This window comes from Pseudomonas sp. NPDC077408, assembly GCF_050269105.1.
GTDB lineage: Bacteria > Pseudomonadota > Gammaproteobacteria > Pseudomonadales > Pseudomonadaceae > Stutzerimonas.
The window spans coordinates 112,609-153,622 of the sequence record NZ_JBNNHS010000011.1 but is presented as its reverse complement, the minus strand read 5'-3'; the positions used below and the strand labels follow the sequence as shown (position 1 = coordinate 153,622).

Genomic DNA, 41,014 nt, shown 5'->3' with positions numbered 1-41,014 from the left:
TCGGGCGCCCCGGCCGCCTGGCTGTTGATCCTAACCGGCGCGACGGTATGCGTTCCCGCCTTTTCAGTTCCAAAGATCGCCCACGGCGGTTGTCGACGGGTAGTGGAAGGCCGATTGCGCCTGCAACAGCTCGGCGGTTGCCAGGGCATCGGTCAGGGCATGGTGGGCCTGGTACAGCGGCAAACCATAGCGCAGGCGGCTGTCGGCCAGGCGGATGGATACGGGCCGCTGCGTGCTGAACACTCGGCGCAGCCAGCCTCGTCGGCGCGGATGCAGCCGTGCTTCCAGCTGCATGGTATCGATCACTGGAAATTGCAGACCTTCGCCCAGCAGGTGATGCACGGCCTGGTCGAGAAAGCGCCGCTCGATGCTGCGGTAATGCACCACCATGATCCTGCCAGCCATTTTCTCCAGCAGCTCGTCGAGCACGTGGGCCAGCCTCGGCGCGTTGCTGACATCCGAGTGCGTGATGTGATGAAAGGTGATCGACTGACTGCTCAGATCGCACACCGGCTTGACGACCCAGTAGCTGGCCTCGCGGCAGCGGATCCGCTGCAGATCGAAGGGCATCAGGCCAAGGCTGACGATCGAGTCGCGTTGGCTGTCCAGGCCGGTGGTCTCGACGTCCAGGGCGAGCAAGGGCACCTGCTCCAGTGGCGTGTCGGCACTGACCGTACCGGCCTCGTAGAAACGTACAAGGCGCGGGTCGCGGGCCGTTCGCGCGAGCTGGGCAAACACGGCTGGCCAGTCGGGCGCCGTACGAGATCCGCTACGTTTCATAGCGGCCGACTCGGAAGCTGGCCCGGGTAGCGGAAGCGCAAGAACTGCTGCGCATTGCTGAGCACCTGAAAGGCTGACTTGAGGTTGTGTCGTTCGTTGGCGTCAATCTGCTCCGGCTCTATGTAGTTATCCGGTTCGCGCCCCTCCAGCAAATCCGTGGCCTGATGGCGGATGCGCACGATGGAGAGGAATTCCAGGGCATTACGCAGCTGGGTGATGGCGTCTTCGGTCAACAGCTTGGTGGCGGCGATGGCCTCCAGGCGCTCCTGGGAGTTCTGGGCCTTGGAGCCGACCGCCAGGGCGTGCACCCGGATCAGGTCGGTCAGTGGCGCGGTGCCGCGTCCCTTGAGGTTGATGATGTTGTTCTGCTGGCCGTCCTTTTCCATCACGAAGGTGCGGAAGAACCCCAGCGGTGGAGTGCGGTTGAGCGCGTTGCGTGCAAGGGCGGCGAGAAACAGCGGGTTGCTACTGGCCTTTTGCGCGATCAGATCCTTGAGGCTTTCCACGAGTCCGGCCTCTCCGTAGGCGCTGCTGAGGTCGAAGAAGATCGAGCTGTTGAGCAGCGTTTCGGGGTTGGGCTGCTCGATCCACTGGGTGAAGTAGCTCCTCCAGACCCGCAGCGGTTGCCGCCACTTGGCGTTGCTCGCCATGATGCCGCCCTTGCAGTAGCTGTAGCCGCAGGCAGCCAGGCCGTCACTGACGAAGCTCGCCAGCTGCAGGAAATACTCGTCATGGATGCGCGGATCGAAACGGTTGTCGAGGACCAGGGCGTTGTCCTGATCGGTGACGATCAGTTGCTCGTCGCGCGCCATCGACCCCAACACCATGTAGCAGTAGGGCACTGGTGGCGGTCCCAGCCGCTGTTCGGCCAACTCCAGCAGGCGATGGGTAAGGCTGCGGCCGATGCCCGACATGGCGCTGCCGATCATGTGTGCCGTAGCTTCTTCGTTGACCATGCGCAGGAAGGTCGCGCGCAGGTCTGGCACCAACCCCTGCAGCTCGGCGACCGATTGCTTGTTGAAGATGCTGTTGACCAGATAGAGGCTGCTCTGCGATTCGTATTTGATGATGTCCGACAGGTTGATCACGCCGACCGGGCGCTGGCGATACATCACCGGCAGGTGATGGATGTTGTTGCGCAGCATGCTGAGCATGGCCTCGAACACCGAGTCGTCGGCCTGGATGGTGATCGGGTTGGGTGACATCACCTGATCGACCGGTGTGTCCAGCGGCAGCCCTTCGGCCAGCACCCGCGTGCGCAGGTCGCGGTCGGTGGTAATGCCGGTCATGACCTGGAGACTGGATGCGTCGGCTGTGTTCGGCGACGGACCGAGAATCACCAGCGAGGACACGCCATGCTCGGTCATTACCTGTGCGGCCTCTTGCACGCTGGTGCCAAGCGGCACGCTGACGGTGCGCCGAGTGACCAGCTTGCGGACCTTGATCTTCATCAGCTCGCTGGCCTTGCCCTGCGGCTCTTCCACCTTCAGGCGCGACTGGCCTTCGGCCTCGACAAAGTCGGCGAAAGCGTCATTGGCCTCGCACAGCTGCTCGAACAAAAGGCCGGGAATGAAGTAGATCAGGCTGTCTTCGATCGCCCGTGCCGGCAAGCGCACCTTGTGACCGCGCAACAGGCCGAACTGACCGAACACTTCGCCTTCGGAAAGGCGGTTGTACAGTTCGCCGTTGCGCCGGTAGATCTCCACGGCACCACTGCGGATGTAATGCAACTCCGAGATCGTCTCGCCGTAGCGAAGAATGTCGCTGCCGGCCTTGAAATAGCCGACCTCGACCTGTCGTGCGATTTCGTCGAGCGTGTCGTCCGGCAGACCGTCGAAGGGGGCGAAGCGACTCAGATGGTCGCGTATTTCGAGCAGCTCGACCTGCATGCGGGGGCTCCTGGCGGCACGCTGTTGATGCATTGAACCACATAGCCGTAGCGTCCAGCGTCAGCGTGCACGGGCGCACGTCGCAGGCAGGCAGCCGCGTGTCGTTCGTTGCGTGTATCCCTGCGCTGACGAGGCCTCGCGGGGGCGTCACGATGACGGCGCGACTGGCTCCCCAGCGATCAGGCCATCGGCTCGCCGGCATAACAGGTGGGCGATGTGGGTGCGCGGCGTCGCTCCAACTCCTCTTCCAACCATTCGACCAGCACCCGCGCATTGTTCTGCTGCTCGTCGCGCGCCGCGTAGACGAGTGTCAACTGGCCTCTGGCCGCAATATCCAGCAGCGGCCACCAATGCTCCGGTCGGCCCGCCAGTTCCCGCCGATAATCGTCTCGAAAGATCTCGAACGACAGCTTGCCGGCTTTGAAGGCGCGCCGCAGTTCGCTCGACGGCGCCAGCGCCTTGCACCAGTCATGCAGCGCCAGCGATTCCCTGGTCCGGTTGCGCGGCCATAGGCGATCGACCAGCACCCTGTGGCCGTCATCGGGTGCCGGCGGCTCATAGGCGCGTTTGCAGCGGATCATCGGTCCGTCTCCGATAACGCCGACAAATCGTATTCATTTCAGGGTTAAAAATAATCTTCATTGGGTAAAAATAACCTATATGGCCAGGGTCAAAAATACACAGATTTCTTTAAGTTATTGATCGTAAAGATATTAAAAAGCGGCACGCTTCGTGACTATCTACAGAGGAACGACACAACATACAACGGAGCATCGCATGAAAAATCTAGTCGCTTTGGTTACCTGCGCAACCCTGCTGACCACCTCGTTGGCTGGCGCCGACGAGGTGGTATCGGCGCGTGAGGATCGCGTCGTCGGTGGCGGTTTCGGTGGGCTCAGCGGGTTCATGCTGGGCGCAGCAGCCGGGGGACCCATCGGGGCGCTGATCGGCGGTGGCCTGGGCTACCTGGCCGGGCAGGGAGTGCAGGAGGCCGCCGGGCTGGAGCAAACCCTGTATGTGATCGAGAAGGACGATGGCGGTCGGGCGCGGCTGCGGACGTCGAACAACGACCTGGTCGCCGGACAACAGGTGCAGCGCGAGGGTGGCGAGCTGACAGCGCTGAATCGCTAGGGCCTTGTTCTGCCGATGCCGATGCCGGTGGCTTTGCTAGGCTGGCCTGCATCACAACCGAAGGAGCCGTGATGAGTTATTCCCTGTTGCATGTCATCCATCTGCTGGCGGCAATCTTCTTCATTGGCACCTTGTTCGTCGAGGTCGCGGTGCTCAGCCGCGTGCGCCAGCAGATCGAACCGGAGCTGATGCAGAAGGTCGACAAGGCAGTCGGTGCGCGGCTACGCGTGGTGCTGCATTGGGTCGTGCTGTTTGTCTATGGGGCCGGTATCGGTCTGGCCTGGTTTCACCGCCAGGCGTTGGCCGACCCATTCGCCAGCAGCTTCGCGACTTTGCTGTCGCTGAAGATCCTGCTGGCGGTTGGCGTGTTCTTTACTTTCGGCATGGTCGCCATGCTGCTGCGCAGCGGGCGGATGACGCCGGCGCGCTATCGGCGCATCCACTGGGCGATCTTTGCGCAGATGGTGGGGATCGTGCTGCTGGCCAAGGGGATGTTCTACCTGCACTGGTAAGGGAGGGTCTAGTGCATTGGCGCCTGGCGAACGATGACCTCGGTCAATGCTGACGCGCTATCAGTCACCGTGATTGGCGGCCGATTCAGCGGCTTTAGGCTCGTTCTTTTTCTGCCGCACCAGGCCTATGGTGAACGCATCCAGACCCGTCAGATCGCCGAGGTATCCGATGCATTTCGCCTATAGCCCACGTGTCGACGCGCTGCGTCAGCAGCTACTCGCGTTCATGGACCAGTACATCGTGCCACGTATTGGCGCCTGGCATGAGGAGGTCGCGGCCGGGGCCTATCCGGTTTCGTTCATGGAAGACCTGAAAGCCTTGGCGCGTTCCGAAGGCTTATGGAATCTGTTCCTGCCGTCACTAGGCGAAGATGAGCCGGGCATGGGCCTGAGCAACCTCGAGTACGCGCCGTTGGCGGAGATCATGGGCCGCGTGCACTGGGCGTCGGAGGTGTTCAACTGCAACGCGCCGGATACCGGGAACATGGAGCTGCTGCACATGTTCGCCACGCCGGAGCAGCGCCAGCGCTGGTTGAATCCCTTGCTTGACGGAGAGATCCGCTCGGCCTTCGCCATGACCGAACCGGACGTGCCGTCCTCCGATGCCACCAATATCCAGACGCTGATCCGCCGTGATGGCGACGACTACGTGATTAATGGACGCAAGTGGTTCATCACCAACGCCTCGCACCCCAACTGCAAGCTGCTGATCGTCATGGGCAAGACCGACCCGGATGCGGAAACCCATCAGCAGCAGAGCATGATTCTGGTGCCGTTCGACACGCCCGGTGTCGAGCTGGTCCGTAATATCCCGGTGATGAATCACCTGGCGCCGGAAGGCCACAGCGAATTGGTCCTGCGTAACGTGCGGGTGCCGGTAGCCAATCTGCTGGGCAAGGAGGGCGACGGTTTCATGATGGCCCAGGCGCGCCTCGGGCCGGGGCGTATTCACCACTGCATGCGCTCGATAGGCATGGCCGAGCTGGCGCTGGAACTGATGGTCGAGCGCTGCCAGGAGCGCAAGGCGTTCGGCAAGTATCTGCAGCAATACTCGAACATCGGCGACTGGATTGCCGAGTCGCGCATCGAGATCGAACAGGCGCGTCTGCTGGTGCTGAAAACCGCCTGGATGATTGACGAGGTCGGCGCCAAGGCGGCGCGCAAGGAGATCTCGATGATCAAGGCATTGGTGCCCAAAATGCTCACCAACGTTGCTGATCGAGCCATGCAGGTCTACGGCGCGATGGGCCTGACGCCGGACACGCCGCTGGCGGATATGTGGACCGGCGGCCGTGCCTTGCGCTTTGCCGACGGCCCCGATCAGGTGCATCTGCGAAGCATTGCGCGGATGGAGATCAAGGCCAGCGAAGCCAATCGTGGCGCGACGGCAGCCTACCTGACGCCGCCTGGGCGTCATGGCGCGTGACGGTTGTGGGTGGAGCAGCGTTCCGCCCGATCCCGAAGGGTCCCGACTTCGACCGCCTGCGCCTCACGCTTTAGTGCAGCAGGCGCATTCCCGCAGCGCGATGTACGGTCAATTGGTGGGCTGAAGACCGCCCTACGGCTCCTGTAGAGCAAGTTCGCGATGGTGAGCGTCTGCAAAGCCGTTTTCGCCGCACATTCGCCCATGGTTGCTTATAGACGGACGGGCTCGCCAGCTGCCGAATATAGCCATTGCCTGCGGCAGCGTTCGTAAGGTGTATAGGCACCTTCGCGAACCAGCGGCACCCACCTCCCTCCCGCATTGACATGGCTCAATGCAATCACAGGTACCGGCCAAGCTTGATATCAATCAAGGAGAGCGCCGGGCCTGCTCCCTACCATCAATCCATATTCGCAAACCTAAGTAGGTAGGCCATGACTTCCCGTTTCTCTTTCGCAGCTGGCACCAGAGGCGCATGGGAGCTCGGCTTTGTCCTGCTGCTGGCGCTGATGCTCAGTGTCTCCACCGTGCAGGCCAAGGGCTACGAGGTCGAGCAGCAGCGCATAGAGCAGTTCTTCCCAGGCGCCAGCGTCTCGGCCGCCGAGGGCGATTACCAGGTCCGCACCCTCTCGAAGGATGACGAGGTGCTGGGTTATGCCTTCCAGACCATCAACGTAGTCGATATTCCGGCCTACTCAGGCAAGCCGATCAATATGCAGGTGCTGCTCGATCCGCAGGGTGTGATCGTCGATGCCTATGTGCTCGAGCATCATGAGCCGATCCTGCTGGTCGGCATTCCGATTGAAAAACTTCATGCATTCACGGCCAAGTACGAAGGTATCAAGGTCGACCAGCGGGTCGTGGTCGGCCACTCCAGTGACGAGAAGGCGGTCACCATCGACGCGGTCACCGGCGCCACTGTCACTGTCATGGTGGTCAATGAAACCGTCATGCGCGCCGCTCGCGATGTTGCCGTGTCGCTTGGGCTGGTGGAGGACAAAGTCGGTGCGGCGCAAAAGCCGGCTACCGTCCGCGAGGATTATTACGAGCCCGCCAACTGGAGCGAACTGACGGGTAATGGCGCGATTCGCCGTCTGCACCTGACCAAGGGCGACATCGATCAGGCGTTCAAAGGCACCGAAGCCGAGGGCATCGACGAGGCGTCACCGGAAGAGGTCGACGAGACTTTCATCGACCTTTACGCCACCCACCTGAACCCGCCCACCATCGGCCGGGCCCTGCTTGGCGACGCTCACTACGCCGACCTGAAGGAGGAGCTCAAGCCAGGCGAGCACGCGGTCGCGGTCATGGCCAGCGGCGAATACTCCTTCAAGGGGTCGGGCTATGTGCGCGGCGGCATCTTCGATCGAGTGCAGCTGCGCCAGTTCGGCAACGTCATCAGCTTTCGCGACATGGACTTCCAGCGCCTCGACGACGTGTACGCCGAAGGCATGCCGGATTTCAGCGAAATGGCGGTGTTCATCGTCCGTGAGCATACGGCCTTCGATCCCGGTTCGCCGTGGACGCTGGAGTTGCTGGTGCGCCGCCAGACCGGCCCGATCAGCGGCATGTTCACCAGCTTCGAGCTGCCGTACCAGATGCCCGAGCAGTACATCGAGCGCCCGCAACCAACCGCCCAGGAGCTGGCTGCGGCCGAGGAGGCCAACCGGCCGATGTGGGTCACCATCTGGTACCAGCAGAGCTTCCAGATTGGCGTGATCCTGGCCGCGCTGCTTCTGCTGACCGTCATCCTCTTCATGCAGGACAAACTCACCCAGCACCCCAACTTCCTGAAGAAGCTGCGCCACGGCTACCTGATCTTCACCGTGGTGTTCATCGGCTGGTATGCCTTGGGGCAGCTGTCCGTGGTCAACGTGCTGACCTTCGTGCACGCCCTGGTGCAGGACTTCCGCTGGGAGCTGTTCCTTACCGATCCGGTGATCTTCATCCTCTGGGTCTTCACCGCCGCCAGCATTCTGCTCTGGGGCCGTGGGGTCTTCTGCGGCTGGCTGTGCCCCTTCGGTGCGTTGCAGGAGCTGATCAATGAGGCTGCTCGCAAGCTCAAGATCCGTCAGTACGATGTGCCCTTTGCGGTGCATGAGCGGCTTTGGGCAATTAAGTACATCGTGCTGCTGGTGCTGTTCGGCATCTCGTTGGAGTCGATGACGATGGCCGAGAAGGCCGCCGAGGTGGAGCCGTTCAAGACCGCCATCACCCTCAAGTTCGACCGCCAATGGTGGTTCGTCGCCTACGCCGTGGCCCTGCTGGCAATCAACATTTTCACCCGCAAGGTGTACTGCCGCTACGTCTGCCCGCTGGGCGCGGGGCTGGCGATCACGGGCCGCTTCCGCTTGTTCGACTGGCTCAAGCGGCGCAAGGAGTGCGGCAACCCCTGTCAGGTCTGTGCCAACGAATGCGAAGTCCAGGCGATTCATCCGGACGGGCACATCAATCACAACGAGTGCCACTACTGCCTCGATTGCCAGATGACCTATCACAACGAAAACAAGTGCCCGCCGCTGATCGTGAAGAACAAGCGCGCCAAGCGCGGCAAGAAAGCCCCAGCCGGCCCAACGCTGATTCCCGTAGTGCAAGTGGTAGACCCGCAGAGCGGCACGCCTGATCGCGAACGCTCGCAACCGATCGTTTGACCTGTCCGTACACGATAAGGAGCAACACCCCATGAGCGACAAGAGCAAGAACACCCCCGAAACGCTGGAAAAGAGTGGCTTTAGCCGCCGTGGCTTCCTGGGCGCCAGTGCCCTGACCGGCGCCGCCGTGGCAGCGACCGCATTCGGTGGCGCAGTCATGAGCCGTGAGACCTGGGCCGCAGCGGTCAAGGACGCGCAACAGAAGATCCACGTCGCACCGGGCGAACTGGACGACTACTACGGTTTCTGGAGCGGCGGTCACCAGGGCGAAGTGCGCGTGGTGGGCGTGCCCTCGATGCGCGAGCTGATGCGCATCCCGGTATTCAACGTCGATTCCGCCACCGGTTGGGGCCTGACCAACGAAAGCCGCCACATAATGGGCGAAAGCGCCAAGTTCCTGAACGGCGACTGCCACCATCCGCATATCTCCATGACTGACGGCAAGTACGACGGCAAGTACCTGTTCATCAACGACAAGGCCAACAGCCGCGTCGCGCGTATCCGTCTGGACATCATGAAGTGCGACAAGATGCTCACCGTGCCGAACGTACAGGCCATCCACGGCCTGCGCCTGCAGAAGGTGCCGCACACCAAATACGTATTCGCCAATGCCGAGTTCGTCATTCCGCACCCCAATGACGGCAGCAACTTCGACCTGCAGGCCGAAAGCGCTTACACCATGTTCAACGTCATCGATGCCGAGAAGATGGAAATGGCCTTTCAGGTCATCGTCGACGGCAACCTGGACAACACCGACGCCGACTACACCGGCAAGTACGCCGCCTCCACCTGCTATAACTCGGAGAAAGCCACCGACCTGGGCGGCATGATGCGCAACGAGCGCGACTGGGTGGTGGTGTACAACATTCCGCGCATCGAGGCGGCGATCAAAGCTGGCAAGTTCAGCACCGTCGGCGACTCGAAAGTGCCGGTGGTCGATGGCCGCGCCGGTTCGGAATTCACCCGTTACATCCCCGTGCCGAAGAACCCGCACGGCTGCAACACCTCGTCCGACGGCAAGTACTTCATCGCCGCCGGCAAGCTGTCGCCAACGGTCACCATGATCGAAATCGCCAAGCTCGATGACCTGTTCGACGACAAGCTGAAGGACCCGCGCGACGTGGTCGCCGCCGAGCCGGAACTGGGTCTCGGCCCGCTGCACACCACCTTCGACGGTCGCGGCAATGCCTACACCACGCTGTTCATCGACAGCCAGGTGGTGAAGTGGAACATGGCCGAGGCTGTGCGCGCCTACAACGGTGAGAAGGTCAACTACATCAAGCAAAAACTCGACGTGCAATACCAGCCGGGCCACCTGCATGCCTCGCTGACCGAAACCAGTGAGGCCGATGGCAAGTGGCTGGTGGCACTGTGCAAGTTCTCCAAGGATCGCTTCCTGCCGACCGGCCCGCTGCACCCGGAAAACGACCAGTTGATCGACATCTCCGGTGACGAAATGAAGCTGGTGCACGACGGCCCGACCTACGCCGAGCCGCACGATTGCATCCTGGCGCGTCGTGACCAGATCAAGCCGCAGAAGATCTGGAAGCGTGACGACCCATTCTTCGCACCGACGGTCGAGCGGGCGAAGAAGGACGGCATCAACCTGGAAACCGACAACAAGGTGATCCGCGACGGCAACAAGGTGCGGGTGTACATGACCTCGATGGCGCCGACCTATGGCATGACCGAGTTCACGGTCAAGCAGGGCGACGAAGTCACCGTAACCATCACCAACATCGACCAGATCGAAGACGTGTCCCACGGTTTCGTCATGACCAACCACGGCGCGAGCATGGAGATCAGCCCGCAGCAGACCGCGTCCATCACCTTTACGGCCGACAAGCCCGGCCTGCATTGGTACTACTGCAGCTGGTTCTGCCACGCGCTGCACATGGAAATGGTCGGCCGCATGCTGGTCGAGCCGGCGTAACACGACCGGGCGGGGGCAATCGCTCCCGCCTTTCACCTGCCTGGAAGCTGAAGAGGAACAACGCAGTGCTCAGATCTCAGGCGATATCAAGGTTCCAACCGCTGGCAGCGCTGCTGCTGGCCCTGTTCTGCGGGGTGGCCGTGGCGGCCCCGCAACCTATTTCAGCCCTGCCGCTCCAAGCGGAAGGGGGCAGCCGCTGGCGCTTACCGGCCGGCGAATACACCGGTCAGTTCAGCATCGACCAGCCCATGCAGCTGCGCTGCGAGCCCGGCGCCGTGTTGCAGGCGCAGGGCGAGGGCAACGGCCTGCTGATCGAGGCGTCCGATGTCACCGTCGAAGGCTGCACATTGCTTGATTGGGGCCGCGATCTCACCGCGATGAACGCCGCCATCTTCATCCAGCCAAAGGCGCAGCGCGTGGTGATCCGCGACAACCAGCTGCGTGGCCCCGGCTTTGGCATCTGGGTCGACGGCTCGAAAGACGTGAGCCTGATCGGCAACCAGATCGAAGGCGACACGAGCATTCGTTCCCAGGACCGCGGCAACGGCATTCACCTCTACGCCGTGAGTGGCGCGCGCATCATCGACAACCAAGTGCGTAACACCCGCGATGGCATCTACATCGATACTTCCAACGGCAATCACATCGAAGGCAACGTGCTGGAGGATCTGCGTTACGGGGTGCACTACATGTTCGCGAACGATAACAGCGTGATCGGCAACGTCACCCGTCGCACCCGTACCGGCTATGCACTGATGCAGAGCCGCAAGCTGGAGGTCATCGGCAATCGCTCCGAGGGGGACGAGAATTACGGCATCCTGATGAACTACATCACCTATTCGACCATCCGCGACAACGTCGTCAGCGACGTGCGCAGCGGCTCGACCGGCGACAGCATGATCTCGGGCGCCGAGGGCAAGGCGCTGTTCATCTACAACTCATTGTTCAACACCATTGCGGGCAACCGTTTCGAGAAAAGCGCGCTGGGCATCCACCTGACTGCGGGCTCGGAAGACAACCGCATCTCTGGCAACGCCTTCATCGACAATCAGCAGCAGGTCAAGTACGTGGCCACCCGCACTCAGGAATGGTCCATCGACGGCCGCGGCAACTATTGGAGCGACTACCTGGGCTGGGACCGCAACGATGATGGGCTGGGCGACGTCGCCTACGAGCCCAACGACAACGTCGATCGTCTGTTGTGGCTTTACCCGCAGGTGCGGCTGTTGATGAACAGCCCGAGCATCGAGGTGCTGCGCTGGGTTCAGCGGGCCTTCCCGGTCATCAAGTCGCCCGGCGTGCAGGACAGCCATCCGTTGATGAAGCCGCCAACCGATCCATTGATGCGCAAAACGCAGGAGCCAACGCCATGAGCGCTGTAGAGATCCAGGGCGTGAACCAGCGTTACGGCAGCATGACCGTGCTGCATGATCTGAACCTGACCCTCGGCGAGGGCGAGGTGCTGGGCCTGTTCGGCCACAACGGTGCCGGCAAGACCACTAGCATGAAACTGATTCTTGGCCTGCTCACGCCCAGCGAAGGGCAGGTGCGCGTGCTCGGTCGGGCGCCGCATGATCCCGAAGTCCGCCGCCAGCTGGGTTACCTGCCTGAGAACGTGACCTTCTATCCGCAGCTCAGTGGCCGCGAGACGTTGCGGCACTTCGCTCGGCTGAAAGGCGCAGCAGTGAAGCAGGTGGACGAATTGCTGGAGCAGGTCGGGCTGTCCCACGCTGCCGAGCGCCGGGTGAAGACCTATTCCAAGGGCATGCGCCAGCGTCTCGGCCTGGCTCAGGCGCTGCTCGGCGAGCCGCGTCTGCTATTGCTCGACGAACCCACGGTGGGGCTCGATCCCATCGCAACCGGCGATCTCTATGAGCTGATCGACCGGATGCGCCAACGCGGCACCAGCGTCATTCTCTGCTCGCATGTGCTGCCCGGCGTCGAAGCGCATATCAATCGGGCGGCGATTCTGGCCAAAGGTCAGCTACAGGCGGTCGGCAGCCTGGCGCAGCTGCGCGTCGAGGCGGGGCTGCCGGTGCGCATCCGCGCCAGTGGCATCGGCGACAGCGCCGGCTGGTTGCAGCGTTGGGGTGACGCGGGCCATAGCGCACGTTCGCTGGGTGAACATAGCGTCGAGGTGTCGGCCATCAATGGCCACAAACTGCCGTTACTGCGCGAATTGCTGGGCGAGGGCGAGCCGGACGATATCGAAATCCATCAACCATCGCTCGAAGACCTGTATCGCTACTACATGCAGCGCGCCGGCGACGTCCGCGCGGCGGAGGGCACGTTATGAACCAGATCTGGAACATCGCCCGCAAGGAATTCAGCGACGGTTTGCGCAACCGCTGGTTGCTTGCCATCAGCCTGCTGTTCGCGGTGCTGGCGGTGGGCATTGCCTGGCTCGGCGCAGCGGCATCCGGACAACTGGGCTTTACCTCGATTCCGGCGACCATCGCCAGCCTGGCGAGTCTGGCGACCTTCCTGATGCCGCTGATCGCACTGCTGCTGGCCTACGACGCCATTGTCGGCGAAGACGAGGGCGGCACCCTGATGCTGCTGCTGACCTACCCGCTGGGGCGCGGGCAGATCCTGCTGGGCAAGTTCGTCGGCCACGGGCTGATCCTGGCGCTGGCGGTGCTGATCGGTTTCGGCTGCGCGATGCTGGCCATCGCCGTGCTGGTCGAAGACATCGAAATCGGCCTGCTGCTTTGGGCCTTTGGCCGCTTCATGATCTCTTCGACGTTGCTCGGTTGGGTGTTCCTCGCCCTGGCGTATGTGCTGAGCAGCAAGGTCAGCGAGAAATCCAGTGCGGCCGGCCTGGCGCTTGGCGTGTGGTTTCTCTTCGTGCTGGTGTTCGACCTCGTCTTGCTGGCGCTGCTGGTGCTCAGTGAGGGCAGCTTCAGCCCCGAAGCGCTGCCGTGGCTGCTGCTGCTGAACCCGGCCGACATCTACCGTTTGATCAATCTGTCCGGCTTCGAGGGCGGCAATGCCATGGGCGTGCTGTCGCTGGGTAGCGAGCTGCCGATGCCAACCGCCGCGCTCTGGTTGTGCCTGTTGCTGTGGGTGGGTGTTTCACTGCTGCTGGCCTATGGCGTGTTCCGCCGTCGTCCCGCATGACCATGAGAAGGAAACTGTAACGATGAATGCGCTATACAGAGTGTCACGCGTCCTGATCACCGCTGCGATGGTGCTAGCCTTGGCCGGTTGTAATGAGGCCGAGCAGAGCGAGCAGCTGCTCGAGCCGGTGGCCTTTCACAACAGCGATGAATGCCATGTCTGCGGCATGGTGATCAGCGATTTCCCGGGGCCCAAGGGGCAGGCGGTGGAGAAGGGCGGGGTACGTAAATTCTGTTCCACCGCGGAGATGCTCGGCTGGTGGCTGCAACCGGAAAACCGCATGCTCAACGCCAAGCTCTACGTGCACGACATGGGCCGCTCCACCTGGGAGCACCCTGATGACGAATACCTGATCGATGCCACCAGCGCCTACTATGTCGCGGGTACATCGCTCAAGGGGGCCATGGGCGTGGTGCTGGCAACCTTTGCCGACGAGTCTGCGGCCAAGGGACTGGCCGCCATGCATGGCGGCCGCGTGCTGCGATTCGAGGACATCGACCAGTCGGTGCTTCAGCAAACCTCCGACATGTCACACGACATGCCCGGTCATCAACAAGCTCACGCCGGTCACTAGACCGCAACCTACCACTCGATGAGGTAACTGAAATGATGGGTATCAGCATCTGGCAACTTCTGATCGTTCTGCTGATCGTGGTCATGCTGTTCGGCACCAAGCGCCTGCGCGGTCTTGGCACGGATCTGGGTGGCGCGATCAGCGGCTTTCGCAAATCCATGAGCGACGGCGAAAGCGCGGCGTCGACCGAAACGGTCAAGCACGAGCCGAAATAGCGATCCGCTTCCCTCGCGCCACAGCTGACGTAGGGTGGGCTTCAGCCCACCGGGGCGGTTGGTCGGCCGCAGAGGGCGAGACGGGGTGGAAGCATCTGGTGGGCTAAAGCCCACCCTACGGGTGCGTCCGGCTGGGCCATGGTGATGTACCGGCGGATGTAGGGTGGATGTCGCTTTTTACATCCACCGTGACTCGGTTTGGTTCCGTGGATCAATGAAGCGTGATCCATCCTACGGGCCTACAGGAAGCGGCGCGTGTTCGCCCGCTGTTCACGAAGCTGACTCAACATCGGTACGCTTTTCGTAGGAGCGAGCTTGCTCGCGATCATGGCTCGGCGTCCGCCTGGTGCCGGTTGCCTGGGCGAGTGTGGATCGCCAGCAAGCTGGCTCCTACTGAGCCGGTGCGTTCGACGCGCTGGGTCTGAGCTCGTAGAGACCTGCCGACTGTCGCAGCCCGGCGTTCTCAACTGAAAAGATGATTGCAATCAAGTCTGCCAAAGCCCCCAACCCTGTAAAAAGTAGGCCTGGCTCCGCGATTCCGGAGCGATCACTGTTCTGACCGGCAGGGCTTTGCGCCTCCAGGCAGATACGAGCAAGCTCAGGAGGCCTTTGTGCAAGTTATCGATCGGCGAAAAGCCTTGAGTATCCCGCCCGTGTGGCGGCTCGCCTTTCGCCCGTTTTTTCTCGCCGGCAGCCTCTTCGCGCTGCTCGCTATTCCCTTGTGGATCGCTGCGTGGACTGGCCTCTGGCCGGGCTTCCAGCCGACCGGCGGCTGGTTGTCCTGGCACCGCCACGAAATGCTGTTCGGCTTTGCCATGGCTATCGTTGCCGGCTTTCTGCTCACGGCGGGGCAGACCTGGACCGGTCAGCCTGGCGTATCGGGCAAGAGGCTGATGGCGCTGGCGGTGGTCTGGCTGCTGGCGCGTCTCGGCTGGTTGTTCGGGCTGCCGTTGGCGCTGCTGATTCCGCTCGATCTGCTGTTCATGCTGGGTGTAACCGGGCTGATGGCGCGCATGCTCTGGGTGGCCAGGCAGAAGCGCAACTACCCGATCATCGCCGTGCTCGGCCTGATGACGGCCGTCGATGTGCTGGTGCTCTGTGGCATCGCGCTGGGCGATGATGGTCTGCAGCGCCAAGGCGTGCTCGCTGGGCTTTGGCTGGTGGCGGCGCTGATGGCCATCATCGGCGGACGCGTGATTCCTTTCTTCACCCAACGCGGCCTCGGTCACACCGAAGCGGTCAAGCCGTGGCTCTGGCTGGACGTGGCATTGCTGGTGGGCACCGGTCTGATCGCTGCGCTATACACCGCCGGCGTTGCCTTGCAACAGAACCTCGGGCTCGGCGTGCTGTTTCTCGCCATTGGCGCCGGGCATCTGCTGCGGCTGGCGCGCTGGTACGACAGCGGCATCTGGCGCGTGCCGTTGTTGTGGTCGCTGCACCTAGCCATGCTCTGGCTGGTGATCGCCGCAACCGGGTTGGCGCTGTGGAATTTCGGTCTGCTGGACAGCTCCAGCTCGTCGTTGCACGCGCTGTCGGTCGGTTCCATGGGCGGCTTGATCCTGGCCATGATTGCTCGCGTCACGCTCGGGCATACCGGCCGGCCGTTGCAGCTGCCGTCCGGTATCGTCAGCGCCTTCGTATTGTTCAACGTCGGTGCGGCCTCGCGGGTGTTTCTGGTTACCGAATGGCCACTGACTGGCCTGTGGCTTGCCGCGATCTGCTGGACGCTGGCGTTCGCCCTGTATGCCTGGCGCTATGCACCGATGCTGGTCACCACGCGGGTCGATGGCCACCCAGGCTAGACGCTGAACAAACCTCTTATCCCGCCACCCCCTAAAGAAATGCTGCCTGCCCATTCCGGGACGGGCAGCCTGCGGCCCGGCGATTGCCGGCATCGGAGATGATGATGAAAAATGAATTCAATGAACGCCTGGCCGTCGTCACCGGTGCCAGCTCGGGTATTGGGTTGGCGCTGTGCACCGCACTGCTGCAGCGTGGTGCGCGGGTATTGGCCATGTCGCGCAGCTTGGGCGGTTTGGCGCAGTTGATGGAAACCTATCCGGAGCACCTGCACTGGGTCACCGGCGACGTGACCTCAGCGAACGACCTGCAGCTGCTGGCGCGTCGGGCTGCCGAACTGGGGCCGGTGGACTATCTGGTGCCGAACGCGGGCATCGCCGAGCTGGGCGACAGCCTCGATGTGGCCTGTTTCGAGCGCCAGTGGGCCGTCAATGGAGCCGGCGCCCTGAATACGCTGGGGGCGTTGCGTGCCGAGCTGGCCAAGCCCGCATCGGTGGTGTTCGTCGGCACCTTCCTGACGCGCAGTACCTTCCCGGGGCTGGCGGCCTATATCGCCAGCAAAGCCGCACTGGTCGCACATGCTCGCACCTTGGCGGTGGAGTTCGCTCCGCTGAATGTGCGCATCAATGTGGTCTCTCCGGGTCCGACTGCCACCGCGATCTGGGGCACGCTGGGGCTGCCCGATGAGCAACTCGAACAGGTGGCCGAAGGCGTCACTCAGCGTTTGCTTCCGGGACATTTCCTCGAGTCCTCTGCGGTGGCCAACGTCATCCTGTTCCAGCTCTCGCAGGGCGCCCGTGGCGTCTACGGCCAGGATTGGGTGGTCGACAACGGCTACACGCTTCACTGAACTCCGCGAGGCAGACCATGTTTTTCAGATGGAAACGAGCCGCCCGCGATCTGCAGCTGAAGCATGATCGGCTGCAGCAAACCTGCGCGGAGCAAGCCGCGCGTATCGCAGTGCTGGAGGCACAGGCAGCCGCTGCCAGCGCCGCCAGTGCCGCCGGGCAACGCCAGCTGGACTATTACCGCGGCGTTGCGGGCAATCTGGTCCGCTTCAGCCATTCGGTCGAGCATCTGGGCGACTCGTTCGAATACCTCACTGGCCAGCTCAGCGAAAACCGCACGCAGGCCGAGCAGGTTGCTGACGCCGCGTTGAGCAATCAGCAGCATTTCGGCGAGCTACAGAACAAGGCGGTCGAGATGGAGAACGGGCTCAGCCAGGCTTCGCAGCAGGTCGACGCCCTTGCGGCCCATTCGCAACAGATCAACGGCATCGTCGATCTCATCAGCGGTATCGCCAGCCAGACAAACTTGCTCGCCCTCAATGCGGCCATCGAGGCGGCGCGGGCGGGTGACGCCGGTCGCGGCTTCGCTGTGGTTGCAGGGGAAATCCGCAGCCTGGCAGAAAAGACCGCATTGGCTACTGCTGATATCGTTCAAGAGATCACCCAGGTGCAGGCCGAGATCGCCAGCGTTCACGCTTATATCCAGGTGCAGGGTGGCCTCGCGCAGGGGTTCAGCCGTACCACCGAACGGGCCGTGGCGGCCATGCAGCACCTGCATCAGTTGGCCGGCAATATGCGCCACGGGATCGAGCGTTCCTCGTTCCGTGCGGGCATCGAGTTGGCCAACCTCGATGAGCTGTCGCTCAAGTTCGTCGTCTACAACCAGGTCCTCGGTTCGGGCAACCAGCAAGCGCCGGTTCTGCCAAGCGAGCGTGAGTGTCGCTTCGGTCGCTGGTACTACGGGGAAACCAGTCGCGGCATGCACCGGCTGGAGCATTTTCGGCAGATCGAGCGTCCGCACACGGCTGTCCATCATCAGGGGCAGCAGGCTATCGAGGCGTTTCGTCAGCAGGCACTGGAAGACGCGCTCCGCCATATGAGCGAGATGGAGGACGCCAATCTCGAGGTGATGCGCATCGTTTCAGCGCTGATCGGTGAGCAGGAAAAACAGTCGCGGCCTGCTATCAGCCAAGCGTGTTAGCACACTCGGTAAGCCATATTTCCGGGTTTCTAACCGACCGATCGCGTCAGGGCTAGCCTGTTGCTGCAGATAAGGCACGCTTGGCGGAAATTTTGATAACAAAAATACTGCAGCAAAGAATCAATACTATTCATTAGTGTTGGGTCCGGCGCGCACCGACAATGTGCGCCCGATTCGTCCGGTGCCCTTATTTGAGGCATCGGACCTCCTTTGATTGACTGACACGGCCCGTCATGCAAGCGGTTGGGTGTGGAGGCGATCAACAGACTCAACGCAAGCAGGAACCATGCAGGAACGCCTTTTAGACTGGTGTCGATCCTTTGCGCCCGTGCCTTTATCGGCGCGACCCGCTGAATGGCTGCGTGCCGCAACGGGCATCGGCTTGGCGTTGTTGCTGGTCATCCCGTTCAGCGCCTGGGTGTTCGGAATTTCTGTAACCCTGCCGCTGGCTGCGCCAGCGGCTGCGTCCGCGGTGTTACTGTTCGCGGCCTCGTCGAGCCCCTTCGCCCAGCCATGGTCGGTGATCGGCGGCAATCTGTTGGCCGCTGCCATCGGTATTGCGCTGGGTGCCAGCCCCTTGCCTGTGGCGATGGCGGCCGGCCTGGCCGGGGCGCTGGCGATCATCTGCCTGTTCGGCTTGCGCTGCCTGCATCCGCCGGGTGCGGCGCTGGCGCTGGTGGCGGTGGTCGGCAGCCCGGAGCTGCACGCCTACGGGTTCCAGTTGCTCTTCCCGGTAGCGTTCAACTCGTTGCTGCTGGTGGTGGTGGCGCTGCTCTACAACAATCTCAGCGGACATGCCTACCCCAAGCCGCGCCCGCAGAAAGGCAACACTCATCACACCCATGACCCGTTGCCCAGCGAGCGCATGAGCTTCAGGGATGACGACGTGGAGCGGGCGCTGGCCGAGTTCGGTGAATACGTCGACGTCACCCGGGATGATCTGGCACAGCTGATCAAACAGACCGAAAAGCATGCGTTGCGACGCAGCATGGGCGAGATAACCGCCGCCGATATCATGTCCCGCGATCTTTACTGGGGCACCCCGGACTGCTCCATTCAGCGGGCCTGGCAGAGCCTGCGCGAGCATCGTCTGCATTCGTTGCCGGTGGTCAAGGGCGAGAGCCGTGAGCTGCTCGGCATCGTCACGCTGGTCGACCTGCTCAAACATCTGCGCTCGACGCCGGCGCGTCTGCATCTCAGCCAACTGAAACGCGCAGGCGGCGCTCGGCTGCGCTCGATCATGAGTACGCCGGTGGTCACGGTTAACCCGGATACGCACATGGTCGATCTGGTGTTTTTACTTTCCGATAAGGGCCTGCACTGCCTGCCGGTGGTGGACGCCGAGCAGCGCCTGGTCGGCATGATTACCCAGACCGATCTGATCGCGGCGCTCTATCGGAACTGGCTGAAACACTTGCCCGACTGAAGCGCCCACAACCTGCCGGGATGACGCCTGATTGGCAGTGGTCTATCGCGCCCTGCATCGCAGCCCGCGGAAGGCACTGCCGGAACCTGTGGCATAGTCGCAGTGCCTGAGTGCTATACCCCTTCCAAGCCGAGCCCATGCAAGACCCTTTTAACGACTGGCTGCGATCCTTCTTTCCGGTGCCATTGAGCGTGGGGCCGAAGGAATGGCTGCGCGCGGTGATCGGCGTGGGTCTGGTGGTGTTGCCAATGGTTTCCATCGGTCTTTGGTTGTTCGGCGGCCCGGTCACGCTGCATATCGTCGCGCCAGCCGGCGCCTCGGCGGTGATCCTCTTCAGTGCATCGTCCAGTCCCTTCGCCCAACCCTGGTCAGTGCTCGGTGGCAACCTCATTGCGGTGACCATTGGCATCGCGCTGGGCGCCAGTGCCTTGCCCACGGTGGCAGCGGCGGTCCTGGCCGTGTGCCTGGCCATCGCCTGTCTGTTCCTGCTGCGCTGCATGCATCCGCCAAGCTGTGCGCTGGCGATGGTCGCCGCCATCGGCGGGCCGGGGATCAGCGAGTTGGGGTATGGCCTGCTGATCCCGGTGGCCTTCAACTCGCTGCTGCTGATTGCCGCTGCGCTGGTCTACAACAACCTCACGCGCCATCCCTATCCTAAACCGCGCACGGCCAGTGGCACAGAGCAGACTGGCAGCGTCCCGCTGGGTGAGGAGCACATGAGCTTCACCAGCGATGACGTGGACCGTGCGCTGGAGGATTTCGGTGAGTACGTCGACGTCACTCGCGACGATTTGGTGGACTTGATCAAACGCACCGAGACTCATGCCATTCGCCGCAGCATGGGTACCGTCACCGCTGCCGACATCATGTGCCGCGAGTTGCACTGGGTCGACCCAGCGGCCCGGATGCGTCAGGCCTGGGATGTCGTGCGTCGGCACCGTCTGCATTCGCTGGCCGTGCTTGAACCGGGCAGCGGCAAGCTGGTGGGCATCCTCACCCTGACCGATCTGCTGCAGCACTTCGAGCCCAGCCCGTCACGGCTCAACCTGCGGCGGCTGACGTTCGGCCGTGAGGTGCGAGTGGAGGGGATCATGAGCGCGCCGGTGGTCTCGGTGCATGAAGACGCGCATCTGGCCGATCTGGTCCATTTGCTGGCCGACCGCCGCATGTCTTGCTTGCCCGTCGTCGACGCCGAGCAGCGCCTGGTCGGCATGATCACACAGAGCGATCTGGTCGCCGGGCTGTACCAGAACTGGATGAAGCGGCTCAGCAGCTGAGGCGTCGTTGTCCTGGCGTTTTGTCTGGATTCGTCCGGCTAGATTTCATAGTTCCAGCGCGACCAGTCGTATTCCTCTTCGGCAGCTTCTCGCAGCAGCGCAACAGCACGCTGCAACGCCGGCGACTCGGCGGCATGCGGGTACACCAGGTATACCGGGTAGCTGAACTCGGGCGCCTGCTCGACCCGTTTGAGCACGCCTTCGTCAAGGTAGCGTTGGACCACCCGCGTGCGGAAGTAGCCGCGACCGCCATGCTGCAGCAGAAACTGCAGCGCCAACGGGCCGAGACTGAAGGAAAGCGCGGTGCGGATGTGCTCCGGCAGGGCACGGTCATGCTGACTACGAAACGCCGGGCCCCAGTCAACGTACAGATAAGGCTCGGGGATGTAGCTGTGAACCACCTGAATCAGCTTTTCTTCGAGCAGCTGCTCGACCTGCAGCCCAGGCCAGTACTCGGGCTGATGCACCAGCGCCGCATCCAGCACGCCGAGGCCTAGCTGCTTCTGCAGCTCCTCGCCACTGGCCACCTCGTTACGAAAGGCATGGTCGGGCATCATCTGGCGCAGGCGCTGGACCCAGGCCAGCATCAATGGGTTACACAGGCTGATTTCGGCGCCCAGCGACAGCAGCTTGTCATAGCCGCGCGGCAGGGGCAGCTCACGTCGGGCGGTTTCCCAGGTCTGCACCAGCTGGGTGGCATAGGTGACGAAACGCTCGCCGTCGCTGGTCAACCGCGCACCGGCGCGGTTGCGCACGAACAGCCGGCAGCCGAGCTGCGTTTCGAGGCTGCGCACCCGTGCAGTGACTGCGGTCTGGGTGATATGCAGCCGCTCGGCCGTGGCGACGAAGCTGCCACTGCGAATGATCTCGAGAAAGGTGCGGGCGAGATCGATATCCATGGGCTGCTCATATCAAAGGGGTTGATATGAAAGCAGGTTGGAATGAAAGATAAAAGCCGAAAGGGGGTTCCAGGCTGGACAGTTGGGGGTAATAGCACTCGAGGTTTGGGTCGGGCGGTGTTGCGCTTCAGCTGTCTTGCGCGCTTTTGTGCGCCTCTTGGTGGGCTGAAGCCCACCCTACTTGGTGGAGGTAATCGCGAGCTTTGTGGGTTGGGCGGCTTTGCGCTTCGGTCCTCCGGGGGCGTTTCCTGCTCGCTCATGGTGGGCTGAAGCCCACCCTACTTATTGGGCGAAAATCCGTGCAGGTTGACGCCGATCCTCCAGACGCTTTTATCGTCGTTTGCCTTTAGTGCGACGTGCCTTCGGCATACTCGATCTTGTTGCCGACGTTGTACTTGCCGGACGGCTTGTTCATCGGAATGCGCTTGATCTCTTTCAAGGTCTTGGCGTCATAGACGATCAGCGCGCCATCGGTGTCCCAGACGCTAAGCAGCGCGTAGCGACCGTCGTTGGTGAACTCGACATGTGCAGCATTCTTCCCAGGCATCGGCCGCAGCGTATGGGCGACCTCCAGGGTTTGCTTGTCGATCAGATGCACCGCATCGTTGTTGGGGCCGAAGAATACGTCGGTCCAGGCGTAGGGTGAGTTGAGGTGGCTGCGCATGAAGAACCCCGGCCCTTCGGTGGGAATTTCCTTGATCAGTTTCCAGCTCTGCAGATCGAGCACCGAAATCAGACCCTTGCTTACGTTGGGCGTGGCGAATACCCAGTTGCCGCCGCGTTTCCAGTAGATGCCCGAGCCCAGGTGCGGCATGCCCGGCAACGGAATGTCAGTGACCGCCTTGCCGGTATCGAGATCGATGACCTGCCCGCCGAGTGCCTTGCGCGAGGTGGCCAGCAGATAGCGGTAATCCGGCGTGAACGAGAAGTCGTCAAGGAAGTCGGCAGCCTCGATGCGCCGTGGCTGGAAATCCGGCTTGCCGGCGTAGGAAATTTCCCAGGCTTCTTTCACGTCTTTCAGCGCCACCACGAAGCTGTCACGCGGCGGTGCGGTGTAAACGGCACTGACCCGCGATTGGGTGCCGTCTGCGCCAAGGGTCGGGATGTGTTTGACCAGAGACAGATCGCGTGCATCCAGCAAGACCAGATTACCCGGCAAGTAGTTGCCCACCAGCACCCAGCGCCCGTCGTTGCTTACGGCCAGGTTGCGGGTATTCAGCCCGGCCCGTACCTCGGCGATCATGGTCAGGTTGTGCAGGTCGTACACACTGATCCAGCCGTCCCGCGAGGCGAAGTAGACGAAGCGGCCATCCGGCGAGAACTTCGGTCCGCCGTGCAGGGCGAAGTGTGACTGGAAGTTGGCCAGCTCCTCGAAGCGATCGCCGTCCAGTACGCGCACGTGATGGTTGCCGGCCTCGACCACGACGAACAGGTTGAGCGGATCGGCGCTGTGCTGCGGTGTGCTCGGCAGCGTGTCGACGTCGGTGAGGATGCGATGGCTGGCGCGGATGTCGGCATCGCTCCAAGTTGGTGGGGTGGCGGCCGGTTGGTAGAGGTAGCTGACCAGCGCATCGATTTGCGCAGGGTTCAGGCGATCACCGAATGCGGCCATCTGGCTGGCCGGACGGCCGTTTTGAATCACCGCGCGCGCTTCATCTGGTTTGATTCGGCTGAGGCTCTCGGGTAGCAACGCAGGCCCGGCCCCGCCTAAACGATTGGCACCATGGCAGCTCTGGCAGTGTTGCTCATAGAGCACGCCGGCCTGCTCCAGCGACACGGCCTCCGGGGCGGCCTGAACGGCCCCGCAGAGCATGAGCAGGGCGAAGGGGATCAGTCGCATAACGCCTCCAGAACCGCTTCCTGTGAGCTGTGCTCGGCACATAGGCGCGCCGGAAACTCCAATGATTGATTGGCGAACAGGCCGACCACTTGCCCTATCACGGTCAGGGTAGGGGGTTTCAGTTGTTGTGCCTGGGCCATCGAGGGCAGCTGTTTCAGTGTGCAGCGCACCACCCGCTGATCGGCGCGGGTACCGTTGCCGATCAACGCGGCGGGGGTGTCGACCGGCAGGCCGGCGGCAATCAGGTTGCGCGAGATCTCGCCAAGGCTGGCCAGGCCCATGTAGAACACCAGGGTCTGCTTGCCCTCGACCAGGCTACTCCAGGGCAGCTGCAGGGCGCCGTCTTCCTGCAGGTGACCGGTGATGAACTGACAGGAATGCGCCAGGTCGCGGTGAGTCAGCGGAATCCCGGCATAGGCGCTGCAACCCGCTGCGGCGGTAATGCCTGGCACCACCTGACCGTTGATGCCACGGGCGAGCAGGTATTCGAGTTCTTCGGCGCCGCGGCCGAAGATAAAGGGGTCGCCGCCCTTGAGGCGCACCACGCGCAGGTTCTGCTGCGCCAGATCCACCAGCAGCTGATTGATCTGCGGCTGCGGCAGACTGTGGTAGCCGCTGGTCTTGCCGACGTAGTGGCGTGCGCAGCGCTCAGGTATCAGCTTCATCAGATCGTCGCTGACGAGGCGGTCGTAGACCACGGCATCGGCTTGCTGGAGCAGGCTCCAGGCACGCAGGGTGAGCAGGCCCGGGTCGCCGGGGCCGGCGCCGACGAGCGCGACTTCGCCCGGGGCCAGGGTCGCGCCAAGGGAAGCGGGGAGAGTGGTTGGCTGATCCATGCGAACTCCTGAGAATCTCATCGGGCTGGCGGTATGTACGGGGCGGCCTTGGGGCCGCTCTTGGTCAAATGGCGATGCTGGGAATGCACTGCGGTTGTGGCAGACCGATCTCCTGGTCACTGAGGTAGCAGCCGGGGTCTTCGCCCCAGAGGTTGCCTTCAGCCCAGGCGCGGGTGCGGGTGTTGCCGTTGCAGATCGACAACCAGCGGCACTCGGCGCAGCGTCCGGTCACAGCCCGGGGGTGCTGGCGCAACTCGGTGAGCAGCGGCTCGGGATTGTCCATCCAGAGTTCACGGAACGACTGTCGCCGCACATTGCCGACGGTGTGCTGCCACCAGTAGGTATCCGGGTGCACATCGCCGATGTTGTCGATATTGGCGATGCCACCACCCGACGCATTGCCGCCCCAGGCGCGCAACATCTGCTCCAGACGATCGCGGTGCTGTGGCAGATGGGTTTCCACCCACTGCAGCAGCAGAATGGCGTCGGCATCGTTGTTGCCACTGACGAAATCGGTTTCGCGGCCGTTCTGCACGTCGTCCCAGGCTTGCTCGAACAGCTGGTACATGGCGTCGCGGGTCATCTGGTGATGGGCGTCGGCCTTGCGGCTGCGCTTGCCGCGGCCGCTGTAGTTGAGGTGTGAGAGGTAGAACTTCTGCACGTCATGCTCGCGCATCAGCGCCAGTAGAGCAGGCAGCTGCGGGTAGTTGTTCTGGGTCAGGGTGGTGCGCAGACCGACACGAATGCCATATTGGCGGCACAGGTCGATGGCGTGCATCGAGGCGGCGAAGCTGCCCTTGAGTTGGCGCCAGTCGTCATGGACTGCTTCCAGCCCGTCGATGCTGATGCCGACATAGTCGTACTTGGCGGCAGCGATCTGGTCGATATTGCGCTCATCGATCAGCGTGCCGTTGGTAGACAGGGCAACGAAGAAGCCTTTCTCGCGGGCGTATTCGGACAGCTCGAAAATGTCGTCGCGCAGCAGCGGTTCGCCTCCGGAGAGAATCAGCACGCGTACGCCCGCTTCGTGCAGGTCATCGATGACCTTGAACGCTTCGGCGGTATCCAGCTCGTCGCGAAACACGCTGTCCGCCGAAGTTGCGTAGCAGTGTTTGCAGGTCAGGTTGCAGCGCCGCAGCAGGTTCCAGATCACCACGGGCGGCCGGCTTGCACCGGGGCTGCGTGCGCCCAGTACCGGCATGGCAGGCCGGGCGAGGGCACGCAGGTAATGGCTGATTCTCAACATGAGCGTTTCTCCTGCCGCATCACGCTTGGTTGCGCGGTTCGATAGATGCAGCATCCCCGAGCGGCACGGACCGATCCTTGACTGGAAACAATAAAAAGCCTTGGTCCGGGAAGGGGCATCGCGACACGGGGCTAGATAGGCCTGGTCCAGCCTTGGTGCCGCTCAGGCCCGTAGGGTGGGCTTCAGCCCACCAAAAAGAGGTAACGGTGGGCTGAAGCCCACCCTACGAACGGCCGTCGGCAGTGCTCTTCAGCCCGCCGATGAATTCATTGCCAGGGCACGGAACAAGCCGAGCCAAATGGGCCATCCAACATTGCGCCGAACGGTGCGCTCGAGACCTGGGCGGGTTTCGATCGTCTAGCGCCATTCATGGGCAGGCCTTGCATGTGTGACCAAGGCCAGACCCCTACGGGTTTTTAGCGACGACTGCTCACACGCAGCCCGGTCTTTTTCAGGATGCGACTGCTGACCAGCATTTCCTCGGCCCGGCAGGCGCTGCCGAGCAGCTGCCGAATCTCGGCACGGTAGGCCTCGATTTCCTCGGCGCTGCGGCCATGGACCATGGCGAACAGGTTGTAGTGCCAGCCCGGCTGGCGCGGGCGACGGTAGCAATGGCTGACGAACGCCTGCGAACCGATCAACGGACCGAGGCGGGTGATCTCTGCGTCGTCCACGTCCCAGACGGTCATGCCGTTGTGTCGATAGCCCAGGCGGTAATGGTTGGGCACGGCGGCGATGCGGCGGATGGCGCCCTCTGTCTGCAGCCGTTGCAGCAGTTCGAGGGTGACCTCGATGCTGGTTCCCAGCCGTTCAGCCAGCCAGGCCCAGGGATCATCCACCAGGGGCAGGCCCGCTTCGGTGAGTTCGACCAGGCGTTTCGCCAGTTCCATCGATGCGTGTGCGTCTGACGGTTCAGACCGGGAAGTGCAGGCCGACATGGTAGGTCTCCTCCTTGGGCAGGTTGAGCACCGGTAGGCCCGTCTCGGCTTCGATGCGGGCGATCGTCTGGGCGATGCCTTCGGGTGTCGCGCAGCCGAGCACAAACCACATGTTCCAGGCGTGTTCGCGGCGGTAGTTGTGGGCCACCTCGGGCATGGCCGCCAGTTGCTCGGCGACACGGTCGAAGCGCGCTTCCGGTACCGAGAGTGCGGCAAGGGTAAAGGCGCCGCCCAGTCGTTCGATGTCGAACATGGGGCCGAAGCGGGTCAGGGTGCCATCGTCGAGCAGCGCCTGAACGCGTTCGCGCAGCTGCGCGGCGTCGGCATCCAGTTCCTCGGCCAGCGCCTGCCAGGGATGGCGGACCAGCGGCACGCCGAGTTGCAGGCGATTGATCAGGCGCCGGTCAAGGTCATCCATGGGCGGCCACCTGGCTCGCCGGCGGTGCGTAACGCCCGCCGCACTGCTTGAATGCGCGGGTGCTGAACAGCAGTTGGTGCGGAACGTCGTGCAGCCCGTTCTCGGCGAGCATCTGTTCGATCAGTCGACAGACCTGTTCGCGCTCCCGACCGTGAACCATGCAGAACAGGTTGTACGGCCAGTCCGGTAAGCGCCTCGGCCGTTGGTAACAGAGGTTCACACCCGCCGCTTGGCCGAGTTTGCGGCCGACCTCGTCGACGCACTCATCCGGGATATCCATCACCAGCATGGCATTGGCGCGAAAGCCCAGCGCACGATGTTTGATGACCAACCCCATGCGCCGAAACAAGCCGCTATCACTCCAGCGCCGGACCTGTTCCAGCACCGCCTCTTCGCTGGCACCCACGCGCTCGGCCAGCACCTGATAGGGACGTGCGGCCAGTGGCAGGCCGGCTTCGAGCAGGCGACGCAGCTGCAATGCCTGGAGGTCGTTCAGGAGTGATGTCATGGCACGTCTCCGATGGGAAAGCCGAGGTCGATGCGGTAGGCCGCTTGCATTGGCAGGTCCAGCGGGACCAGGCCGGTCTCGGCTTCGATCTGTAGCAACAGCGCATCGATGCGGGCGCGGTCCGGGCCGGTGAGCACGAACCAGAGGTTGTAATGATGCTCGCGCAGGTAGTTGTGGTTGACCTCGGGGTAACGGTTGATCTGTTCGGCGATCTCTTCCAGCTGCGCTTCGGGTACGGCGAGGGCGACCAGGGTGCTGGCGCCGGCGCGGCTGTGTTCGAACACCGGGCCGATGCGCGACAGGCCGCCGCTGCTTTCCAGCTGCTCGAGGCAGGCCAGTACCTCGTCTTCGCTGCATTCGAGGGCATCGGCCATGGCGCGATAGGGTTCGGCGCACAGCGGCATGCCGTGTTGAAAACGGTCGATCAGGCGGCGGCTGAGGGAGTCGATCTGCATGTCACAACCCCGTTTCGTGTGCGCGGCTGCTGAAGAAAATACCGCTCGGGCTGTCGGCGGGCAGGCGCTTGAGGAGCTTCAGCGTGTAGGGGTCCCAGACCTGCACCTCGTTGCCGTCACGTACCGACAGCCAGAGCTGGTCGCCACGGGCGGTGAATTCCATGTGCAGCACGGCCGGTCCGGGTTCCAGCTGGGCGATGATTTCGTGGGTTTCGCTGTCGATCACCTGCACCTTGCCGTTGTCCGGGTGGGCGAAATTGACCCAGATCTGACGGGCGTCCGGGCGAGCCATGACGAACACGGGCTGGCCGGCGACATCGATGGCGTCGGTCTGCTTCCAGCTCTGTGAATCCATAACCAGCACCTGGTGATGACCGATGGCCGGAACGAATGTCTGGTTACCGGCGACAGTCCAGCCCTCGAGGTGCGGCATCTTGTAGACCGGCAGCGCTGCCTCGCCGCGGCCGTAGCCGTCGATGATCCGCTCGACACCGCGGGCGGTGTGCCAGAGGTCGATCTTGGCCATGCCGTCCTCGCCGAACAGGCCGGCGATGTAGTAACGACCGTCCGGGGTCAGGAGGGCGTCGTAGGGTTGTTTACCGACGTTCTCGAAGCGGGTGATTTGCGGAGTGTTGCCCTGGCTGAAGTCCAGCAGCCAGGTTTCATGGGTGTCGAACAGGCTGTAGATGAAGCGCCGCCCGGGCGCGTCGATGACGCCAACCACGCGCGAGTTGCGGCTGCCGTCGGCCAGCGGCGTGGCGGGGATATCGGCCACCAGCTCCAACGTGTCGGCATTGAAGACCTTGACGCCGCCGGGCTCGTAGTTGCCGACGGCAATCAGCTTGCCGTCCTGGCTGATGGCGCCGCCGATGCTGTTGCCGCCTTGAATGATGCGCTTGTCGATGCGCTGGCGCAGCAGGTCGACCTTGGTCAGGCCGCCGTCACGACCGAACACATAGGCGAAGCGTTCGTCGCGGGAAAACACTACCGAGGCGTGGGACAGGTCACCCAGCCCCTCGATACGGGCCAGGCGCGTCTGACCACTGGTTTCGACGATTTGCAGACTACCGCTGGCGCGCTCCACCACCACACCCAGATCGCCGGTGCCGCGGAGCGGTTGCTCGGCGCAGGCACCGAGCAACAGGCTGGCAATGGCGAGCAGCAAAGACGGACGGATCATGGCGTTGGGTATCCTTCGAGGAGTAAATCGACCAGCCAGGCGATGTCCTGCTCATTGAGCAGCGCGTTCCAGCCGGGCATGGCGGTGCCGGGCCGACCGTGGGTCACGGTGGCGATCAGGCTTTCACGGGGTTTGCCGGCGATGGCGTCGAGGGTCAGTGCGGGGCCGAGGCCGCCGGTCATGCGCAGACCGTGGCAGGAGCCGCAGTCCTGCACCAGCAGGTGTTCGAGCTGTGCCTGGCGGGCAGCGGTAGGCGTATCGGCCAGGGCAGTGGAAAAGTGAAGAAGGGACACCAGGCTGAGCCCCAAACCGAATACTGCGTGTCGGGACTTAAACATGATGTCCTCCTTGGCTGTTACTTGAGGCTCAGAACCCACTCGGCGAGGGTTTTGGCTTCTTCTTCGGTGACTGGGTTTGGCGGCATCGGGATCGGACCCCAGTTACCCTGGGTGCCGTTCTTGATGTGCCCGGCGAGCAGATCGGCAGCGCCTTCCTGGCCGGCGTACTTGGCGGCGACTTCCTTCAGGGCCGGGCCGACCATCTTGGCGTCGATGCTGTGGCAGGCCGCGCAGGGCTTGCTCTTGAACAGCGCTTCACCGTCCTGAGCCACGGCAGGCTGCAGGACCATCGCGCCGCCGAGGGCGAGCAGTGGGATGAGAACTTTTTTCATGAGTTACTTCCTCAAGGCTAGGGGGGGATCTTGGCGTCCCCCCCGGTTTTACTCAGTACACGTCGTGCTGAGTGTTATGGACGTTAAATTTACCGGTTGGGGTAATCAACCTTTTGTCCTTGATCACCTTTTTCAGCTTTAACGTCTTGTCATCGACCACGACGATAGCCGATTGCTCGTCCTGGCCACTCCAGACGGAGAACCAGACCTCGTCGCCCGCTTCGTTGTACTCCGGTTGCACGACGCGCTTGGCACCGTCTGTCACTCCGGCCCATTCGGCGATTGGCAACACGGTAAAGCCTGCGCCCAGATCGTCGATGTTAAACACCGCTGCCGATTGGCTGATCTTGGCGTCCGGGTTGAAGGTGGTGTCCAGGTAGATGTGGTTGGACTTCGGATGGGTCTTGATGAACAGCGAACCACCCCCCTGGCCCTTGAGCGTCTCGACTACTTTCCAGGCCTGATCGGGATGCTTGTCCGGATCGGTGCCGATCAGCGAGATGGTCTCGTCGCCCAGGTGGCTGGTCGCCCAGACCGGACCGAACTTTGGATGCACGAAGTTGGCGCCGCGACCCGGATGCGGGATTTTACCCACATCGACCAACGCAGCCATCTTGCGCTCTTTCGAGTCGATCACTGCGACTTTGTTGGAGTTGTTCGCTGCCGTCATGAAGTAGCGGTGGCTGACGTCCCAGCCGCCGTCATGCAGGAACGGCGCGGTGCCGATCATGGTGGTGGTCAGGTTGTCGATGTCCTCGTAGTTGACCAGCAGCACCTTGCCGGTTTCCTTGACGTTGACGATGAACTCCGGATGCTCGTGGGAGGCGATGATTGCCGCCACACGTGGTTCCGGATGGTATTCCTGGGTGCCCACGGTCATGCCCCGAGTCGAGACGATCTGCAGCGGCTCCAGGGTTTCGCCATCCATGATGGTGTATTGCGGCGGCCAGTAGTCGCCGGCGATCACGTACTTGTCTTCGTAACCCTTGAACTTGGAGGTTTCCACCGAGCGGGCTTCGATGCCGACCTTGATCTCGGCGACCTTCAGCGGCTCTTTGGCCCAGAGGTCGATCATGTCGATCTTGGCGTCGCGACCGATCACCAGCAGATAACGGCCGGAGGCGGACATGCGAGAGATGTGCACCGCGTAGCCGGTGTCGATGGTCTTGATAATTTCCTTGCTCTTGCCATCGATCAGCGCGATTTTGCCGTCGTCACGCAGGGTGACGGAGAACAGGTTGGGCAGATCCAGCTTGTTCATTTGCTTCTTTGGTCGGTCTTCCGGTTTGACCAGCACCTTCCAGGAATTCTTCATCTCGGCCATCCCCCACTCGGGCGGGGTTGGCGGGGTGTGCTGAATGTACTTGGCCATCAGCGTGATTTCGTCTTTGCTCAGCGCGTTGGAGGTGCCCCAGTTGGGCATACCGGCGGGCGAGCCGTAAGTGATCAGCGCCTCGAGATAGGCCTGTCCGCGTTCCTGGGTAATGTCCGGCGTCAGTGCCTTGCCGGTTGCACCCTTGCGTAGCACACCGTGGCAGCCGGCGCAGCGCTGAAAATAGATCTCTTTGGCCTGCTCGAATTCGGCGGCGTTCAGGTCGGGTGCACCGGGCGAATGGACCACCTGGGCGCTGGCCGGATCGATAGCGGAGGCTTGGCCCTTGTAGGCGGCATCGGCGTTTTCTGGATTCATCGCAGCCTGGGCAACTGCCAGGCCGAGCATTGAAAAGCCGGCGATGAAGCCCGCCAGTATGGGTTTGCTCATAGTGATCTCCTCTGACCGCTTCGTGCGGTTCCTGCTAGTGACGGCGATGTGGCAGTTCCCGGGTCTTGCTGTATGCGCTTGCATCCTATGGCCGGCTCTGTGCGAAAGCGCTTGATGGCAATCAAGAGTCGATCCGGGATACGCCAGGCGTGACGTCGTGTCGCGGGGGCGGATAAATCAGGCGGGAAAAGGGAAAAAGCGCACGTCAAACGCCGATGGTGACGCACGCGCATCGGCTCATTTCGAGTCGGGCTTGACCGTAATCAAGCTTCGCTGGCGGACGGCTTGAGGGGCGGCGGGGTGACGATTAGCGTGGTGCTAGTCAAATCCAACCGCTGCAGTGAGGTATTGCCAATGAACGCGCCCGAGAACCTTGTCGGCATGAGCGGTGCTCCGTTCTACCAGTCGCTGGGCAACGAAGAGGTGCTTTTCGAGCAGGCCTGGAAGCATGGCATGCCGGTGCTGATCAAGGGCCCAACCGGCTGCGGCAAGACCCGCTTCGTGCAGCACATGGCGCACCGGCTGAATCTGCCGCTGTATACCGTGGCTTGCCATGACGACCTCAGCGCGGCGGACCTGGTGGGTCGTCATCTGATCGGCGCCCAGGGCACCTGGTGGCAAGACGGCCCGCTGACCCGTGCGGTGCGCGAGGGCGGCATCTGTTATCTGGACGAAGTGGTCGAAGCGCGGCAGGACACCGCCGTGGTGCTGCATCCGCTAGCGGATGATCGGCGCGAGCTGTTCATCGAGCGCACCGGCGAAGCCTTGAAAGCACCACCGGGCTTCATGCTGGTGGTGAGCTACAACCCGGGTTACCAGAACCTGCTTAAGGGTATGAAGCCGAGCACCCGGCAGCGTTTCGTCGCCATGCGTTTCGACTATCCGCCAGCGGCCGAAGAGCAGCGCATCGTAGCCAACGAGGCACAGGTGGATGCCGCACTGGCGGCGCAGGTGGTCAAGCTCGGGCAAGCCCTGCGCCGGCTCGAACAGCATGACCTGGAAGAGGTCGCCTCGACCCGCCTGCTGATTTTCACCGCACGGATGATCCGCTCCGGCATGAGCCCGCGGGAGGCGTGCATGGCTTGCCTGGCCGAGCCGCTGTCGGACGATCCGCAAACCGTCGCGGCGCTGATGGATGTGGTCGATGTCCATTTCGGTTGACCGCACCAGCCTCTCCCGGCGCCTGCCGGGCGATTTGGCGATGTGGTTCTTTATCCTCGCCGAGTTGACCGTCTTCGCCATCCTGATCCTGGCCTTCGCCGTGACCCAGGTGCTTAACCCCGAGTTGTTCAGCCAGAGCCGCGCAGCGCTGGACAGCTCCATGGGGCTCGCACTGACCCTCAGCCTGCTGACGTCCGGCCTGTTCGCGGCGCTGGCCGTGGAGCAGGTGCGCGCAGCACGGGCTGGGCGAGGGGCGTTGTTGCTGGTCGCTGCGCTGGCGTCGTCCTGCATCTATGTGCTGCTCAAACTCAACGAGTACGGTCACCTGTCCTCGATGGGGTTGGGGATGGAGCACAACACCTTCTTCACTCTGTATTGGATTCTTACCGGCTTTCACTTCCTGCACGTGCTGCTGGGAATGGTCATCCTTGGCTGGATGGCCATGCGTTGTCAGCGCCTCTATACGGCGGGGGACTGTGCCGGGCTTGAGTCCGGGGTGCTCTATTGGCACATGGTGGACATGGTTTGGGTGCTGCTTTTCCCGCTGGTCTACGTCATCAACTGAGGAGGCCGCGATGTCCGCTTCAAAAGTGCTGATCGGTTGCTGGCTGGCGCTGGCCATCCTGTCCACTGCCACCGTATTGCTCGGCAACGCCGGCTCGACGCTGCTGCTTGCCGGCGCCGTGCTTGCCGTCGCGCTGGTCAAGGCCTGGGTGATCACTGAAGGTTTCATGGAGCTGCGCCATGCGCCGGTCATGTGGCGGCTGCTGTTGTTCGGCTGGCCCCTGGCGATGGCGTGCGGGATCCTGTTCGCAATGATGATGTAGATGACGAATTACGATCGCCAGCAAGCGGGCTTCGCGGACAAGACTAGGTGCCCCCGACCGCTCCCAAGGATTGCGCGGTGGGGGTTTTGTTTGTGTTGATGGAGTAGCTAGCGTGCCCGGATCGCCAGCAAGCTGGCTCCTACACCGGACAGCAGTACGTCGACAATTTGTAGCCAGGCTGGCGGGCTTTGCTTACGCGCAGTTGCGGCTGAACCCGTGGACGAGCCTTCCGCGGCCTTGCTCCGTTCTTCTTAGGAGCCAGCTTGCTGGCGATCGCTTTGTATTTCGGGGTCGCAACCGACCCACGTGCGCGCGTCTATGGGCGCTTCCTGGTGGCCTGCGTCCATAGAACCGTAGGGTGGGCTTCAGCCCACCGCTTGCTCCTGAAGCCCACCCAATACGGCTTTGTCGCGTCGCTTGCGCCTGCAAAACCGGCTCTCGCATGGGTAGGGAAAGACCCAGTACCGTGTTCAGGTTTTTCTTGATTGCTATCAAGCAGGTTTCGATAGCTCCCTTCTTAAACTGGCCACGCCAACATGAGGAGGCGACCATGTCCGAGACCTTTACCAAGGGAATGGCCAGAAACATCTACTTCGGGGGAAGCGTGTTCTTCTTCCTGGTATTTCTGGGCCTGACCTATCACACAGAGCAGACCTTTCCAGAGCGATCCAATGAGTCGGAACTGACCGAAGCAGTGGTGCGAGGCAAAGCGGTCTGGGAAAACAACAACTGCATCGGCTGCCACAGCCTGCTTGGTGAAGGTGCCTACTTTGCGCCGGAACTGGGCAACGTCTTCGTTCGACGCGGTGAGGATGCGGCCTTCAAGCCCTTCCTGCAGGCCTGGATGAAGGCTCAGCCGCTGGGCGTACCCGGACGCAGATCGATGCCTCAGTTCAACCTGAGCGAGCAGGAAGTCGACGATATGGCCGAGTTCCTCAAGTGGACATCGAAGATCGATACCAATAACTGGCCGCCAAACAAGGAGGGCTGAGAGATGAGCGTTATGAATCCGCATCTCAAGTTCCAATCGCAGGCCGTCGCTAAACCCTACTTCGTATTTGCGCTGATGCTCTTCGTCGGGCAGATTGTGTTCGGCCTGATCATGGGCCTGCAGTACGTCGTCGGTGACTTCCTGTTTCCACTGCTGCCCTTCAACGTGGCACGCATGGTTCACACCAACCTGCTCATCGTCTGGCTGTTGTTCGGCTTCATGGGCGCGGCCTACTACCTCATCCCTGAGGAAGCCGACCGCGAACTGCACAGCCCGAAACTGGCGATCATCCTGTTCTGGGTGTTCGCAGCAGCCGGCGTGCTGACCATTCTCGGTTACCTGTTCGTGCCCTACGCCGGTCTTGCCGAGCTGACGCACAACGAGCTGCTGCCGACCATGGGCCGGGAGTTCCTCGAGCAGCCGACGATCACCAAGATCGGCATTGTCGTGGTCGCTCTGGGCTTCCTCTACAACGTCGGGATGACCCTGCTCAAGGGCCGCAAGACCGCCATCAGCATGGTCATGATGACCGGCCTGATCGGGCTTGCAGTGTTCTTCCTGTTCTCCTTCTACAACCCGGAAAACCTGGCGCGCGACAAGTACTACTGGTGGTTCGTGGTGCACCTGTGGGTGGAAGGCGTGTGGGAACTGATCATGGGTTCGATGCTGGCCTTCGTCCTGATCAAGATCACCGGTGTCGACCGCGAAGTGATCGAGAAGTGGCTCTACGTGATCATCGCCATGGCCCTGATCACCGGCATCATCGGTACCGGTCACCACTTCTTCTGGATTGGTGCGCCTGAGGTCTGGTTGTGGCTGGGTTCGATCTTCTCTGCCCTGGAACCGCTACCGTTCTTTGCCATGGTGCTGTTCTCGCTGAACATGGTGAACCGTCGTCGCCGTCAGCACCCGAACAAGGCCGCATCGCTCTGGGCCATCGGCACTACCGTGACTGCATTCCTGGGTGCTGGCGTGTGGGGCTTCCTCCATACCCTGGCCCCGGTGAACTACTACACCCACGGTTCGCAGTTGACTGCAGCGCATGGCCACCTGGCGTTCTACGGTGCCTACGCCATGATCGTGATGACCATGATCAGCTACGCCATGCCGCGTCTGCGTGGCCTGGGTGAGGCGCCGGATGCACGGGCTCAGCGCATCGAGATCTGGGGCTTCTGGTTGATGACGCTGTCGATGGTCGCGATCACCCTGTTCCTCACCGCCGCTGGCGTGGTGCAGGTCTGGTTGCAGCGGATTCCGGCTGACGGGGCAGCGATGTCCTTCATGAATACCGCTGACCAACTCGCTGTGTTCTTCTGGTTGCGGCTGGTCGCTGGGGTGTTCTTCCTCATCGGGCTGGTGCTCTACCTCTGCAGCTTCAGGCAGCGTGGGCGGGTCACAGCGGATGTACCTGCGGCCGTCGTGGCGGCCTGAGGCAAGACACCGATGTAGTCGACGGCCCGGCTGACCCAGCGGGCCGTTGTTGTTTTCAAACCGCGCTAAGGATCAATCGCCATGGCCTTTACCATCGAAGTTGAAGAGTGGGTCGGCAGTGTCTGGCATCGCTTCATCACCCGCCGCGCCAGCCCGGACTTCCCCGACGCCAACGTCTCGCTGGAAAGCATGCAGCGCAGCCTGTCGGTGCTGTTTCGTGCCATGGGGGGTGCCAGTGGCATCGGTGTCGAGGCGGCCAACGCGCGCGATCTGATGCTGCGTCGCAACCTGCTTCAACAAGTCGCTGGCACCTGCAAGCAATTGCCGGTGGCCTGGTGCGATGCGAACAACCTGCGCCTGCCGCAGAACCTCGCGGTTTACCCGGAAGTTTCACTCAATCAGGATCTGTATCGCTGGCTGGCGCTGCTCGCGGCGCAGGCGGGCGAGATGCGCCACTGGGCGCGTGATAACCAGCGCTGGACTCAAGCCATCCTCGAGCGATTCCCGGCGATGCAGCCGCGCTACGAGCGACTCGTCGAAGCGCATCTGCAGCTCCGGCCAGATCCGGACACGCTGCCCCGCGCCGAGGGTGCGCTGGAACGGGCTATCTGCCAGGCCCTGCGTGAGCCGGGCAGTGTTCAGCAATTCCCGCGCAGCGAAGTGGCCCCCTGGCCGCTGCCCATGTGGCTGTACCCCGCGGAAAATCTCGGCGTGCCGCAGGCCACCGAGCTGGCCGAAGAAGATCAGGACAACAACCTGCAAGCGCCGCCCACCGAGCAGAAGGGCATGCGCAAGCGTGCCAAGCGTGTCGAGGACAGCACCAGCAAGGGCGGCCTGATGCTGTTCCGCCTGGAAAACCTGTTCAGCTGGTCCGAGCATGTCGAGCTGGATCGCCAGGGCGACGACAGCGAAAACGAAGACGCCTCGCGTGTTGCAGAAGACCTCGATGAAATCGCCATGTCGCGTCAGCGCATGCGCAAGGGCGGCGGCCTCAAGCTGCACCTGGACCTGCCGCCTGCGGACGTGGACGACATTCCGCTGGGCGAAGGCATCAAGCTACCGGAATGGGACTACCGCAAGCAGCGCATGCAGGCCGATTTCGTCAGCCTGCAAATGATGCTGCCACGCGGCTCCGAACCCATGGGCCTGCCGCTACGGCTGAGCCCACTGGCCCGCAAGCTGCGCCGGCAGTTCGAACACCTGCGTAATGATCGGCAGTGGCTGCGCGGGCAACCTCAGGGCTCGGAGTTGGACATGCAGGCCTGGCTCGACTTTCACGTCGAGCGCCAGCACGGCCAGTGCGCCGAACGTGGTCTGTTCATGGAGCAGCGGCAGAATCGTCGCGACCTGGCCTGCCTGCTGCTGGCCGACCTTTCCATGTCCACCGACGCGCACCTGGACGACGAGCACAAAGTGATCGACGTGATCACCGACAGCCTGCTGCTGTTCGGCGAAGCGCTGTCGGCGGTGGGTGATGATTTCGCGCTGTATGGCTTTTCCTCGCTGCGTCGCCAGCAGGTTCGGATGCAGGAGCTCAAAAGCTTCAAGCAGCGCTATGGCGACGACACCCGTGGCCGGATCCAGGCGCTGAAGCCCGGTTACTACACACGTATGGGCGCGGCCATTCGCCAGGCGACCGAACTACTGGGCAAGTGCAAGCAGCGACGCAAGCTCCTGCTGCTGGTCACCGACGGCAAGCCCAATGACCTGGATCTCTACGAAGGCCGTTATGGCGTCGAAGACACCCGTCAGGCAGTCATGGAAGCGCGGCGTCAGGGGTTGTTGCCGTTCTGCATCACCATCGACCAGGAGGCGGGCGATTACCTGCCCTACATGTTCGGTGCCAACGGCTTCACCTTGATCAAGGAGCCGCAACAACTGCCGTTCCGCCTGCCGCAGTTGTACAAGCAACTGACCCAGCCGTAGGGCGGATGTTGCTTTTGTTTCATCCACCTTTACCCGGTTCGGTGGATCGCCACCCGGTGGATCGGTGAAGCGTGATCCACCCTACCAACCGCCAGGGCAGATTGCGTGGCAACGGTAGTGTGGGACGGGCGGCGTTCCGTTTCAGCCCACCAGCCTTTGCGCCGCTTGATGCCTCGCCATTCACCTGCGGACATGGCCCGTTCATGCCGCGACATTGACGCAGTGTTCCGAGGCTATGTTTTTAACGCAGTTGCTTCGCTTGACTCTGACGTATTCATCGGTGGGCTGAAGCCCACCCTACGGTCTTCATGGCGCGCCGTATTCAGGCTTGCCAGTTTGGGAAGGACGTTGCTTTGATGGACGGAAGCCCACTCTGCTGGATGGCCCAGCAATGCGGTCGGAGCACACCGGCGGTTTTGAAGGGCGGGCTGAAGCCCGCCCTACGGACTTATGGTGCGCCGTATTCAGGCTTGCCAGTTGGGGAAGGACGTTGCTTTGATGGACGGACGCCCACTCTGCCGGATGGCCCAGCAATGCGGTCGGAGCACACCGGCGGTTTTGTAGGGTGGGCTTCAGCCCACCAAGGCATCTATCGAGCGGCTGTTTGTTGCCCGCCAAGCTTGATGCCGCTATCCATTCTCCCTGCCTCAGGGCGAGGGTGATTCGTCGGGTAGATGTCGCTTTCTACATCCACCACCATACCGCTCAGTGGATCGCCACCGCGGTGGATCGCCACCCGGTGGATCGGTGAAGCGTGATCCACCCTACGACCCGTCTAGAACAGGTTGCGCGGCAACCAGACGATCATCACTGCGCAGAAGATGGCAAGGCCGATGCAAAACCAGAAAAATCTGCTTTGCCGTCGTTCCCCAGCGGTATCAGCCAGGGCGGGGAGGGGCATGCCGCAGTTGCTGCACTCGGCTTCCTGCGGCGGGTTGGGTTGCTGGCAATACAGGCATCTGGGCATGGCAGCGTCCTCTCTAGGTCAGTTCCAGATTGCCACGTACAGCCACTGTTTGAGATTGACCAATATCAACCCGTTGCAAGAGCTAGCCAGCCGCTGCCGCACGGTTTGCCGCGTGGGTTAGAAGGTGGATGAGCTGCTTGCCCGTCACTCGAAGGATTCGAGGCGTTGGCGATCAAGGATGGTGATTTGCCGACCTTCCTGAGTGATGATTTGCTCGTCGATCAAGCGTCTGATGATCCGTGAAAACGTTTCCGGCTGGATCGACAGGTGACCCGCAATCAGTTGCTTGGCCATGGGCAGCTCGAAGCTGTTGCCTTCATCCTTCAGACGCGCCAGCTGCGTCATCAAATAGCGCACCACGCGGTGAGTGGCGTTCTTCAGCGAGAGGGTCTCGATCTCATTGATGCGCTGGTGCAAGCGCACGCTCAGTTTGCCGAGCAGCGCAAAGGAAAGCTTCTGGTTCGCTTCCAGTAGGCGCATATATGCCGTGTTGGAAAAGCGGTAGACCTGCGTCGGGCACACGGCCTGGGCGGAGGCGACGTAGTTGGGCGTATCCATCAGCATCATCGCTTCGGCAAAGGTCTGGCGATTGCCGATCACCTCGAAGACTTTTTCCTGCCCGTCCGGGGTCAGGCGGTAGATCTTCACTGCGCCGGAAATCACGAAATAGAACGAATGCGCCGGTTCGCCCTGGTGAAAGAGGTTGTCGCCTTTGTCCAGGTTGAGCAGCTGGCTCGCGCTCATCAGCTCGTCCATCTGCTCGTCATTGAGTGGTTCGAACAGGTGGTGGCTGCGAAGGATCTGGTTATGTACGCGGTGAAGCACCATGCAAGGCATCCTTATTTCTAATAATTAGCCGTCCGCAATCAAGGTTGACGGAGCGGAACGATAGCTGCGCTCAAATTGGCTGACCAAGGCAGGGGCAGAGCGCAATGAAGAGTCGTTACAAAGCCTAGCCTAGATGCCATGGCACAAGTATTGATGCAGGCCGGATTAGCACGAGGGCTGAGACAGGATCCTCTTGCGTATCTGGTTTCACTGACCCGATATGACGGCTTCGTGCCAGTGCGGCGGGGCGAACAGGCTTGGATAGCGCTCAAGCGCGACGTGGATCCGTTGGGCGCCGTCGGCTCGCTCGGCGGGTACGGCCAGTGCCTTGGCACCGCCGAGGAGGTCGGCGAGTAACCCGTGCAACGCTGCGTCGGCCTGTGCGGACAATTCGCAGTTGGCGATCAGGTAGGAGACGCTGTCCTCGACCTCCTTCTGCAATGCCAAGGCCTGGCGCTCGCCCATCGGTTGCGCCGAATCGTCTGGCAGCGCGGCCTCGGCGGCCTGGCGGAGGCGCGTCATGCCTTCACGCAGGGCGGCATCGGTTGCCCACTGCTGCTCGCCGCCAGCGGGTGGCGCAGCGTGCACGCCGTGCCCGTCGTGAGTAACCGTTGCTTGCGCGGTATCGACCACCATGTCGAGCGCCACGCCACTGGCTAGCGCCAGCATCGACGCCAATGCAAGGCCCCACGCCAAGGGTTGGATGACTGCTTTCATATGCACCTCCGGTACTGCAGGGGCGGGCCGTCTGGCCCGTAGCGTTGTTGTCGCCTCAGTGCGCAGAAGCCTGGGCGAACAGGATGTTGTTCTCCAGATGAATGTGCTGCATGAGGTCACCGCGCAGCTCTTCGAGCCCGCGATACAGCGCGCGCCAGGTATTGCAGGCGTTTGCCGGTGGGGTGATGTCATCGGTGAGTTCGGCCAGGCGCTGAAGCGCGGCGCCGTGCTGGTCATGCTCGTAGCGCATCACTGCGATCGGGCCTTGGGTTTGCGGCAATTGCATGTCGCGGCGCAGCATCGGAAAGAGGATCTGCTCCTCCTTGAGCATGTGGCTTTCCAGTTCCTGCTGCATGCACCACAGATGTTCGGCGAGCCCGGTCGGGCAGTCCGCCTTGTTGCCATGCACCTGCTCGACACGGGTGGCCAAGCGGATCAGCTCCGGGAACTGTTCACGATGACGTTCGTGAAAGCGTTCAAGCAGGTAGTCGATCAGCGATCCGACCGGCACATTGCGCCAGTCGGGCTCGGTCGTGGACTCGCTTCCCAATGCCGCCAACTCGTCCGCGATCGCCTGGGCGTCAAGGTTGCGCTGCAGGGCGGCATCGCGCAGCGGGGTGTCGCCACCGCAACAGAAGTCCAGCTTGTAATGGCGAAACACGCGGGTGGCGCCAGGGATCAGGCAGGCCAGGCT

The 41,014-nt window shown here is 62.4% G+C and carries 40 protein-coding genes and 1 pseudogene (1 of these 41 cut by a window edge); 22 read left to right on the top strand and 19 right to left on the bottom strand.

Annotated elements, in window-relative coordinates; translation table 11 throughout:
- Positions 1 to 63 precede the first annotated feature (63 nt).
- The 3 genes from ACQKEK_RS20975 to ACQKEK_RS20965 form a co-directional block, all read right to left on the bottom strand.
- Positions 64 to 780: a 3'-5' exonuclease gene (locus tag ACQKEK_RS20975; protein ID WP_128121967.1), complete on the bottom strand. Its 717-nt coding sequence runs from the start codon at positions 778 to 780 to the stop codon at positions 64 to 66.
- Positions 777 to 2,669, bottom strand: a complete 1,893-nt coding sequence (locus ACQKEK_RS20970) for a DUF294 nucleotidyltransferase-like domain-containing protein (RefSeq protein ID WP_499143438.1) — start codon at positions 2,667 to 2,669, stop codon at positions 777 to 779. Before ACQKEK_RS20970 ends, ACQKEK_RS20975 begins: the two co-directional genes overlap by 4 nt.
- 179 nt (positions 2,670 to 2,848) lie before the next feature.
- The gene (locus ACQKEK_RS20965; protein WP_499143440.1) at positions 2,849 to 3,250 is read right to left on the bottom strand and encodes a DUF488 domain-containing protein; all 402 of its coding nucleotides are present in this window, start codon (positions 3,248 to 3,250) and stop codon (positions 2,849 to 2,851) included.
- A gap of 196 nt (positions 3,251 to 3,446) precedes the next feature.
- Between ACQKEK_RS20965 and ACQKEK_RS20960 the strand changes: the two genes are divergently transcribed.
- The 16 genes and pseudogenes from ACQKEK_RS20960 to ACQKEK_RS20885 all read left to right on the top strand — a co-directional run bounded on the left by ACQKEK_RS20960 (position 3,447) and on the right by ACQKEK_RS20885 (position 20,720).
- Positions 3,447 to 3,800, top strand: a complete 354-nt coding sequence (locus ACQKEK_RS20960; RefSeq protein WP_499143442.1) for a hypothetical protein — start codon at positions 3,447 to 3,449, stop codon at positions 3,798 to 3,800.
- Positions 3,801 to 3,871: 71 nt separating this feature from the next.
- A complete protein-coding gene (locus ACQKEK_RS20955) occupies positions 3,872 to 4,312 on the top strand; it encodes a CopD family copper resistance protein (RefSeq protein ID WP_499143443.1) in 441 nt (146 codons plus the stop codon).
- Positions 4,313 to 4,481: 169 nt separating this feature from the next.
- The gene (locus tag ACQKEK_RS20950) at positions 4,482 to 5,738 is read left to right on the top strand and encodes an acyl-CoA dehydrogenase family protein (RefSeq protein ID WP_499143445.1); all 1,257 of its coding nucleotides are present in this window, start codon (positions 4,482 to 4,484) and stop codon (positions 5,736 to 5,738) included.
- A 431-nt stretch (positions 5,739 to 6,169) separates the two neighbouring features.
- Complete coding sequence (gene nosR / locus ACQKEK_RS20945; protein ID WP_499143447.1) at positions 6,170 to 8,386, top strand: transcriptional regulator NosR; 2,217 nt, start codon at positions 6,170 to 6,172, stop codon at positions 8,384 to 8,386.
- Between the two features lie 31 nt (positions 8,387 to 8,417).
- Positions 8,418 to 10,319 carry a TAT-dependent nitrous-oxide reductase gene (nosZ, locus tag ACQKEK_RS20940; protein WP_127838485.1) on the top strand — a complete coding sequence of 634 codons (1,902 nt, stop codon included), beginning with the start codon at positions 8,418 to 8,420 and terminating at the stop codon, positions 10,317 to 10,319.
- Positions 10,320 to 10,384: 65 nt separating this feature from the next.
- Positions 10,385 to 11,692, top strand: coding sequence for a nitrous oxide reductase family maturation protein NosD (locus ACQKEK_RS20935; RefSeq protein ID WP_499143449.1), 1,308 nt, complete (start codon positions 10,385 to 10,387; stop codon positions 11,690 to 11,692).
- Positions 11,689 to 12,615 carry an ABC transporter ATP-binding protein gene (locus ACQKEK_RS20930; RefSeq protein WP_046164053.1) on the top strand — a complete coding sequence of 309 codons (927 nt, stop codon included), beginning with the start codon at positions 11,689 to 11,691 and terminating at the stop codon, positions 12,613 to 12,615. Before ACQKEK_RS20935 ends, ACQKEK_RS20930 begins: the two co-directional genes overlap by 4 nt.
- Positions 12,612 to 13,439, top strand: a complete 828-nt coding sequence (locus ACQKEK_RS20925; RefSeq protein WP_046164054.1) for an ABC transporter permease — start codon at positions 12,612 to 12,614, stop codon at positions 13,437 to 13,439. The genes ACQKEK_RS20930 and ACQKEK_RS20925 overlap by 4 nt, the downstream gene beginning before the upstream one ends.
- 22 nt (positions 13,440 to 13,461) lie before the next feature.
- Positions 13,462 to 14,013, top strand: coding sequence for a nitrous oxide reductase accessory protein NosL (locus ACQKEK_RS20920; RefSeq protein ID WP_499143451.1), 552 nt, complete (start codon positions 13,462 to 13,464; stop codon positions 14,011 to 14,013).
- A 32-nt stretch (positions 14,014 to 14,045) separates the two neighbouring features.
- Positions 14,046 to 14,228: a twin-arginine translocase TatA/TatE family subunit gene (tatA, locus tag ACQKEK_RS20915; RefSeq protein WP_177327110.1), complete on the top strand. Its 183-nt coding sequence runs from the start codon at positions 14,046 to 14,048 to the stop codon at positions 14,226 to 14,228.
- Positions 14,229 to 14,839: 611 nt separating this feature from the next.
- Positions 14,840 to 16,030 carry an NnrS family protein gene (locus ACQKEK_RS20910; RefSeq protein ID WP_499143453.1) on the top strand — a complete coding sequence of 397 codons (1,191 nt, stop codon included), beginning with the start codon at positions 14,840 to 14,842 and terminating at the stop codon, positions 16,028 to 16,030.
- Positions 16,031 to 16,134: 104 nt separating this feature from the next.
- On the top strand, positions 16,135 to 16,878 hold the full coding sequence (locus tag ACQKEK_RS20905) for an SDR family NAD(P)-dependent oxidoreductase (RefSeq protein ID WP_499143455.1): 744 nt from the start codon (positions 16,135 to 16,137) through the stop codon (positions 16,876 to 16,878).
- A gap of 395 nt (positions 16,879 to 17,273) precedes the next feature.
- A pseudogene (locus ACQKEK_RS20900) lies at positions 17,274 to 17,552 on the top strand (methyl-accepting chemotaxis protein); the annotation flags it as partial.
- A 27-nt stretch (positions 17,553 to 17,579) separates the two neighbouring features.
- Positions 17,580 to 18,017 carry a CZB domain-containing protein gene (locus tag ACQKEK_RS20895; RefSeq protein ID WP_499167687.1) on the top strand — a complete coding sequence of 146 codons (438 nt, stop codon included), beginning with the start codon at positions 17,580 to 17,582 and terminating at the stop codon, positions 18,015 to 18,017.
- Positions 18,018 to 18,303: 286 nt separating this feature from the next.
- Entirely contained in the window at positions 18,304 to 19,443 is a 1,140-nt protein-coding gene (locus ACQKEK_RS20890; RefSeq protein ID WP_499143457.1) for an HPP family protein, read from the top strand.
- Between the two features lie 137 nt (positions 19,444 to 19,580).
- Positions 19,581 to 20,720, top strand: coding sequence for an HPP family protein (locus tag ACQKEK_RS20885; protein WP_499143459.1), 1,140 nt, complete (start codon positions 19,581 to 19,583; stop codon positions 20,718 to 20,720).
- Between the two features lie 38 nt (positions 20,721 to 20,758).
- Here ACQKEK_RS20885 and ACQKEK_RS20880 read toward each other — a convergent pair whose 3' ends face one another.
- The 12 genes from ACQKEK_RS20880 to ACQKEK_RS20825 all read right to left on the bottom strand — a co-directional run bounded on the left by ACQKEK_RS20880 (position 20,759) and on the right by ACQKEK_RS20825 (position 31,472).
- On the bottom strand, positions 20,759 to 21,619 hold the full coding sequence (locus tag ACQKEK_RS20880; RefSeq protein ID WP_499143461.1) for a LysR family transcriptional regulator: 861 nt from the start codon (positions 21,617 to 21,619) through the stop codon (positions 20,759 to 20,761).
- 346 nt (positions 21,620 to 21,965) lie between these two features.
- Positions 21,966 to 23,459 carry a cytochrome D1 domain-containing protein gene (locus ACQKEK_RS20875; protein WP_499143462.1) on the bottom strand — a complete coding sequence of 498 codons (1,494 nt, stop codon included), beginning with the start codon at positions 23,457 to 23,459 and terminating at the stop codon, positions 21,966 to 21,968.
- Positions 23,450 to 24,295, bottom strand: coding sequence for a uroporphyrinogen-III C-methyltransferase (cobA, locus tag ACQKEK_RS20870; protein WP_499143464.1), 846 nt, complete (start codon positions 24,293 to 24,295; stop codon positions 23,450 to 23,452). The genes ACQKEK_RS20875 and cobA overlap by 10 nt, the downstream gene beginning before the upstream one ends.
- 64 nt (positions 24,296 to 24,359) lie before the next feature.
- Positions 24,360 to 25,541: a heme d1 biosynthesis radical SAM protein NirJ gene (gene nirJ, locus ACQKEK_RS20865; RefSeq protein ID WP_499143466.1), complete on the bottom strand. Its 1,182-nt coding sequence runs from the start codon at positions 25,539 to 25,541 to the stop codon at positions 24,360 to 24,362.
- 416 nt (positions 25,542 to 25,957) lie between these two features.
- A complete protein-coding gene (ahbB, locus tag ACQKEK_RS20860) occupies positions 25,958 to 26,479 on the bottom strand; it encodes a siroheme decarboxylase subunit beta (RefSeq protein WP_499143468.1) in 522 nt (173 codons plus the stop codon).
- Positions 26,454 to 26,897, bottom strand: a complete 444-nt coding sequence (locus tag ACQKEK_RS20855) for an Lrp/AsnC family transcriptional regulator (protein ID WP_045430083.1) — start codon at positions 26,895 to 26,897, stop codon at positions 26,454 to 26,456. The genes ahbB (ACQKEK_RS20860) and ACQKEK_RS20855 overlap by 26 nt, the downstream gene beginning before the upstream one ends.
- A complete protein-coding gene (gene ahbB / locus ACQKEK_RS20850; RefSeq protein WP_045430081.1) occupies positions 26,890 to 27,405 on the bottom strand; it encodes a siroheme decarboxylase subunit beta in 516 nt (171 codons plus the stop codon). Before ahbB (ACQKEK_RS20850) ends, ACQKEK_RS20855 begins: the two co-directional genes overlap by 8 nt.
- Entirely contained in the window at positions 27,402 to 27,860 is a 459-nt protein-coding gene (locus ACQKEK_RS20845; protein ID WP_499143470.1) for an Lrp/AsnC family transcriptional regulator, read from the bottom strand. The genes ahbB (ACQKEK_RS20850) and ACQKEK_RS20845 overlap by 4 nt, the downstream gene beginning before the upstream one ends.
- Before the next feature lies 1 nt (position 27,861).
- Positions 27,862 to 29,040 (bottom strand): cytochrome D1 domain-containing protein, encoded by a 1,179-nt coding sequence (locus tag ACQKEK_RS20840; RefSeq protein WP_499143472.1) that lies wholly within the window; start codon positions 29,038 to 29,040, stop codon positions 27,862 to 27,864.
- Positions 29,037 to 29,378 (bottom strand): c-type cytochrome, encoded by a 342-nt coding sequence (locus ACQKEK_RS20835; protein WP_499143474.1) that lies wholly within the window; start codon positions 29,376 to 29,378, stop codon positions 29,037 to 29,039. The genes ACQKEK_RS20840 and ACQKEK_RS20835 overlap by 4 nt, the downstream gene beginning before the upstream one ends.
- Positions 29,379 to 29,395: 17 nt before the next feature.
- The gene (locus tag ACQKEK_RS20830) at positions 29,396 to 29,710 is read right to left on the bottom strand and encodes a c-type cytochrome (RefSeq protein ID WP_045430072.1); all 315 of its coding nucleotides are present in this window, start codon (positions 29,708 to 29,710) and stop codon (positions 29,396 to 29,398) included.
- A 52-nt stretch (positions 29,711 to 29,762) separates the two neighbouring features.
- Positions 29,763 to 31,472, bottom strand: a complete 1,710-nt coding sequence (locus tag ACQKEK_RS20825) for a nitrite reductase (RefSeq protein WP_045430070.1) — start codon at positions 31,470 to 31,472, stop codon at positions 29,763 to 29,765.
- A gap of 381 nt (positions 31,473 to 31,853) precedes the next feature.
- On the opposite strand from ACQKEK_RS20825, the gene ACQKEK_RS20820 reads away from it, so the two are divergent.
- The 6 genes from ACQKEK_RS20820 (at position 31,854) to ACQKEK_RS20795 (ending at position 37,808) form a co-directional block, all read left to right on the top strand.
- Positions 31,854 to 32,633, top strand: coding sequence for a CbbQ/NirQ/NorQ/GpvN family protein (locus tag ACQKEK_RS20820; RefSeq protein WP_486035454.1), 780 nt, complete (start codon positions 31,854 to 31,856; stop codon positions 32,631 to 32,633).
- Positions 32,617 to 33,198: a cytochrome c oxidase subunit 3 gene (locus ACQKEK_RS20815; RefSeq protein ID WP_499143476.1), complete on the top strand. Its 582-nt coding sequence runs from the start codon at positions 32,617 to 32,619 to the stop codon at positions 33,196 to 33,198. The genes ACQKEK_RS20820 and ACQKEK_RS20815 overlap by 17 nt, the downstream gene beginning before the upstream one ends.
- Before the next feature lie 10 nt (positions 33,199 to 33,208).
- Complete coding sequence (locus tag ACQKEK_RS20810; RefSeq protein WP_499143478.1) at positions 33,209 to 33,460, top strand: cytochrome C oxidase subunit IV family protein; 252 nt, start codon at positions 33,209 to 33,211, stop codon at positions 33,458 to 33,460.
- Positions 33,461 to 34,010: 550 nt separating this feature from the next.
- A complete protein-coding gene (locus tag ACQKEK_RS20805; RefSeq protein WP_045430055.1) occupies positions 34,011 to 34,451 on the top strand; it encodes a c-type cytochrome in 441 nt (146 codons plus the stop codon).
- Positions 34,452 to 34,454: 3 nt separating this feature from the next.
- Entirely contained in the window at positions 34,455 to 35,882 is a 1,428-nt protein-coding gene (locus ACQKEK_RS20800) for a cbb3-type cytochrome c oxidase subunit I (RefSeq protein WP_499143479.1), read from the top strand.
- Between the two features lie 81 nt (positions 35,883 to 35,963).
- On the top strand, positions 35,964 to 37,808 hold the full coding sequence (locus ACQKEK_RS20795; RefSeq protein WP_241530306.1) for a nitric oxide reductase activation protein NorD: 1,845 nt from the start codon (positions 35,964 to 35,966) through the stop codon (positions 37,806 to 37,808).
- A 775-nt stretch (positions 37,809 to 38,583) separates the two neighbouring features.
- On the opposite strand, the gene ACQKEK_RS20790 is transcribed toward ACQKEK_RS20795, so the two are convergent.
- The 4 genes from ACQKEK_RS20790 to ytfE all read right to left on the bottom strand — a co-directional run.
- Positions 38,584 to 38,775, bottom strand: a complete 192-nt coding sequence (locus tag ACQKEK_RS20790) for a hypothetical protein (RefSeq protein WP_045430046.1) — start codon at positions 38,773 to 38,775, stop codon at positions 38,584 to 38,586.
- A gap of 144 nt (positions 38,776 to 38,919) precedes the next feature.
- Positions 38,920 to 39,603, bottom strand: a complete 684-nt coding sequence (locus ACQKEK_RS20785) for a Crp/Fnr family transcriptional regulator (RefSeq protein ID WP_045430043.1) — start codon at positions 39,601 to 39,603, stop codon at positions 38,920 to 38,922.
- 207 nt (positions 39,604 to 39,810) lie between these two features.
- The gene (locus ACQKEK_RS20780) at positions 39,811 to 40,320 is read right to left on the bottom strand and encodes a DnrO protein (protein ID WP_499143481.1); all 510 of its coding nucleotides are present in this window, start codon (positions 40,318 to 40,320) and stop codon (positions 39,811 to 39,813) included.
- Between the two features lie 55 nt (positions 40,321 to 40,375).
- A protein-coding gene (gene ytfE, locus ACQKEK_RS20775) for an iron-sulfur cluster repair protein YtfE (protein WP_499143483.1) crosses the window boundary here: on the bottom strand, positions 40,376 to 41,014 show its 3' portion. The gene runs 33 nt beyond the window's last position; only the last 639 of its 672 coding nucleotides appear in the window; its start codon lies off the right edge, out of view; its stop codon occupies positions 40,376 to 40,378.

What these genes read in the sequence shown, in the direction of transcription:
- ACQKEK_RS20960 (WP_499143442.1), top strand. Translation starts at nt 3,447, where the DNA reads ATGAAAAATCTAGTCGCTTTGGTTACCTGCGCAACCCTGCTGACCACC.
- ACQKEK_RS20830 (WP_045430072.1), bottom strand. Translation starts at nt 29,710, where the DNA reads ATGAAAAAAGTTCTCATCCCACTGCTCGCCCTCGGCGGCGCGATGGTC.
- ACQKEK_RS20845 (WP_499143470.1), bottom strand. Translation starts at nt 27,860, where the DNA reads ATGCAGATCGACTCCCTCAGCCGCCGCCTGATCGACCGTTTTCAACAC.
- ACQKEK_RS20840 (WP_499143472.1), bottom strand. Translation starts at nt 29,040, where the DNA reads ATGATCCGTCCGTCTTTGCTGCTCGCCATTGCCAGCCTGTTGCTCGGT.
- ACQKEK_RS20815 (WP_499143476.1), top strand. Translation starts at nt 32,617, where the DNA reads ATGTCCATTTCGGTTGACCGCACCAGCCTCTCCCGGCGCCTGCCGGGC.
- ACQKEK_RS20955 (WP_499143443.1), top strand. Translation starts at nt 3,872, where the DNA reads ATGAGTTATTCCCTGTTGCATGTCATCCATCTGCTGGCGGCAATCTTC.
- nosZ (WP_127838485.1), top strand. Translation starts at nt 8,418, where the DNA reads ATGAGCGACAAGAGCAAGAACACCCCCGAAACGCTGGAAAAGAGTGGC.
- ACQKEK_RS20800 (WP_499143479.1), top strand. Translation starts at nt 34,455, where the DNA reads ATGAGCGTTATGAATCCGCATCTCAAGTTCCAATCGCAGGCCGTCGCT.
- nosR (WP_499143447.1), top strand. Translation starts at nt 6,170, where the DNA reads ATGACTTCCCGTTTCTCTTTCGCAGCTGGCACCAGAGGCGCATGGGAG.
- ahbB (WP_499143468.1), bottom strand. Translation starts at nt 26,479, where the DNA reads ATGTCGGCCTGCACTTCCCGGTCTGAACCGTCAGACGCACACGCATCG.
- ACQKEK_RS20790 (WP_045430046.1), bottom strand. Translation starts at nt 38,775, where the DNA reads ATGCCCAGATGCCTGTATTGCCAGCAACCCAACCCGCCGCAGGAAGCC.
- ACQKEK_RS20855 (WP_045430083.1), bottom strand. Translation starts at nt 26,897, where the DNA reads ATGGATGACCTTGACCGGCGCCTGATCAATCGCCTGCAACTCGGCGTG.
- ACQKEK_RS20810 (WP_499143478.1), top strand. Translation starts at nt 33,209, where the DNA reads ATGTCCGCTTCAAAAGTGCTGATCGGTTGCTGGCTGGCGCTGGCCATC.
- ACQKEK_RS20780 (WP_499143481.1), bottom strand. Translation starts at nt 40,320, where the DNA reads ATGAAAGCAGTCATCCAACCCTTGGCGTGGGGCCTTGCATTGGCGTCG.
- ACQKEK_RS20825 (WP_045430070.1), bottom strand. Translation starts at nt 31,472, where the DNA reads ATGAGCAAACCCATACTGGCGGGCTTCATCGCCGGCTTTTCAATGCTC.
- ACQKEK_RS20965 (WP_499143440.1), bottom strand. Translation starts at nt 3,250, where the DNA reads ATGATCCGCTGCAAACGCGCCTATGAGCCGCCGGCACCCGATGACGGC.
- nirJ (WP_499143466.1), bottom strand. Translation starts at nt 25,541, where the DNA reads ATGTTGAGAATCAGCCATTACCTGCGTGCCCTCGCCCGGCCTGCCATG.
- ACQKEK_RS20805 (WP_045430055.1), top strand. Translation starts at nt 34,011, where the DNA reads ATGTCCGAGACCTTTACCAAGGGAATGGCCAGAAACATCTACTTCGGG.
- tatA (WP_177327110.1), top strand. Translation starts at nt 14,046, where the DNA reads ATGATGGGTATCAGCATCTGGCAACTTCTGATCGTTCTGCTGATCGTG.
- ACQKEK_RS20975 (WP_128121967.1), bottom strand. Translation starts at nt 780, where the DNA reads ATGAAACGTAGCGGATCTCGTACGGCGCCCGACTGGCCAGCCGTGTTT.
- cobA (WP_499143464.1), bottom strand. Translation starts at nt 24,295, where the DNA reads ATGGATCAGCCAACCACTCTCCCCGCTTCCCTTGGCGCGACCCTGGCC.
- ACQKEK_RS20835 (WP_499143474.1), bottom strand. Translation starts at nt 29,378, where the DNA reads ATGTTTAAGTCCCGACACGCAGTATTCGGTTTGGGGCTCAGCCTGGTG.
- ACQKEK_RS20890 (WP_499143457.1), top strand. Translation starts at nt 18,304, where the DNA reads ATGCAGGAACGCCTTTTAGACTGGTGTCGATCCTTTGCGCCCGTGCCT.
- ACQKEK_RS20885 (WP_499143459.1), top strand. Translation starts at nt 19,581, where the DNA reads ATGCAAGACCCTTTTAACGACTGGCTGCGATCCTTCTTTCCGGTGCCA.
- ACQKEK_RS20820 (WP_486035454.1), top strand. Translation starts at nt 31,854, where the DNA reads ATGAGCGGTGCTCCGTTCTACCAGTCGCTGGGCAACGAAGAGGTGCTT.
- ACQKEK_RS20920 (WP_499143451.1), top strand. Translation starts at nt 13,462, where the DNA reads ATGAATGCGCTATACAGAGTGTCACGCGTCCTGATCACCGCTGCGATG.
- ACQKEK_RS20970 (WP_499143438.1), bottom strand. Translation starts at nt 2,669, where the DNA reads ATGCAGGTCGAGCTGCTCGAAATACGCGACCATCTGAGTCGCTTCGCC.
- ACQKEK_RS20950 (WP_499143445.1), top strand. Translation starts at nt 4,482, where the DNA reads ATGCATTTCGCCTATAGCCCACGTGTCGACGCGCTGCGTCAGCAGCTA.
- ACQKEK_RS20895 (WP_499167687.1), top strand. Translation starts at nt 17,580, where the DNA reads ATGCAGCACCTGCATCAGTTGGCCGGCAATATGCGCCACGGGATCGAG.
- ACQKEK_RS20880 (WP_499143461.1), bottom strand. Translation starts at nt 21,619, where the DNA reads ATGGATATCGATCTCGCCCGCACCTTTCTCGAGATCATTCGCAGTGGC.
- ACQKEK_RS20930 (WP_046164053.1), top strand. Translation starts at nt 11,689, where the DNA reads ATGAGCGCTGTAGAGATCCAGGGCGTGAACCAGCGTTACGGCAGCATG.
- ACQKEK_RS20925 (WP_046164054.1), top strand. Translation starts at nt 12,612, where the DNA reads ATGAACCAGATCTGGAACATCGCCCGCAAGGAATTCAGCGACGGTTTG.
- ACQKEK_RS20795 (WP_241530306.1), top strand. Translation starts at nt 35,964, where the DNA reads ATGGCCTTTACCATCGAAGTTGAAGAGTGGGTCGGCAGTGTCTGGCAT.
- ahbB (WP_045430081.1), bottom strand. Translation starts at nt 27,405, where the DNA reads ATGACATCACTCCTGAACGACCTCCAGGCATTGCAGCTGCGTCGCCTG.
- ACQKEK_RS20905 (WP_499143455.1), top strand. Translation starts at nt 16,135, where the DNA reads ATGAAAAATGAATTCAATGAACGCCTGGCCGTCGTCACCGGTGCCAGC.
- ACQKEK_RS20875 (WP_499143462.1), bottom strand. Translation starts at nt 23,459, where the DNA reads ATGCGACTGATCCCCTTCGCCCTGCTCATGCTCTGCGGGGCCGTTCAG.
- ACQKEK_RS20785 (WP_045430043.1), bottom strand. Translation starts at nt 39,603, where the DNA reads ATGGTGCTTCACCGCGTACATAACCAGATCCTTCGCAGCCACCACCTG.